General features: G+C 44.8%; 61 protein-coding genes, 1 tRNA gene and 2 riboswitches (1 of these 64 running past the window's edge). Of the genes, 4 read left to right on the top strand and 58 right to left on the bottom strand.

Annotated features, from left to right (window positions below; translation table 11 throughout):
• The 16 genes from cbiB to LOR49_RS14960 all read right to left on the bottom strand — a co-directional run.
• A protein-coding gene (gene cbiB / locus LOR49_RS15035; RefSeq protein WP_240377700.1) for an adenosylcobinamide-phosphate synthase CbiB crosses the window boundary here: on the bottom strand, positions 1–586 show its 5' portion. 380 nt of this gene lie to the left of the window's left edge; only the first 586 of its 966 coding nucleotides appear in the window; its start codon is at positions 584–586; the stop codon falls past the left edge of the window.
• Positions 583–2,064: a heme ABC transporter ATP-binding protein gene (locus LOR49_RS15030; protein WP_240377699.1), complete on the bottom strand. Its 1,482-nt coding sequence runs from the start codon at positions 2,062–2,064 to the stop codon at positions 583–585. The genes cbiB and LOR49_RS15030 overlap by 4 nt, the downstream gene beginning before the upstream one ends.
• Positions 2,065–2,068: 4 nt before the next feature.
• Complete coding sequence (locus LOR49_RS15025; protein WP_240377697.1) at positions 2,069–3,127, bottom strand: FecCD family ABC transporter permease; 1,059 nt, start codon at positions 3,125–3,127, stop codon at positions 2,069–2,071.
• A 236-nt stretch (positions 3,128–3,363) separates the two neighbouring features.
• Positions 3,364–3,567, bottom strand: a riboswitch (cobalamin riboswitch).
• Positions 3,568–4,098: 531 nt separating this feature from the next.
• Positions 4,099–4,830, bottom strand: a complete 732-nt coding sequence (locus tag LOR49_RS15020; RefSeq protein ID WP_240377695.1) for a class I SAM-dependent methyltransferase — start codon at positions 4,828–4,830, stop codon at positions 4,099–4,101.
• A gap of 46 nt (positions 4,831–4,876) precedes the next feature.
• Positions 4,877–6,673, bottom strand: a complete 1,797-nt coding sequence (locus tag LOR49_RS15015; RefSeq protein WP_240377693.1) for an ATP-binding protein — start codon at positions 6,671–6,673, stop codon at positions 4,877–4,879.
• The gene (locus LOR49_RS15010; RefSeq protein ID WP_240377692.1) at positions 6,673–7,389 is read right to left on the bottom strand and encodes a response regulator transcription factor; all 717 of its coding nucleotides are present in this window, start codon (positions 7,387–7,389) and stop codon (positions 6,673–6,675) included. Before LOR49_RS15010 ends, LOR49_RS15015 begins: the two co-directional genes overlap by 1 nt.
• A gap of 96 nt (positions 7,390–7,485) precedes the next feature.
• A complete protein-coding gene (ccsA, locus tag LOR49_RS15005; protein WP_240377690.1) occupies positions 7,486–8,673 on the bottom strand; it encodes a cytochrome c biogenesis protein CcsA in 1,188 nt (395 codons plus the stop codon).
• A gap of 20 nt (positions 8,674–8,693) precedes the next feature.
• Positions 8,694–10,331, bottom strand: coding sequence for a cytochrome c biogenesis ResB family protein (locus LOR49_RS15000; RefSeq protein WP_240377688.1), 1,638 nt, complete (start codon positions 10,329–10,331; stop codon positions 8,694–8,696).
• Positions 10,332–10,422: 91 nt separating this feature from the next.
• Entirely contained in the window at positions 10,423–11,148 is a 726-nt protein-coding gene (locus LOR49_RS14995) for a pseudouridine synthase (RefSeq protein WP_240377686.1), read from the bottom strand.
• A 104-nt stretch (positions 11,149–11,252) separates the two neighbouring features.
• Positions 11,253–11,783: a spore maturation protein gene (locus tag LOR49_RS14990; protein ID WP_240377685.1), complete on the bottom strand. Its 531-nt coding sequence runs from the start codon at positions 11,781–11,783 to the stop codon at positions 11,253–11,255.
• Positions 11,783–12,379: a nucleoside recognition domain-containing protein gene (locus LOR49_RS14985; protein ID WP_240377683.1), complete on the bottom strand. Its 597-nt coding sequence runs from the start codon at positions 12,377–12,379 to the stop codon at positions 11,783–11,785. Before LOR49_RS14985 ends, LOR49_RS14990 begins: the two co-directional genes overlap by 1 nt.
• 26 nt (positions 12,380–12,405) lie before the next feature.
• On the bottom strand, positions 12,406–13,518 hold the full coding sequence (locus LOR49_RS14980; RefSeq protein WP_275899698.1) for a D-alanyl-D-alanine carboxypeptidase family protein: 1,113 nt from the start codon (positions 13,516–13,518) through the stop codon (positions 12,406–12,408).
• A 171-nt stretch (positions 13,519–13,689) separates the two neighbouring features.
• Positions 13,690–14,040 (bottom strand): stage V sporulation protein AE, encoded by a 351-nt coding sequence (spoVAE, locus tag LOR49_RS14975; RefSeq protein WP_240377736.1) that lies wholly within the window; start codon positions 14,038–14,040, stop codon positions 13,690–13,692.
• Positions 14,040–15,059 (bottom strand): stage V sporulation protein AD, encoded by a 1,020-nt coding sequence (gene spoVAD / locus LOR49_RS14970; RefSeq protein ID WP_240377681.1) that lies wholly within the window; start codon positions 15,057–15,059, stop codon positions 14,040–14,042. The genes spoVAE and spoVAD overlap by 1 nt, the downstream gene beginning before the upstream one ends.
• Before the next feature lies 1 nt (position 15,060).
• Positions 15,061–15,537 carry a stage V sporulation protein AC gene (spoVAC, locus tag LOR49_RS14965; protein WP_240377679.1) on the bottom strand — a complete coding sequence of 159 codons (477 nt, stop codon included), beginning with the start codon at positions 15,535–15,537 and terminating at the stop codon, positions 15,061–15,063.
• A gap of 3 nt (positions 15,538–15,540) precedes the next feature.
• Entirely contained in the window at positions 15,541–15,972 is a 432-nt protein-coding gene (locus LOR49_RS14960) for a hypothetical protein (protein WP_240377677.1), read from the bottom strand.
• A gap of 234 nt (positions 15,973–16,206) precedes the next feature.
• Between LOR49_RS14960 and LOR49_RS14955 the strand changes: the two genes are divergently transcribed.
• Positions 16,207–16,923 (top strand): DUF421 domain-containing protein, encoded by a 717-nt coding sequence (locus tag LOR49_RS14955; RefSeq protein ID WP_240377675.1) that lies wholly within the window; start codon positions 16,207–16,209, stop codon positions 16,921–16,923.
• Between the two features lie 4 nt (positions 16,924–16,927).
• Here the strand turns inward: LOR49_RS14955 and scpB are convergent, their stop codons facing one another.
• Together scpB and LOR49_RS14945 are read right to left on the bottom strand one after the other, a co-directional pair.
• On the bottom strand, positions 16,928–17,503 hold the full coding sequence (gene scpB, locus LOR49_RS14950) for an SMC-Scp complex subunit ScpB (protein ID WP_240377674.1): 576 nt from the start codon (positions 17,501–17,503) through the stop codon (positions 16,928–16,930).
• Positions 17,500–18,255, bottom strand: a complete 756-nt coding sequence (locus tag LOR49_RS14945; RefSeq protein ID WP_240377673.1) for a segregation and condensation protein A — start codon at positions 18,253–18,255, stop codon at positions 17,500–17,502. The genes scpB and LOR49_RS14945 overlap by 4 nt, the downstream gene beginning before the upstream one ends.
• Positions 18,256–18,417: 162 nt before the next feature.
• Between LOR49_RS14945 and LOR49_RS14940 the strand changes: the two genes are divergently transcribed.
• Positions 18,418–18,939: a DUF309 domain-containing protein gene (locus LOR49_RS14940; protein ID WP_240377672.1), complete on the top strand. Its 522-nt coding sequence runs from the start codon at positions 18,418–18,420 to the stop codon at positions 18,937–18,939.
• 61 nt (positions 18,940–19,000) lie between these two features.
• On the opposite strand, the gene LOR49_RS14935 is transcribed toward LOR49_RS14940, so the two are convergent.
• From LOR49_RS14935 to LOR49_RS14810, 26 genes are all read right to left on the bottom strand, one after another.
• The gene (locus LOR49_RS14935; protein ID WP_240377671.1) at positions 19,001–19,390 is read right to left on the bottom strand and encodes a GNAT family N-acetyltransferase; all 390 of its coding nucleotides are present in this window, start codon (positions 19,388–19,390) and stop codon (positions 19,001–19,003) included.
• A gap of 242 nt (positions 19,391–19,632) precedes the next feature.
• Positions 19,633–20,106: a 6,7-dimethyl-8-ribityllumazine synthase gene (gene ribH / locus LOR49_RS14930; protein ID WP_240377670.1), complete on the bottom strand. Its 474-nt coding sequence runs from the start codon at positions 20,104–20,106 to the stop codon at positions 19,633–19,635.
• An 80-nt stretch (positions 20,107–20,186) separates the two neighbouring features.
• Positions 20,187–21,380: a bifunctional 3,4-dihydroxy-2-butanone-4-phosphate synthase/GTP cyclohydrolase II gene (locus tag LOR49_RS14925; protein WP_240377734.1), complete on the bottom strand. Its 1,194-nt coding sequence runs from the start codon at positions 21,378–21,380 to the stop codon at positions 20,187–20,189.
• A 36-nt stretch (positions 21,381–21,416) separates the two neighbouring features.
• Positions 21,417–22,070, bottom strand: coding sequence for a riboflavin synthase (ribE, locus tag LOR49_RS14920; RefSeq protein ID WP_240377668.1), 654 nt, complete (start codon positions 22,068–22,070; stop codon positions 21,417–21,419).
• Positions 22,071–23,168, bottom strand: coding sequence for a bifunctional diaminohydroxyphosphoribosylaminopyrimidine deaminase/5-amino-6-(5-phosphoribosylamino)uracil reductase RibD (gene ribD, locus LOR49_RS14915; RefSeq protein ID WP_240377666.1), 1,098 nt, complete (start codon positions 23,166–23,168; stop codon positions 22,071–22,073).
• A gap of 164 nt (positions 23,169–23,332) precedes the next feature.
• Positions 23,333–23,484: riboswitch (FMN riboswitch) on the bottom strand.
• A gap of 516 nt (positions 23,485–24,000) precedes the next feature.
• Positions 24,001–24,153 (bottom strand): hypothetical protein, encoded by a 153-nt coding sequence (locus LOR49_RS14910; protein ID WP_240377664.1) that lies wholly within the window; start codon positions 24,151–24,153, stop codon positions 24,001–24,003.
• Between the two features lie 3 nt (positions 24,154–24,156).
• On the bottom strand, positions 24,157–24,591 hold the full coding sequence (locus LOR49_RS14905) for a peptidylprolyl isomerase (RefSeq protein ID WP_240377732.1): 435 nt from the start codon (positions 24,589–24,591) through the stop codon (positions 24,157–24,159).
• Between the two features lie 45 nt (positions 24,592–24,636).
• Positions 24,637–25,956: a diaminopimelate decarboxylase gene (gene lysA, locus LOR49_RS14900; RefSeq protein WP_240377662.1), complete on the bottom strand. Its 1,320-nt coding sequence runs from the start codon at positions 25,954–25,956 to the stop codon at positions 24,637–24,639.
• A 186-nt stretch (positions 25,957–26,142) separates the two neighbouring features.
• Complete coding sequence (locus tag LOR49_RS14895) at positions 26,143–27,678, bottom strand: spore germination protein (protein ID WP_240377660.1); 1,536 nt, start codon at positions 27,676–27,678, stop codon at positions 26,143–26,145.
• A 25-nt stretch (positions 27,679–27,703) separates the two neighbouring features.
• Positions 27,704–28,126 (bottom strand): stage V sporulation protein AB, encoded by a 423-nt coding sequence (locus LOR49_RS14890; protein WP_240377658.1) that lies wholly within the window; start codon positions 28,124–28,126, stop codon positions 27,704–27,706.
• Entirely contained in the window at positions 28,096–28,731 is a 636-nt protein-coding gene (locus tag LOR49_RS14885) for a stage V sporulation protein AA (RefSeq protein ID WP_240377657.1), read from the bottom strand. Before LOR49_RS14885 ends, LOR49_RS14890 begins: the two co-directional genes overlap by 31 nt.
• A gap of 195 nt (positions 28,732–28,926) precedes the next feature.
• Complete coding sequence (gene sigF, locus LOR49_RS14880; protein WP_240377655.1) at positions 28,927–29,676, bottom strand: RNA polymerase sporulation sigma factor SigF; 750 nt, start codon at positions 29,674–29,676, stop codon at positions 28,927–28,929.
• An 11-nt stretch (positions 29,677–29,687) separates the two neighbouring features.
• Entirely contained in the window at positions 29,688–30,128 is a 441-nt protein-coding gene (gene spoIIAB / locus LOR49_RS14875) for an anti-sigma F factor (RefSeq protein WP_240377653.1), read from the bottom strand.
• A complete protein-coding gene (gene spoIIAA, locus LOR49_RS14870; RefSeq protein ID WP_240377651.1) occupies positions 30,129–30,479 on the bottom strand; it encodes an anti-sigma F factor antagonist in 351 nt (116 codons plus the stop codon).
• A 137-nt stretch (positions 30,480–30,616) separates the two neighbouring features.
• Positions 30,617–31,807 (bottom strand): D-alanyl-D-alanine carboxypeptidase family protein, encoded by a 1,191-nt coding sequence (locus tag LOR49_RS14865; protein WP_420830489.1) that lies wholly within the window; start codon positions 31,805–31,807, stop codon positions 30,617–30,619.
• Positions 31,808–32,238: 431 nt separating this feature from the next.
• Entirely contained in the window at positions 32,239–33,540 is a 1,302-nt protein-coding gene (locus LOR49_RS14860) for a pyrimidine-nucleoside phosphorylase (protein WP_240377729.1), read from the bottom strand.
• Between the two features lie 28 nt (positions 33,541–33,568).
• Positions 33,569–34,393, bottom strand: a complete 825-nt coding sequence (locus LOR49_RS14855; protein ID WP_240377650.1) for a purine-nucleoside phosphorylase — start codon at positions 34,391–34,393, stop codon at positions 33,569–33,571.
• Positions 34,394–34,396: 3 nt separating this feature from the next.
• Positions 34,397–35,230: a purine-nucleoside phosphorylase gene (locus LOR49_RS14850; RefSeq protein WP_240377648.1), complete on the bottom strand. Its 834-nt coding sequence runs from the start codon at positions 35,228–35,230 to the stop codon at positions 34,397–34,399.
• Positions 35,227–36,426 carry a phosphopentomutase gene (deoB, locus tag LOR49_RS14845; RefSeq protein WP_240377646.1) on the bottom strand — a complete coding sequence of 400 codons (1,200 nt, stop codon included), beginning with the start codon at positions 36,424–36,426 and terminating at the stop codon, positions 35,227–35,229. Before deoB ends, LOR49_RS14850 begins: the two co-directional genes overlap by 4 nt.
• A gap of 15 nt (positions 36,427–36,441) precedes the next feature.
• The gene (gene xerD / locus LOR49_RS14840) at positions 36,442–37,329 is read right to left on the bottom strand and encodes a site-specific tyrosine recombinase XerD (protein ID WP_240377645.1); all 888 of its coding nucleotides are present in this window, start codon (positions 37,327–37,329) and stop codon (positions 36,442–36,444) included.
• Between the two features lie 23 nt (positions 37,330–37,352).
• On the bottom strand, positions 37,353–37,538 hold the full coding sequence (locus LOR49_RS14835) for a DUF4227 family protein (RefSeq protein WP_240377644.1): 186 nt from the start codon (positions 37,536–37,538) through the stop codon (positions 37,353–37,355).
• A gap of 584 nt (positions 37,539–38,122) precedes the next feature.
• Complete coding sequence (gene fur, locus LOR49_RS14830; protein ID WP_240377643.1) at positions 38,123–38,611, bottom strand: ferric iron uptake transcriptional regulator; 489 nt, start codon at positions 38,609–38,611, stop codon at positions 38,123–38,125.
• Between the two features lie 120 nt (positions 38,612–38,731).
• Entirely contained in the window at positions 38,732–39,364 is a 633-nt protein-coding gene (gene spoIIM / locus LOR49_RS14825; protein WP_240377642.1) for a stage II sporulation protein M, read from the bottom strand.
• 102 nt (positions 39,365–39,466) lie between these two features.
• Positions 39,467–40,000, bottom strand: a complete 534-nt coding sequence (locus LOR49_RS14820) for an NUDIX hydrolase (protein WP_240377641.1) — start codon at positions 39,998–40,000, stop codon at positions 39,467–39,469.
• 35 nt (positions 40,001–40,035) lie between these two features.
• The gene (locus LOR49_RS14815; protein ID WP_240377640.1) at positions 40,036–41,112 is read right to left on the bottom strand and encodes a DUF3866 family protein; all 1,077 of its coding nucleotides are present in this window, start codon (positions 41,110–41,112) and stop codon (positions 40,036–40,038) included.
• A gap of 55 nt (positions 41,113–41,167) precedes the next feature.
• Positions 41,168–41,695, bottom strand: coding sequence for a TlpA family protein disulfide reductase (locus tag LOR49_RS14810; protein ID WP_240377638.1), 528 nt, complete (start codon positions 41,693–41,695; stop codon positions 41,168–41,170).
• Positions 41,696–41,894: 199 nt separating this feature from the next.
• Between LOR49_RS14810 and uppP the strand changes: the two genes are divergently transcribed.
• Entirely contained in the window at positions 41,895–42,719 is an 825-nt protein-coding gene (gene uppP / locus LOR49_RS14805) for an undecaprenyl-diphosphatase UppP (RefSeq protein ID WP_338021154.1), read from the top strand.
• Between the two features lie 117 nt (positions 42,720–42,836).
• Here uppP and trpB read toward each other — a convergent pair whose 3' ends face one another.
• From trpB to mce, 11 genes are all read right to left on the bottom strand, one after another.
• Positions 42,837–44,018 (bottom strand): tryptophan synthase subunit beta, encoded by a 1,182-nt coding sequence (gene trpB, locus LOR49_RS14800; RefSeq protein ID WP_240377635.1) that lies wholly within the window; start codon positions 44,016–44,018, stop codon positions 42,837–42,839.
• A 26-nt stretch (positions 44,019–44,044) separates the two neighbouring features.
• Positions 44,045–45,670 carry a citramalate synthase gene (gene cimA / locus LOR49_RS14795; protein WP_240377633.1) on the bottom strand — a complete coding sequence of 542 codons (1,626 nt, stop codon included), beginning with the start codon at positions 45,668–45,670 and terminating at the stop codon, positions 44,045–44,047.
• 884 nt (positions 45,671–46,554) lie between these two features.
• A complete protein-coding gene (locus LOR49_RS14790) occupies positions 46,555–47,217 on the bottom strand; it encodes a phosphatase PAP2 family protein (RefSeq protein ID WP_275899696.1) in 663 nt (220 codons plus the stop codon).
• 181 nt (positions 47,218–47,398) lie between these two features.
• On the bottom strand, positions 47,399–47,839 hold the full coding sequence (locus LOR49_RS14785) for a YaaR family protein (protein WP_240377631.1): 441 nt from the start codon (positions 47,837–47,839) through the stop codon (positions 47,399–47,401).
• A 56-nt stretch (positions 47,840–47,895) separates the two neighbouring features.
• Positions 47,896–49,302, bottom strand: a complete 1,407-nt coding sequence (locus LOR49_RS14780) for a flagellin N-terminal helical domain-containing protein (protein ID WP_240377629.1) — start codon at positions 49,300–49,302, stop codon at positions 47,896–47,898.
• 18 nt (positions 49,303–49,320) lie between these two features.
• A complete protein-coding gene (gene fliS, locus LOR49_RS14775) occupies positions 49,321–49,743 on the bottom strand; it encodes a flagellar export chaperone FliS (RefSeq protein ID WP_240377627.1) in 423 nt (140 codons plus the stop codon).
• Between the two features lie 59 nt (positions 49,744–49,802).
• Positions 49,803–50,096 (bottom strand): EscU/YscU/HrcU family type III secretion system export apparatus switch protein, encoded by a 294-nt coding sequence (locus LOR49_RS14770; RefSeq protein ID WP_240377625.1) that lies wholly within the window; start codon positions 50,094–50,096, stop codon positions 49,803–49,805.
• Positions 50,093–52,591 carry a hypothetical protein gene (locus LOR49_RS14765; RefSeq protein WP_240377623.1) on the bottom strand — a complete coding sequence of 833 codons (2,499 nt, stop codon included), beginning with the start codon at positions 52,589–52,591 and terminating at the stop codon, positions 50,093–50,095. The genes LOR49_RS14770 and LOR49_RS14765 overlap by 4 nt, the downstream gene beginning before the upstream one ends.
• 126 nt (positions 52,592–52,717) lie before the next feature.
• Positions 52,718–53,815 carry a DNA polymerase IV gene (locus tag LOR49_RS14760; RefSeq protein ID WP_240377621.1) on the bottom strand — a complete coding sequence of 366 codons (1,098 nt, stop codon included), beginning with the start codon at positions 53,813–53,815 and terminating at the stop codon, positions 52,718–52,720.
• A gap of 15 nt (positions 53,816–53,830) precedes the next feature.
• The gene (locus tag LOR49_RS14755) at positions 53,831–54,952 is read right to left on the bottom strand and encodes a M20/M25/M40 family metallo-hydrolase (RefSeq protein WP_240377619.1); all 1,122 of its coding nucleotides are present in this window, start codon (positions 54,950–54,952) and stop codon (positions 53,831–53,833) included.
• A 42-nt stretch (positions 54,953–54,994) separates the two neighbouring features.
• Entirely contained in the window at positions 54,995–55,405 is a 411-nt protein-coding gene (gene mce, locus LOR49_RS14750) for a methylmalonyl-CoA epimerase (protein ID WP_240377618.1), read from the bottom strand.
• A 135-nt stretch (positions 55,406–55,540) separates the two neighbouring features.
• On the opposite strand from mce, the gene prli42 reads away from it, so the two are divergent.
• Positions 55,541–55,633, top strand: a complete 93-nt coding sequence (gene prli42, locus LOR49_RS17770; RefSeq protein ID WP_420830488.1) for a stressosome-associated protein Prli42 — start codon at positions 55,541–55,543, stop codon at positions 55,631–55,633.
• 56 nt (positions 55,634–55,689) lie between these two features.
• On the opposite strand, the gene LOR49_RS14745 is transcribed toward prli42, so the two are convergent.
• From LOR49_RS14745 to LOR49_RS14735, 3 genes are all read right to left on the bottom strand, one after another.
• Positions 55,690–56,235, bottom strand: coding sequence for a L,D-transpeptidase (locus LOR49_RS14745; protein WP_240377616.1), 546 nt, complete (start codon positions 56,233–56,235; stop codon positions 55,690–55,692).
• Positions 56,236–56,284: 49 nt separating this feature from the next.
• The gene (locus tag LOR49_RS14740; RefSeq protein ID WP_240377614.1) at positions 56,285–57,289 is read right to left on the bottom strand and encodes an aromatic acid exporter family protein; all 1,005 of its coding nucleotides are present in this window, start codon (positions 57,287–57,289) and stop codon (positions 56,285–56,287) included.
• A gap of 89 nt (positions 57,290–57,378) precedes the next feature.
• Positions 57,379–57,453, bottom strand: a tRNA-Arg gene (locus LOR49_RS14735).
• Positions 57,454–57,671 lie beyond the last annotated feature (218 nt).

Here is a 57,671-nt window from a genome sequence, read left to right as displayed (position 1 = left end):
CGTACTGGCGGTATCTCTCTGTCCGGTAACCGATCATCGCGTCCGCTGTATTGATGAAACGATAGAAGGCAGCAAGTGGTGCCCCGCCAATAAATGCATAGAAAAAGGGAGCGGTGACACTATCCGAAATGTTTTCGCCCAAGCTCTCCAGTACCGCTTTCACGATGTCTTCCTCACTGGCATGGTCCGTATTACGAGACACAATCATTGCTGTCCCCTGCCGTGCTTTTTCGATGTTTTTCGTTAAAAGAGATTGATAGATTTGTTCCACAATATTCGTCATACTCGTGCCGCCGACAAGCAGCCACAGAAGGAGCGCTTCGAGGACAGCCCCGAGCAAGAAGTGGAGTTGGTAACTAAATAAAATGATGAAAAGGAAAGCGACAAACAGGAGGATGGCGGGGAGAAGAACAGCAATAGCACCTTTCCCCCTTAAACCCTTCCCTTTATTACATTTTTTTTCAGAAGCAGCAATGATGTTACCCATGATGACAACGGGGTGCCAGGAGGCATGGGGGTCTCCAAACTTGCGGTCCAGCAAGTACGCGCAAGTGATCGCTAACAAATGGCCGAAAAGAACGTTCATGCCTGTGAATAACTCCGGCGTCTTTCTTTGTAACGATCAAGTGTTTCCGCGACCGCTTCATAGACAGCTTTACCAATTTTCTTTCCGAGAACGGAAATCGTGCCGCCGTAGTGATAGGTATCCCCCTGCTGGGTAGCGGCGACACACATACTGTCTGTTGACGTCCCCGTTGCTGGTGTTCCCGTATCCGGGTCAAGGATGTCTTTATCTAATAACGCTTTTGCCTTTGCTTCTGTTGCCGTCATCATGACTTGCGTATAGGCCGCTTCCGTCAATGTCCCGTCGATGAATATCCAGATATTGATCGTTCCAATCGTTACCGGTTGAGAGTGCTTTTCATACGCTTTTGAAACATCAACGGCATTGGCAGTGCCGGCTGTCGCATACACAAACACATCTCCGTCTTCATCCTGGACCCGCACTTTCGCTCCGTCTGCGAGAGACGCTGCCGTCATCATACCTGTCGTGTCTTGACTATCGATTTGAAGAGACTGCAGGAACATCATATACTCACTTTCGGGATTGTCTTCATTATAATTTTTATCCACATGGCGGTTTACAAAATGACGGTGCCATCCGAATCCCGCCCCAATGACAGCGGAGGATAACGTTTTCCAATAAATGGAGGAACTAATGCACGTATGGCTTGTTTCCTCCGTTACCAGCAACCCATCTATATAATTCTCAGCCACATCTTTCTCCGTATGCGGAACTAACGTGATTAAAGGGCTCGGGACAGATGGGTGTTCTTTTCGATATAATTCCGTCTTGTAAACCGACTCCAAGCTGTTTTTCTCCATGACATACGCCGGCTTCCCCAGTGCTTCTTGCCTGCCTTCTTTGAGTAACAACGTACGGTCACTGTACATCGCTGCCATATTTAAGTCATGAAGCACCGCTACGACAGTCAGTTTTTTCGTGCGTGCCCATTTTTTCAATGTATCTAACAAACTGATTTGAAAGGAGATGTCCAAATGGTTCGTCGGTTCGTCTAACAATAACATATCTGGTTCCTGCGCCAGTGCCCGAGCCAAAAAAACACGCTGTCTCTCACCGCCGCTTAATGTATCGAGCGGTTGATCGGCAAATGATAACACACCCGTCTCCTCCATCGATTGGTCCACAATTTTTGTATCCTCTTCAAGTTGCGTGCTAAACAGCCCTTTTTGATACGGGTACCTGCCAAGTTCTACTACTTGTCTGACAGTAAAGGAAAAAGTAGTTTCAGCATGCTGCGGCAAAACAGCTACTTTTTTTGCCAATGCTTTTGGAGCATAAGTAGAAAGAGGCTTATGATCAATGAAAATTTTTCCTTGGTCCGGTTCCAGGGCACCGAAAATAAATTTTAAAAGGGTGGACTTTCCACTTCCATTCGGGCCGACAATACTGAAAATCTCCCCTGCCTCCACGTTAAAGCTTATATTCTGTACGATCGGAACGGAGCCGTACCCACCGGTAATATCCTGTAATTCAAGCATGTCATCATCTCCTTACCCTTTGAATAATGGCACGTCGCCGTTTTTGCTGGTACAAAAGAATTCCAAATATCGGCGCCCCGATGATGGAGGTAATCACCCCGATTGGAAATTCAGCAGGCGCTATGAACGTACGTGCACCAAGGTCGGTTAAAATAAGGAATCCTCCCCCCGCGCACATCGATAACGGCAGCAAGTGTCGGTGGTCCGGACCAAATAACAACCGCATCAGATGAGGAATCACCAATCCAACAAACGCGATGGTTCCCGATGACGCGACGGCAGATCCTGTTAACAGCGAAGCTCCAGCTAAAATCATGAACCTGCGTTTTCCTGTATTGACGCCTAGTGTTTTTGCTGTTTCCTCTCCGAACACAAGCGCATTCAATTCACTCCTGTTCGCCAAGAGGAGCAGGGATCCAATGATGAAAAATGGCAGCATGAGCCAGACATAGTCCCAGCCTCGCATCGCTACACTTCCCATCAGCCAGGAAATGATCTGTCTTAGTTCCTCACCGGTGAAAGTAATGATGAGAGAAATAACGGCGCTCAAGAAAGAACTTACAATGATGCCGGCTAAAATAATCGTCTCCGTGGCAAGCGACTGTTCAATAAAACGTACAAAAGCCAGCAATAATAACAGTGTCAGGAAACCGGATAAAATGCTGATAAACGGTAACGTAAAGGTCCCGATGACGGGAAGCGACCAGCCAAAAAACAACACGCTGACGGCGCCTACAGCAGAACCAGAAGAGACACCAATTGTGTACGGATCTGCTAATGGGTTTTTTAATAAGCCTTGAAATGCCGCTCCCGCAATTGAAAGAGACGCCCCCACTAAGGCAGCGAGCAGAACACGCGGAAGACGGACTTGCAACACGATCGTTACAAACGAATCGTCCAAATTCGCATAATCACCTGCCCATAACGCCTGCCACAGGATCTTCATCGTCGTTCCAAAAGGGACGGTGACACTGCCTTGTGACGTCCCGAGGATGATGCAGAAAATCAAAAACACCATTCCTACCACATACACAGGAAGTTTTTTATTTTTAGAAAGTGCCATTCATGGTCACCGACTCTATTGGTTTATCAACCTTTTCGGAAAAGCATGATTCGTTTCTGTTGTTGCTTTCATGTAAAAACTTCTGACTTTTCATGGATAGATACTCCTTTAGTTAAACTGTCTCAAGGCATAAAAAAGACTCTCCTTTTCATGGTAAGGAGAGCGGGATTATCCATTTTATGTATTACAACGTCCATACAAAATAGAAAATCCGGCTGCACCTTTTCCTCGAAGGTTCAAAACCGAACAAGAAGGCAGGTCTCCTGACTTACGCTGTAATACTCCCTTCCCATCTCTATAGGAGAGACAGTGGTTTCTAAGCATTACATGGGATTTGAGAAAACCCGAAACGCGCACACAGTGGCGGGACCGTGCCGGACTTTCACCGGCTTCCCTTTTAACATACAAATGAATGCATGACCTTCTTGAATCTAGATATTATGTTCTTATTCTACATTATACAACAAAAAAGTGAAAGAATGAGTCACTTCCTATTATTTTCAACAAAGATTGTTCTCTGTTTCTTTCCCGTTTTGAGTCGCTTGCCTATGGGGGCGCTAAAATCCTAATCCTACAAAAATAACAACTGCATTGGCTGCGGATGACGGCGTTAAATGACGCTGCTTTGAAAATAGCAACGTCATAGAGGGCTTATAGTGTCTCTAAATTGCAAGAGTACGATAATAGAGGCGTCATAAAGGGTCTATGATGTTGTCAAATTACACTGATGAGAAAATAAGTGCTTCATTCGTGTCTTATGACGTCGTCAAATTATGATGACGCGAAAATGAATGCGTCATTCGTGGCCAATGATGTCGCCAAATGACACTAACACAATAATAAGTGCGCCATTCACTCCCTATGACGTCGTCAAATGGTGCCAACGCGATAATAACAGCGGTATAGAGTGCGTATGACGCCACTACATCACAAAGTTGTGATACTAGTAGCGTCTATACAGCCGGTTTGATTTAAACCGTTTTTTGACATAAAAATATTTGCCGCGGAGAAGTCGACTTCTCATAAGGGGAGGCATCATAGTTACCAAAGGAATGAACAATTGTAAAATGATTTCTCTCCAGCATACCGGCTAACTCCTCTTGCTCATACAACTTCACCCGCTCGACATACTCTCGTTTTGAACCGGCCTCTTGAATGGTAATGTTTTTACACACATAGCCTCCGGAAATCTGCCGCTCTTGCGTGATCTCTAACCCATCCTTTACCGTGTTGTCCCGAGAGACGAGATTATTCTTCACGTAACTAGGGTTTAAGTAATCGAACAAGAACCAGCCTTTTGCTTTCAACCCTTCCGCAGCCCTTTTAAAAACAAGTTCATTTTCCGCATCATCGGTGAAATAACCAAAGCTTGTAAACAAATTAAACGCGCCGTCGTACTCTTCTTGAAGCGGAACGTCCCGTATATCTGCCCGCATATACTGGACAGGCAGTCCCATCGTTAGGTCGATTCCCTTCTTTAATAAAGCAGGAGATAAATCCACTCCCGTTACGTAAAAGCCGCGGCGCGCAAGCCAACGCGCATGGCGGCCGTTTCCACAGCAAAGGTCCACTACCTTCATGCCTTTTTCAAGCGGCATGTATTCCATAAGGTGCGACAGTTCATCCGCCGCTTTTTCCTCATCACGGTGGTCATACACGCGCAAATAGTCCTCTTGGAAATGTTCTTCAAACCATGATTTCATGCGTATCCCCCTCTACCCAGCTTAATAGAAGCTGTTGCCGCAACATTTAGGACGATTCTCTTTTAAATGGGAGTGTAAAATGGAAAGTAGTTCCCTCATGGAGCTTGCTTTGGACGGTAATCTCGCCGTCGTGCACATCGACGATATTCTTTGCAATGGCAAGCCCGAGCCCGGTTCCACTTTTCCCTCTTGTTCGTGCCTTATCTGCTTTGTAAAAACGTTCAAACACGTATGGAAGATCTTCTTCCGGAATTCCTGAGCCGTTATCCTTTATTTCTACCTCTATCGAATTCTCATTTGCCACCACGGTCATACTAACCCAGCCTTTTGCTTCCGTATGGCGAATAGCATTATGTATTAAGTTAGTCATGACCTGTTCCATACGATCCGGATCAACAAAGACATCGTGCCAGTCTCCCTTTTCGTATAAGTGGAAAGTAACCTCTGCTTCGTTGGAAAGTCCTTGGAATTTTTTATATACCTTTTGACTTAATGCTCGGATATCGATCCATTCCTTATTCAATTGAATATGTCCAGCTTCCATGCGCGCCAGATCGAGCAGTTCATTTACCAGTCTTCCCATCCGCATCGATTCGTCATAAATGATTTTGGCAAGTTCTTTCTTTTCTTCTTCGCTTTCTGCAATGTCATCAATAATCGCCTCGCTGTACCCTTGTAGCATCGCGATAGGTGTCCGCAGCTCATGAGAAACATTGGCAATAAAATCTTTCCGCAGTTTATCATGCTGCCGTTCTTCTGTCATATCGCGGAGAACAGCAACGACACCCCGGACAAACTCATCGTCATAGAGCGGCGTCATCAGTACAGCATAAATACGGCCTTGGATTTCTAGTTCCATCATTTGTTCTTCTTCAAGCACCACCACTTGCTGGAACAATTTCTTCAGCTCTTTAGGCAGCTGGTACGCTCCTTCCATCCTCTCGACATTGTTTTCGAAACGATACATGGAAAGAAACCGCTCTGCCGGCGGGTTTGTGACAACAATGGACCCTTTTCGATCAATCGTAATCACACCGTCCGCCATACTCGTCAAGATCCGGCTTAGCTGCTCTTTCTCCTGATTGAGGGCGGTAATATTCTGATTAAGCGCTCGTCTCATTTTATTGAAAGCGATGCCGAGCTGCCCAATCTCATCTTGACTCACAATCGGAAGCCTTGTCTCAAAGTTTCCTTTTGCCACCTCAAGGGCGAGCTGCCGCATATTCCGCAGTGGCGCCGTGATACGTGTCGATAAGAAAAAAGCAAAAATCATCGTTAAAATAAAAGCGATCCCCGCTGACAATATAATAAACTTCTTTGTTTCGCGGGTTGTATCCTCAATTACATCCAACGATTGATAAAGGTAAATCGATCCGTCCTCACCGTTCGCCGTTTTAAAAGGCATGCCGACGACAAAGATTTCATTATGAACGTCTTCTCCATGCCTTTCATAAGGAAAGTCACCGTGCATGATGACTTCCTCTCCCTCTGTTCGCACTTTCGAAAGTCGTTCATCTTTCTTAAAAACAGAAAGTGGAAGGTGTACTTCCATAGCTGTAACCGAGGGAGATTCCCAATACATCCCGTCTTTAAAAATGACAACGTTAGTATTATAGGAACCGGCAATTTTCTCAACCGTGTTTAACCCTGTTGTATATTCCTGATGTTCTTCGAGAACGGACACGATCACATTCGCATGATTCGTCAGACGTTCCTCTGCTTCATTCGTATGAAAGTTTTCAAAAAACTGGACGAGGAGAAAGGTTAAACAGAGCAGGACGACGGTGACCAATAAAAGAATCGTCACTGACAGTTTCCCAACGACACTTCTCCATAAAAACATTACTCGTTCACTGCCTCAAATTTATATCCTACACCCCACACTGTAGATATCATTTCTGCCGCCTCTGTTGACACACGGCTCAGCTTTTCACGCAAGCGCTTAATGTGTGTGTCAACGGTTCGTAAATCACCGAAGAAATCATAGTTCCAGACATCCTTTAACAGCTGCTCTCTCGTAAAAACTTTGTCCGGTGCCTGCGCTAAGTAAAGGAGCAGCTCATATTCCTTAGGTGTCAGGTTAATTACTTCCTCCCCGACTGTGACACGGTGAGCGTCGTTATCAATCGTCAAATGAGGAAAGACGTATAGCTCCTTTGTCTGCGTTTCTGTCTGCAGAAATCTCGTAGAAGATGCTCTTCTTAATATCGCTTTCACCCGTAACACCACTTCACGCGGGCTGAACGGTTTCACAATATAATCATCTGCTCCCGCTTCCAAACCTTGAACGCGGTTTGCTTCCTCCCCTTTCGCCGTCAGCATAATGACAGGAGTAGCCTTTACTTTGCGCAGCTCTTCACACACCTCAATTCCGTCCATACCCGGCATCATCAAATCCAGTAAAATAACGTCAAAGTCTTTGTTTAGTGCCGCATCAAGAGCTTCTTCCCCATTCTCTGCTTCCTCTACTTCGTATGCTTCCCTCTCCAGGTACATTTTCAACAAACGTCGAATTCGTTCTTCATCATCTACAATTAAAATCTTCGTTTCTGTATTCATACTAGTTCTTCAACCTCCCATAGAAAATAGACTACACATCATAACGGAGTGCGATAGAAAATAAGCTGTCCCCTCGCAGGAACAGCTCTTTTTCTGTTAGGCATATGAATGCAGGCCTGCAATGACCAAGTTTACAAATACGAGGTTAAACATAATGATAGCAAACCCGATCACACAAAGCCATGCAGACGGCTCGCCGTGCCACCCGCGAGACAGCCGCAAGTGCAAATACGCAGCATAGAAGAGAAAGGTGACAAGCGCCCATACTTCTTTCGGGTCCCATCCCCAAAATCTCGTCCAGGCGATTTGTGCCCAGATCATGGCAAAGATGAGCCCGCCTAGTGTAAACACAGGAAAGCCAATGGCAATCGCCCGGTAGCTGACTTCATCAATGGTATCGGGGTTAATTCCTTTTAAAGCCGGCTGCAGCATACCGCCAATCGGTTTGCGCCCAATTAAACGGATGATAAAGTAAAGTACAAGTCCCATAACAAGTGACCAGATTACGGTATTTGCATCGTCACTCCGCATCCATGCAGGCAAATTCAAAAGCGGTTCCATGGCACCTGATGTGAGAAGCTCTCCTTGGTGAGGACCAAGCAAAGCCGGCAGGTGATACACCATTTCTCCTTCTTGCCCTTCTTTATCTACGTACTGAAAGACTGCTTCATAATCAAGCAGTTTGAACAGATAGCGAACGACGATAAAGCCTACTAGGCTGATCAAACTGTACATAATAAATTCCAGCCAAAATACTTTACCACTGCGTTTTGTGAAATCAAGTGTGCGTATGAGGTAAATAAGCCCTGCCGCAAAACCAATTGATAATATACCTTGGCCAAGGGCCGTTGTCGTCACATGGATTTTCAGCCAATTGCTTTGGAGTGCCGGGATTAACGGCGCCACTTCCGTCGGGAAAACGGACGCATAGGCGATAATCAACATGACAACCGGCATCGTAAACATACCTAAGACATCTGTTTTATAAATCGCGTATAAAATGAGAAAAGCAAAACTAAGCGCGATGCCCAGGAACGTTGTATATTCAAACATGTTGCTCACCGGTGCGTGGCCGGCCTCGATCCATCTCGCAATAAAGTAACCTACGGAGAATAAGAAACCAATGATGGCAGCCGCAAATCCGATCTTGCCCCAGCGGCTCCCAGTCACTTCGCCTTCTTTGTTACGCCATTTCCGCCCCATAACCGCAACAGCAAAAAGAATCGTTGCCAGTAAGTACATAAAGAAAGCTACTAATAATAAACTTCCATTTATACTACCCATTTTTCATGTCCACTCCTTTCCTAGTTCTTTCCTTTTTTGTTTAACAGGAGTGCTTCATTTTCATGTGCTTGCAAACCCGTTTCCGCGGATAGTACTCCTAGATCTTTCTTTAATGATTCCCAATGTTTATTCGTATGAGCCGCCACCCACACTTGTCCATTGATACGTTGCAGCCAGATCCGGCGGTGCGACCAATAGGAACCTTGAATAAGCCCAATCATAAAGATAGAGGCGCCGAGGATAATAAACGGCAGCGTTAAGTCTTTGCGAACGGTGAGCCCGGTAACATTTTTCATTTCAGCTCCGGCAAATTTCATCTCGTAATCGTTCGTGCCAAACACATCTTCATTTCGTCGGATCCCGACAAAGCTGTATTCGCCTTCGTCTGGATGCTCCGGCGTAATCATTTGAAAAATAAAGGCAGGATTATCTGGAATGCTGCTTTTCGTAGAAGGTTCATTGTCCTCGTTGAATTCGAAATTCGGAAAATACGAATTCACAACCACTTTGTAACCATCGCCGAGATCATATTCGCTCTCTGGATCAAATAAATCAATTTCCATCGTGCCGATGTCCTCCCCGCTCTCCCGACTTCTCAAGGAGAAGGTCATCGTATTCAATTCATTTAATTTATAATCACTCTGATACAACCTAAAATTATTAAAACGCAACGGGTGGTTGACACGGATTTCATCTTCTTTTACTTTTTCAAGCTCTGGATCCGTTCCCACTGTCCCATCGTCTTTCCGCTTATAAAGAACAGCATCCGTTTGGAAATTCTGGACAACCATTCCGCCTGCTCTTTCAATTGCTTTTCCAAACGTTTCATCTTCTTCATCGTATAATTCCATCACAAACTTTTCATTCTCAATAAAATACTCGCCGTTCGTACCGGGAATGACTTCTGTATCTCCTTCACGTACCCATACGGAATCATCAATATACATACCCGGAAAAAAACGCAGCATCGCACCGGTAAAGAACAGGACCAGTCCGATATGGTTGACATAAGGTCCCCACCTGGCGAAGCGACCTTTCTCTGCCAGCAGGTTCCCTTCCTCTTCTCGTACGCGGTATCTGCGTTTTAAGAGGAGAGCTTTAGCTTTCTCAAGCACAGCATCCTCGTTGTCTACTTCTTCTTTCCCCACATAACGCTGACGTTTCATAAAGGCCGCATTTTTCTTGACTCGCTGATGCTTTAATGACTTATACAGCGGGAAGAAACGATCAATACTTGCAATAATAATCGATGTCGTCAACGCAGCAACCAATGCCAGATACCACCAGGATCCGTATAAATTGTGGAAACCAAGCATGTAATAAATCTGTCCCAAAACACCGTATTCCTCTTGGTAATACTGTGCCGCCGTGACTACTTTTGGTATGTACATTTCCTGAGGAAAAATCGTCCCTAATGCAGAGGCAATAAGCGTCAACACGATAATCGAAATTCCGACTTTTACAGACGAAAAAAAATTCCATATCTTGTCAACAAAGGTCTTATTGTACGTTTGCGACCTTCGCGCGACACCCTCGTAACGCATGTCAATGACAGCAGCTTCTTTATCCTTTTCATCAAGGGGGTTGCCACAGGCCTGGCATAGACGCGTGCCGTAAGGATTGACATGGCCACATTGTTCACATTTCAGTTCATTCATACGAACACCTCTATATCACTGTCCCATTAAATACTTCTCCAAACTCATTATAACGTGAAGTACACCAATCAAAAGAGCATTCTCATGACACTTATGTGACAGCGCTGTCCTTCATCCTTTTTACTTCAATTGGTTTGAGAACCCGTTTCTCGCCCGGACGCATGTTCCCTAACGTTAAGAAACCATATTTTTCCCGTTTAAGTTTAATAACCGGATGGCCGATCGCTTCGAACATTTTACGTACTTGTTGGTTTCGTCCTTCATGAATGACGAGCTCGACGATGGAAGAGTCCGTTTTACGATTGGCTGACGTTATCCTTGCCCTCGCCTTCGCTGTTTTTTTTCCCTCAATGACTACCCCTGCCTGCAGTTTTTGCAGCGTCTCTTTTGAGGGCTTTCCTTTCACTTTTGCGATATACGTCTTATTAATTTTGTTCTTCGGATGCATCATCATGTTAGCGAAGTCACCGTCATTCGTTAACAACAGGAGTCCGGACGTATCGTAATCGAGCCGTCCAACCGGGAATATCCGTTGTTCTACTTCTTGAAAATAATCGGTAACAACCGCGCGTCCCCGATCATCCTGAACGGCAGAAATAACTTGTCTCGGTTTATAGAATAAGTAATAGACGGGTTCTTCTTTATTAAGCGGCACCCCGTCGACTTCAACTGTATCTTTATTAGGATTGACCTTCGTTCCTAATTCGCGTACAACCTTGCCATTTACTTTGACTCTTCCTTCTTGCATCAGTTCTTCTGCTTTCCTTCTCGATGTGACGCCAGCATTAGCGATCACCTTTTGTACTCGTTGCTCCATCGTGTTCACCTCATTTTCCATCATAACCATCTGTTTCCGATTTCACAACCCATAACGAACAAACAAAAAAAGACCCGGCCGGTGGCGGATCAGATAGTCAAGTATTATCCAAAAACAAGTGTCACGATAATGATGGCAGCCGCAATACCGACGAGGTCAGCAAGCAAACCTACTTTTAGCGCACCGCCCATATACCGTATCCCGGCGGCACCGAAGTAAATCGTCAATACATATAAGGTGGTATCTGTGCTTCCCTGCATCGTCGAGGCGAGTCTTCCAATAAAAGAGTCAGGACCATGCTCGGCTAAAAGATCACTCATCATACCGAGCGCACCGCTTCCTGATAAAGGCCGGATGAGGGCAAGCGGGACAATCTCTGCGGGGATCCCGATAAGTCCGAGCAGTGGCTCGAGTCCCGCGATCATCAGCTCCATCGCTCCCGAGGCCCGGAACACGGAGATCGCTGTCAACATACCGACTAAATAAGGAATTAAAGAGATAGCCAGTTGGAAACCATCCTTCCCTCCTTCAACGAAGCTGTCATAAGCCGGTACTTTTTTAATCGAGGCGTGAACGAGGACGCCTAACAAAATCATCGGGATAATCCACATAGACGCCGCGCTGACCCAACTCATCAATATCCTTTCCTTTTCCGCATACTTCGGTAATAAAAATACCGATCTATGAAAATAGCAGCTAGCGTTGAGCAAGCTGTTGCCAGAATAGTTGTTCCCACAATTTCTGCCGGTGCCTCTGACCCGTGGTTCATTCGGATCGCAATTACCGTCGTTGGGATGAGCGTTAAACTGGCTGTATTTAACGCCATCAACGTTACCATAGAGCGGCTTGCCTCATCTTTTCCTCCGTTTAACTGTTTGAGTTCTTTTACCGCTTTAATCCCCATCGGTGTAGCGGCGTTGCCAAGCCCCATCATGTTTGCGGTTATATTCGATAGAATATAGCCCATCGCCGGGTGCTCCGGCGGCACTTCCGGGAACAGACGGACCGCAACCGGACGCAGTATTCTGGTGAACGCATCCAGCATCCCGCTTCTCCGGGCAATATTCATCATTCCGAGCCAAAACACCATGACACTGATCAATCCGAAACAAAGCGTAACAGCTGATTCCGCTCCCGAAAACAAAGCATCCGTCACCTGCTCCATCCGCCCATTAAACATCGCTGTTACAATTCCAATAAGAAACATGGCGATCCAAATAACATGGACCATCGCATTCCCTCCTCCGCTCCCCAGACTCAACTAAAAAAACGAAATAGCTTTTTAAAAAAATTATCTTCACGTTCTATCGGTTTTTCATAGATTAGTGCTGCACTCTGTACAAGCTCATTATCTATATACCATTCTATTTTGCCTGCAACAGTACGCGGCACTTTTGCATCCAAAGCATCTTTGTTTACAATAATCTTCTTCTGTATACTGTTTTTTTCGTTCTCTGTGACCGGATAATACACGTCTTCTTCTGTATACAATTTTCCTTTTTGCAGCCCTTTTACTGGTAGTTTTTCCTGCGCTGTAGCCATCTGGACGAGTGAATACCGAGCAAAGCCTGCTTCATACATCGCAATGTGATCATCCCAGTCAGAAGGAGCATCAAGTGTAACCGCGATGAGAGACATCCCGTCTTTTTCAGCCGTCGTCACAAGTGTGCGTCCTGCCTTCTTGGTGTAACCGGTTTTCCCTCCTGTACAATACTCATAAAGAGAGGTAAGTAATTTATTTTTGTTATTCCACACCCGGTCCCATTTTTCGCCTTCTTGAGGTGATTTGTAACGTTCTGTTTGACTGATTTCTCGAAACTTTTCATTTTTCATGGCGTATTGCATCAGGAGTGCCATATCGTAGGCGGTGGAATAATGTTCCTCGCCATCATCAAGGCCGTGCGGATTGGTAAATTGAGAATCGTTCATTCCAATTTCTTGTGCCTTTTTATTCATCATGTAAACAAAACCATCCACACTGCCGCCGACATGCTCAGCGATGGCAACCGCTGCATCGTTTCCCGATCGCAACATCAGCCCATATGTTAAGTCTTCCAGCGTGACTTTTTCCTTAGGTTTTAAATATAACGAGGAACCTTCCACGCCAGTGGCTTCATAGCTGACCTTTACTTTTTCTGTTAATTTTCCAGATTCAATAGCTAAAATTGCCGTCATAATTTTAGTAATACTTGCTATTTTACGTTCCTCGTGTTCTTGTTTCGCAACTAACACCCGTCCACTCTCTTGTTCCATTAAAACAGCCGATCGTCCCGAAACAGCTATATCACTTATAGGAGCATTTGCATATATAGGAGACCCGTCACTTATTAGGAGTAAGCTTACAAGTATTAAAAAAATATATTTTTTCATCAGGCACCCCGGCTTCCCTTTTTTTCGTTTTGGCTACTGTTTTTTCACATGGAGCGAAAAAATCTTTCTTAATAACTCGTCCATTCTTGGTAAAGTGTATGTTGTCTTCCGCTGATTATGCGCACCGTTGTCCAAAAAAAGAACAGGACTGTCTTGAACCAGTCCCGTTCCTTATCCTTTCGGTCTAAAGCAGAGCGCCGCAAAAAACGAAAAAATGATCGCGGCCGAAATACCGGCACTGGTCACTTCGAATATACCGGTAACGACTCCAATAATCCCGTGCTGTTCTGCTTCAGCCATTGCCCCGTGAACAAGAGAATTACCGAAACTGGTGATAGGCACCGTCGCCCCGGCCCCGGCAAAGTCGATCAGTGGTTCATACCATCCTAATCCGTCTAATACGGCACCAGTAATGACAAGGATCGTCGTCGTATGTCCCGGTGTTAATTTTGCTTTATCCATCAACAATTGCCCGGCAACACAGATAATCCCACCTACTATAAATGCCCACAAATACATCATCATAATGCCCCCACTCCTTGTGTTTCAATAGAAACAGCGTGTGCAATACACGGGATCGATTCTTTTTGCTGGCATGAAAGGGGGCTGTGAAGAGCACCAGTTGCAACGACGAGGATGCGATTGATCTCATTGTTTCTTATCTTGTTCAGCAAATGCCCGTATACGACGACAGCAGAACAGCCAGCACCACTTCCGCCGGCGTTCACGGGCTGATTATCGGTGTAAATAATCTTCCCACAGTCGATGCATTGCTCCTCTGTTACCATGACTCCCCGTTGGCGCAATAATTCTACCATAAGAGGAAGACCAACTTTGCCAAGATCCCCTGTCACGATGTAATCATAATAAGAGGGGTCTCTCACAAAGTCAGTAAAATGGGCTTCGATTGTATCAGCCGCGGCCGGTGCCATGGCAGCTCCCATATTAAAAGGATCGGTTAAGCCCATATCGACCACTTTTCCAATGGTTGCAGAAGTCACCACTGGGCCGGAACCTGATTTGCTGACGATTGCTGCACCGGAACCCGTAACGGTCCATTGGGAAGAAGGAGGCTTCTGTGCTCCGTACTCTGTCGGATAGCGAAATTGTCTTTCTGTTGCAGCGTTATGACTCGCTGTTCCTGTTAACACATAATCGGCCCCGCCATTGTTTACGACAAAACTGCCTAAAGCGAGCCCTTCCATTGACGTCGAACAGGCGCCAAAAATTCCAAAATACGGAACAGCCAATGTCCGGGAGGCAAAACTTGTGCACGTAAGCTGATTAATTAAATCACCAGCAAACATAAACTGCATGTCTTGAGGTTTTTTATTTACTTTTGCAAGTGCTGTGTAGGATGCTTCTTCAAGTAAACGCGTTTGGGCTTTTTCAAATGTTGTTTCGGACAGCCAAATATCTGAAAATACATGATCAAAGTCGTCCGCCAGTCTCCCTTCTCCCTCAAAGGGACCGCCTACGACACCAGTAGACAAAATAACGGGTTGATTAATAAAATTCCATGATTGACTGCCTTGCAGCATGTTATCCCCCCCAATACCCCCATAGCGTTTTAATCAGGGCTACAACAAAAGCAGCTGTTGTCCCAAAAACAATGACTGGTCCTGCCAGTTTAAACATGTTAGTACCCACACCTTGAACCAACCCTTCCGTCCGATGCTCAATCGCCGAACTGGACATCGCATTGGCAAAACCAGTAACCGGAACAGCAGTACCGGCCCCGGCAAATTGCGCGATCTTATCATACACGCCGAATCCGGTAAGAAGGACAGCTATGAAAATTAAAACCGCGATTGTCGGATTACTCGCTGTTTGTTCATTGAAATCAAAGTTATAGACAAAAAAGTCTTGCACAAGCTGACCAAACGCACAAATGCTACCGCCAATTAGAAAAGCTTTCAAGCAATTTAGCAGAACAGGCGACTGTGGCTCGTCTTTAGCGGCGAATTTCTGGTATGTTCTCTGTGCATCCGTAAGCGGAGGTTTCTGTTTCATTTTCATCTGTCACCCCTTCATGTATTCCTCAATTTTACTTAAGCGTTTATCTATTTCTTTTTTGCTAACACTTTTAAAAGCAAGGTCATTGTTTAATTTCCTCAACTCTAACAGCGCTTTTTTGTCCGTCGAAAAAAAGATCGTTTTTTCGGGCCATTGATCAGTTAAACGTTCGTGGGCTTCTTTACGAATGGATTCTAAACGCAGCCTGGCCATATGTTCCACCTCCGCAGCTGCATATAACTCTTTTTCATTATGAATAGCAACCGCTGAAGTAACAGGGTCGATATTTTGGATTAAAGTTTCTGCTTGTACTGTTTCTTCGTTTAAGGTGACGGTTTTTTTCGGATAGTCTCCAGCTTGACAGCTAACTAACAGGAATAGAAACATAAAACAAAAAAGGATACGCCTTAGAGGAAAAACCTTCATGGTAACCAGCATGTCTTTCCTTCCTTCCTAGGATCATTCTGCTACTGTCTACACCTAGTATGGAAATAAGAATCTTTTTTTATGTAAACAAAGCACATAAAGAAACGAACGTGAATGGGTAATTTTAGGTCGAGTGTTCATACTAAGAAGGGAAATAACCTGCTTGTATGCAGTCAGTGGGTGTGGACCGGGTTTTAGAAAAAGGGGATTTGTCGTACCAGAGATAAAACCAGTGGAGGGATGATAATGCAAGTTAACTTTATCTATTTAACAGTCGAATTAATTGTTGGCTTTATTGCCTTGTTATTAATAACAAAACTGCTTGGTAAAACGCAGATCAGCCAAATTACTCCGTTTGATTTTATTTCTGCACTTATTTTAGGAGAATTAGTTGGAAATGCTATTTTTGATAAAAAAATTGGACTACATTACGTCTTATATGCCGTCATACTTTGGGCTTTGTTGATTTTATTTGTTGAAAAAATATCCCAAAAAAAACAAGGCTCCCGGAGCTTTTTAGAAGGCAGACCGGCCGTTGTTATTAGAGAAGGGCAAATAGACTATGAGGCGCTCAAAAAAAATAAACTGGACTTAAACCAGCTGCAACACTTGCTTCGGGATAAGGATGTTTTTTCTATACAAGATGCGTATTATGCTGTATTAGAAGCAAATGGAACAGTGAATGTGTTGAAAACTCCAGCGGCAGCCTCCCCGACGAACCAGGATTGGATGGGTGCTCTTCCACCTCCTCCTTACTTGCCATTGGCCGTTATTTTGGACGGGGAGTGGGTGGAAGACAATGTGATAGAAGCCGGGATTACGAAAGGGCAGATTATGGAAGAGATTCATTCACAAAAGATTCCTGCTGTCGAACAAGTGTTATACGCGGAGTGGAACGGCTCCTTCCCCTTATACATTCTTACGTATGACCAAAAGCCGAAGTCTGGTTTACAGGGGTCATGACAACCTACGTCTCCCCTTCCAGCGACTGAAAGAACTGCTCTGCTTCAAGAGCAGATTCCTCTGTCGCATCTTCACTTAAGGGCGGCAGCTCCTCCAATGACGTTACGTGAAAAGCTTCCAAAAAGTGAACCGTGGTCTGATAAAGAATGGGGCGACCAATACTCGCTGCCCGTCCTGCTTCCGAAATCAACTTCTTATTCGCGAGCGTCTGAATCGCTTTTTCAGATTTCACCCCACGGATATCATCAATTTCTGCTCTCCCAATTGGCTGGTTGTAGGCGATGATCGCAAGCGTTTCCAGAGCAGCTTGAGAAAGTTTGCTACGGACAGGACTTTCCGTTAACTTCGCCAAATAAGGAGCAATTGTTTTATCCGTAACGAGTCGGTATTTGTCCGCAGCTTTATGTATTTGTAAGCCAGGGACACGTGTTTCTACATATGCTTGGCAATTGGTTAATTGTGCATCCGCCTCCGATTCAGAAGTCTCAAGTATATCCGCTGCTTCTTTTACTTCGATTCCTTCATCACCGCGTACATACAAAAGACCGAGCAAAATCGCCTGTATTTCTTCTCCCTTCATCCTTTTGGCCTACCTCCTCTTGTGGTTACCGTGATGTCGCCAAAGTTTTCTGATTGGAGACAGGTTACTTTACCATCTTTCATTAATTCTAAAATGGCAAGGAATGTCACGATTTGATACGCGCGTTGCTTAACGGGGAATAATGCGGAAAACTCGACTGTACCGTTACTCTCGAGGGACGACAGAATGTCATCCATCCTCTCCTCAATCGATAATTCCTCTGCTTCGATAGTGGTTACCGTTCTTACAGCCGAACGACTCTGTCGATTTTGCAAGGACTGGTATGCTTGGAGCAAGTCAAACAAACTTACTTCCTCAGATAAATTCGGTTCGTTTTGCTGTTCTGCGCCTGAACAAACATCTGTAGAATGCTTCGCGTAATAGAGAGCTGCTTGCTTTTCCTTTTCCTGTAAATACGCAGCAGCTTCTTTATATTTTTTATATTCCACTAATCTAGTCATCAAATGAGCGTGGGGATCGTCTTCTTCTGCTTCCAAAAGCATCTCTTCTTTTTCCTCTGTTTGCGGGAGAAGCATTTTACTTTTAATTTCCAGCAACGTTGCCGCCATCACTAAATATTCGCTTGCAACATTGAGCTCAAGTTCCTGCATCGTACGGACATACTCCAGGTAGTGATTCGTAATATCAGAAACGGGAATATTGTAGATGTCTACTTCCGCTTGTTGGATCAAATGAAGCAACAGATCTAATGGACCTTCAAAGCTGTCAATTTTCACACTGTAACGCTCCATTTTCGTCTCCTTCCTCATGTTTCCACACGACATAACGCGCTCTATTATATCATAACGAATACTGTCGTTTGAAGCGTCCTCAGACAGATCTGCATAGAATCACTGTCTGGTAAGGATGTATGTTACAATTTAAGAAATTACCTTTTTTGAAGTGGGGTCTATATGTATCCGCAAGCTTATATTCGTTTTTTAGTTCAGTTTCATGCGTACCGCGATTTTTTTGAATGTCATGAAATATTAGAGGAGTACTGGAAAAAAGAGGATAAAGCGCGAAGGGAAGATAAATGGGTCGGGCTCATTCAATTTGCTGTGGCCCTTTACCATCACCGCAGAGAGAACTGGCGAGGCGCCGAGAAGTTAATCATAAGTGCGTGCCAACGCATCCGAGAGCATCGTTCTGAACTTCGCGACTTGTCAATTGACACCGATGAATTGCTGAAACGTATTGACCGGCGCTTAGCTGCCATACGTAAAAAAGAGCGTTACACGGACGTAAATCTGCCACTTACCGATTCGTCTCTTGAATCAAAATGCCAGGATGAATGTGCAAAAGAAAACGTAACGTGGCTCTCCGACAGTGATCTTTCTGATCCGTATATCATTCACCGGCACATCTTACGAGATCGTACAGTTTGTACAAAACTGCTTTCTCAAAAAAACAAACTGTTATTCGGTCCCTTCTAAACTCACGTATATCAGACGAAAAAAGCTGTCCCAGCCTGATCACACCGGGACAGCTTTTCAATTATCCACTTGCTTCGCTTGCTTTTTGATGATTAGCTTCTCTGTCAGCACGGTTACAAGAACCGAGAAAATCAGCTGTATCCTCGCAGCCAATCAATTCAACGCCTAAACGTTCCTTAATGGTCAAGACCATCTTTCTTCCAATTCCTTCCTCACGGTACGAAGGATTCACACAAATATGCTTTAATTCTGCCGTCCCGTCTTCTCTGTAACAAAGCCCCAGGACACCGATAATATCATCATTTTCTTTCCATAAAAAAAGCTTCCAGTTTTCATCTTCTTCATAGAGGTTGATCATGTCTTGAAGTTCTTTGACCTCTTTCTTTTCAGGCATGTAAGAGAGAAGTCCCATCGCGATCTTCTTGTAAGCAGGTTTATACTTAATAAACATTCGAACCATCCTTACTTAATCAGAGAATTTGAAAACGAAAGGCACCCTGCTGGACGAACGGCTTAAACACGACTGCCGAACGATCATCGGTTATCTATAGATAAAAACTTTGCTGTCTATGACCATTCTATACAAAGAGGTTACCATATTTCGCCCAAATTATCACTTTGCCTTAAAAACTTTTCTTTGGCAAAGCGAAACATGACGGAATTCCGCCATGTCTCCTGAGTACTTCTAGTAGTTTAACCTTTTTTGAACTTTTTATCAAGGTTTGCCATCTCAATCGCGGTAATGGCAGCATCTGCTCCTTTGTTGCCTGCTTTTGTTCCCGCTCTTTCGATTGCTTGCTCGATCGTATTCGTTGTAAGTATACCGAAAATAACAGGAAGGCCTTTGTCTATTGATAACCCGCCGATTCCTTTAGTCGCTTCCCCACAGACGTAGTCAAAGTGAGGGGTTGATCCTTTGATCACGGCTCCCAACGTAATAATCGCATCGTAACGTCCGGTTTCCGCCATGATTTTCGCAGCATAGGGAATTTCAAAAGCGCCGGGTACCCACGTAATATCGATATCCTCATCTGCTACACCATGCCGCTTTAAGGTATTCTCCGCCCCTTCAAGCAATTTGGACGTAATAAAATCATTAAATCTTCCAGCTACTATTCCTATTTTAAGCCCTGTTCCCACTAATTGACCTTCATATACATTTGCCATTGTAACGACTCCTTTTTCATTGAAGACTCTTTTTAAATCCGAACAATTTGCATAGAGTATAGCATGGTTGGCTTTTTTAATTAAAAATGTAACATATGTCCCAGCTTGGAATGTTTGGTGCGTAAATATTTTTCATTGTCTTTGTTACAAGGAAGCTGCAGTGGAACACGCTCTACTACTTCTAGGCCATACCCTTTAAGTCCTGTAATTTTACGAGGGTTATTGGTTAACAGCTTCATTTCGGAAACACCTAAATCACGCAGGATCTGGGCACCGATTCCATAATCACGTAAATCAGGCTTGAAACCAAGCTTCTCATTCGCTTCCACTGTGTCATATCCTTGTTCCTGCAGTTCATATGCTTTTAATTTGTTAATCAGTCCAATACCGCGGCCTTCTTGTCTCATATATAAAAGAACGCCGGAGCCTGCTTCTTCAATTTGCTGCAACGCCGCTTGGAGCTGAGGACCGCAGTCACAGCGGTGGGATCCAAACACATCGCCGGTTAAGCACTCTGAATGAACGCGGACAAGTAACGGTTCGTCAGGCTTGATCTCACCTTTCACCAGTGCAATATTTTCTTTATCGTCAATGACAGACGTATAACCGTACGCTTTAAAATCACCAAAAGCAGTCGGAAGGTTAATTTCAACTTCTTTTTTGACAAGTTTGTCTTTCTTATGGCGGTACTGAATCAAATCTTTAATGGTGATCAATTTCAACTCATGTTCATCGGCAATTTGACGTAAATCCGGGACACGTGCCATTTCCCCGTTATCTTTAATAATTTCACAAATAACCCCGGCCGCTTCTGAACCTGAAAGTCTTGCCAAATCTACCGCCGCTTCCGTGTGTCCGGCACGACGAAGGACTCCGCCGTTTTTAGCAACCAATGGGAAGACATGGCCAGGCCGCTTGAAATTGGCACTCGTTGTCTTAGGGTCCAACAGAGCTCTAATTGTTCCAGCTCGCTCACTTGCTGATATCCCAGTTGTAGTTGACTCGTGGTCAATACTTACTGTAAACGCTGTTCCATGTGGGTCTGTATTGTTCTCGACCATTGGCGCGAGACCGAGTTCACGCGCTCTGTCTTCCAAAATCGGAGTACATACAAGTCCGCGTCCGTGCGTAATCATAAAATTAACCGTTTCTGGTGTCACTTGATCCGCAAGGGCGACAAAATCACCTTCATTTTCTCTGTCTTCATCATCAACGACAATAACGACTTTACCTTGCATCAAGTCATAAATTGCTTCTTCAATGGGGTCGAACATTCTTTCTGTTGTCATTTCTATCACTCTTTCCCCTTTTTAGTCACTAAACCCATGCTCTTTTAAGATATCTTTTGTAATACCTTGGAAATTATTACGACGTGCCGAAAGCAGCCGTTCTGTATATTTCATCAGCATATCTGTCTCGATATTGACAGGATCCCCGGTACTTTTTTCACTTAACACCGTTTCCTGCCAAGTGTGAGGGATAATCGAAATGGTGATCGTATTTTCGATGTCGCTGACGCCAAAAATGGTTAAACTAATGCCATCAACCGCCACTGAACCTTTTAGCATGACATACGGCATCCACTCATCCGGGACAGTAATGTCAATATAATACGCGTTCTCATAAGGAGTAACCGAACGTATCGTGCCCGTCGTATCGACATGGCCGCTTACAAAGTGTCCACCAAAACGCCCTTCCGCTGACAGCGCCCTTTCCAGGTTCACCTTTGTTCCTTTTCTAAGCATCCGTAAGCTGGTCGCTTTCATCGTTTCCGGCATAACATCCACTGTAAACGAATGCTCCTGAAAAGTTGTCACTGTCAAACAAACACCGTTAACGGCAATGCTGTCTCCCAATTGAATATTTTCCAAAACTTTTTCAGCTTGTACGGTTAACACCATTGCTTCCTTCATTTCGTCAATCTGCAAGATCTCTGCTTTTTCTTCAATAATACCAGTGAACACTTAACGTTCCTCCTTTTCGCGGGGCAGGGCGACCAGTTTGATGTCTTCCCCTATTTTCTCCGTGGAGCGGATTTCCACATCCAGGGCCTCATTCATATATCGGGAACCAGAACCACCTAACATGGACGGAGCCCCGTTGCCGCCGATTAATTTCGGAGCGAAGTAACAGACAAGCTCTTGGAAGGCACGCTCATGGAGAAAACTGCCGTGTAATGCAGCCCCTCCTTCGACATAAAGGGATACAATTTTCTTTTGTCCAAGAATGTCGAGCACTTCTTTTATATTCACCTGTTCCGATTTCGTTTCGATCACAGAGACTCCTGCCTCCCGCAATGCTGCTTTTTTCTTTTCTTCCGCTTTTGGAGAACAGATCACCCAGACTGGGGCTTGCATGTCTTGAATCATTTTTGCTGACGGCGGAGTTTTTAGGCTGGAATCCAAGATAATCCGAATTGGATTCAGTCCGCCATTCGGAAGACGAACCGTCAAGGATGGATCATCCTTCAAGACTGTCCCGATACCGACCATAATCGCATCATGCTCGTGACGGAGACGATGACCGTCTGCCCGGGCTTCCGGTCCAGTGATCCATTGACTATCCCCGCTCTCCGCTGCTGTTTTCCCGTCTAAGGAAGCTGCTGTTTTTAACGTGACATATGGAGTTTTCGTTTTCATATAATGAAAGAAATCACGGTTCAGCCAGTCTGCTTCTTGCTTTCCCGTATCCGTCACCACGTCTATCCCAGCATTCTTTAGTTTAGTGATGCCGGTACCTGCCACTTCCGGGTTCGGGTCCATCGTGGCGATGACCGCTCGTTTTATTTTCTTGTCTATAATCAAATCCGCACATGGCGGTGTTTTTCCGTAATGACTGCAAGGTTCCAGCGTGACATAAATGGTCGCGCCTTCCGATTCTTCACCGGCCATGTGTAACGCGTGAACTTCCGCGTGTTCGGTCCCAGCTTTCAGATGAGCGCCCATTCCGACAATTCGGCCATCTTTGACGACAACTGCTCCTACTGTCGGATTTGGAGAGGTCTGGCCTTTTGCTGCGCTTGCCAACTGTAAGGCTAGTCCCATATATTCTTCATCTATCATACTCGTCTTCCTCATTTCTACACATTAAAAAAACCTGAAACGAATGCTTCAGGGTTTGGAAGTGTGCTCAAATAAGACCTATTTCCAGTAAAGGAAATAAGTTCCTACCATACCTAGACATAACAGGTAAAAAGATATACTTATCCTAGGCATTTGCGAACACGGCCTTACTTCTCCCATCCAGACTGTAACTGTCGGTTCCGGAATTACACCAGATCCACCGCAGGCAGTTATTACACTGCGTACGGGTCACGGACTTAAAAACAATTGTTTTATCACCGTCGGTTGGGATTTTCACCCTACCCCGAAGCAGGTTATATACAAATCATTATAACCACGCCGTTATTTAATTGTATTGGTGTTTGTTTTTATCATATAGCGTTTTCACAGCGACGTCAAATATATTTATTTATCCTTCCTGTGTATGCCGTCACCAAATCGTACGGGCAGCAAAATAATAACATCGTATGATGTGTGTAAAGCTGCCAAATTGGCTGAACTGGAAAATAACGACCATATTGCAGGGGTATGAAGTCGCCAAATTGGCTGAACCGTAAAATAACGTCAGCATTGTGGGGGTTTGAAGTCCCCAAACCGGCTGTGTCGCAAAATAACGACGTCATACGGTAAATACGGCGCCTCTATTTTGGAATAACAGCACAATAACAACCCCATATGATGCATATGCTGCTTCTATTTTGCGACGGTTTCCATTTCGAGACACCATTATATCCGTATGATGTCTTCAAATAGTCTCGTAAGCAAAATAACAACGTCATCGCCCGGCACATAGAAAAACTCCCCTTCCGGAAGGCCCGAAAGAGGAGAGCTATTAAACCTTTTTCTGTACATCGCTATTCTTTTTCTCATCGGTGCACTCAAAACAGAGAAGCTTTTTCTCTTCATCAACCACTCCGTTTAAGAAACCATCCAGGCAAAATACTTCTTTCCCACAGACGGCACACTCTCCAACGAGCTCACGCATGTATTACTCGTCCCACACTTTGACTTTTTTCATGACGTCGCCTGGTTGAATGCGGTCAACTGAATCCATACCTTCCGTTACTTTGCCAAAAACAGTATGCACTCCGTCTAAGTGAGGCTGTGGCTCAAACAAAATAAAAAACTGGCTGCCTCCTGTATCTTTTCCAGCGTGTGCCATCGAAAGGTAGCCGCGCTCGTGACGATGCGGATTCCCTTCTGTCTCACACTTGATCGTATAACCGGGTCCGCCTGTACCCGTTCCGTTTGGACAACCGCCCTGGGCAACAAAGCCTGGAATCACCCGGTGGAAAGTAAGGCCATCGTAATAACCTTTGTTAGCGAGAGACTCAAAGTTTTCAACTGTTCCCGGGGCTGCTTCTTCAAAAAATTCTAGTGAGATTGTTTCGCCATTTTCAAATTCAATGCTTCCTTTTTTCATCATTCTGCACTCCTTCAAGTAGCTTAATATTGGTTCTCTTGTCCACTATACACGTTCTTGTGAACGAAGGGGAAGGTCATTTCTTAATAAATCCTCGTAAGATTCGCGTTTGACGACGAGTTCCGCTTTCCCATTTTCCACAAAAACGACCGGCGGCCGCGTAAGCCGATTATAATTGTTTGCCATCGAATAACCGTAAGCTCCTGTACAAAATACAGCTAAAATATCACCCGTATTCACTTCAGGAAGCGGCAGATCCCAGATAAGCATATCGCCACTTTCACAGCATTTCCCCGCGATTGCAAAGTTATCGGCTGCCTTCTCATTCGCCCGATTGGCAAGAATAGCTTCGTATTCAGACTGATAAAGTGCCGGACGAATATTGTCCGTCATCCCGCCGTCCACCGCAGCATAGCGGCGCACTCCGTCAATGTCTTTTTGAGACCCGATCGTATAAAGGGTTGTACCTGCATCCCCGGCAAGGGAACGACCTGGTTCTATCCAAATTTCCGGGACGGCCATGCCAATTTCAGCAGATTCTTTTTTGACTGCTGCAACAATGTCAGCAATGTATTCGGCAGGCGAAAGCGGTGTGTCTTCTTCGACGTATCTAATGCCAAAACCACCGCCGACATTAACTACTTCCGGCACAAAACCAAATTGTTCCTCCCAATCCGAAAACTTCGCAAACAACTTTTCAATAGCAGCGACAAACCCATTCGTCTCAAAAATTTGCGAACCAATATGGCTGTGCACACCACGAAGCTGAACATACGGATCACCCTGCAGCATTTTAATGGCTTGATCTACTTGTCCACTGGCAAGATCGAAACCAAATTTCGAATCTTCCTGGCCAGTTGAAATATAATCGTGGGTATGTGCTTCTACACCTGGTGTCGTCCTGAGCAGCACGTCCACGCTACACTTCCTTTGCTGTGCTTCTTCCCTCAGTAAAGAAAGTTCATAAAAATTATCCACAACGAAGCACCCGATCCCAAGATCAAGGGCGAGCGTGATTTCCTCTAGGCTCTTATTGTTGCCATGAAAATGAACACGCTCCATCGGAAAACCGGCTTTTTTAGCGGTTATTAGCTCCCCTCCTGAAACAACATCAAGGGACAAGCCCAATTCATCAGCTAATTGTACCATGGCCATACAACTAAATGCCTTACTGGCATAGGCGACTTGGTAGGAGACCCCCGCATCTGCAAATGCTCTTTTAAACCCCTCTGCCCGCTCTCTTATTAATGCCACGTCATAAACGTAAATAGGAGTTCCGTATTCTTTTACAATATCAACCGTATCCATCCCGCCTATTTCCAGGTGGCCGTGCTCATTTATTTGACTCGTTCCGTGTAAATACATACGTTGTCGCTCCTCACTAAACATAGATGAATGGTTATATTTTAGCATTAAATAAATGAGATAAAAAGAAATAAGGCTATTTCGAATTTCTCATTATTTGTTAATTAAGAGAACAGATTACGGGATAAAAAGCGGGAGGACAAATGCTAAAAGCAGCATACACACCCGTATGTGTATGCCGCCTCGTTATTCTGTCGACTGCTTTACCGGGTCCTGTGGATTGACGATTCGCGGCCGGTACCGTTGGCTCGGAACAGAAGTCCGAACGAAAATCTGCCATAATGCTTGTCCATCGAACGGAAGGAATGGCCACAAATACGGTTTATTCAGGGCGCGAACGTGCACCAGTATGAGAAACAATAAAGCAGAAGCAATGACAAAACCGACACTCCCAAAGCTAACCACGGCAACTAACAAAAAGAGCCTTGCTAATTTTATAGCTACGCCAAACTCATAGCTCGGTGTCGCAAAAATTCCCATTGCTGCGACTGCTACATAAAGAATGACTTCAGCTGTAAACAGTCCCACATCGATGGCAATCTGACCAATTAATAGCGCTGCCACCAATCCCAATGCGGTTGCGAGTGGTGTCGGAGTGTGTATGGCGGCCATGCGCATCATCTCTATCCCAATCTCGGCAGAAATAATCTGGAAAAACTCAGATACGTTTGAATCCTTGTTTGGTCCAATATATTGCAACTGCTCTGGAAGCAGCCCCGGTTCTAACGTGACGAGCAGCCATAACGGCAAAATAAACAATGCAACAAAAATACCGAAGAAGCGTGTCCACCTTAAAAAAGTCCCGACAAGAGGCGCCTGTCGATATTCCTCGGCATGTTGTACGTGGTGAAACAGCGTAGTCGGGGTAATAATGACGCTCGGGGAAGCATCTACCGTAATAATAAGATGCCCCTCAAATAAGTGGATAGCCGCGACATCCGGCCGCTCTGTATAACGGACAAGCGGAAAGGGGTTTAACCCTTGTTTGAGTAAATACTCCTCCACCACTTTATCGGCCATCGGCAATCCATCCAGATCAATTGCTTCTAATTCCTTGCGAACGATATCCACCATGTTGGGATCAGCTACTCCATCAATATATGAGATACATATATCCGTTTTCGAGCGTTCCCCCACCCGCATCATTTCATTACGCAGTCTCTCATCGCGGATCCGCCTTCTCGTAAGTGCTGTGTTTTGCACAATATTTTCCGTATAACCATCACGGGCACCGCGTACAACTTTCTCGTTATCCGGCTCTTCCGGCGTGCGGCCGGGATAGTTTCTTACGTCTACTACAAGTGCTTGTTCTTCACCGTCTACTACAATAAAAATTAATCCAGCAAGCATCTCCGCGATACAGTCTTCGAGCGTGTCTTTATACTCTACTTGCAAATGAACTAAATGATTTTCGATAGCCTCTTTTACAGAGGTTGTGTCTTCCTCTTTTTCATTATCTTCTCTGTCTAAATCAAGAAGCTCTTGCAGAAGTTCGATAATGTATTCCATATCACAGAGACCGTTCACAAAATAAATCTGGATATCCCGATCTAAAATACGCATTTCCCTTACACCGACGTCAAAGCTCTTGCCGATGCCGAGACGATTCTTTAATCGTTCCGTATTTATCTCGAGATGTTTCGATATCTTCGTTTTGCCTTCTTCGTCTTCCTGCTTATCAACTGAGACGTTTTTAAATTTCCACTTCTTACGCCGAATCATTTTATCCCCCCATACAGGTTAACGGTTAGTAATCAACAAAAAATAACCAGTGAAACAGTGATCCAACTATTTTACCCAGCACAATGGCCATAACGAGAATGATAATATTTTTTTCAAGTCCGATTCTTTTCGCAAGGATCGGAAACACGTTTAACACCTCTGTTAAAGCTGCAGCAAGCATGCCTACAAATATGCCAGCCGCTAGGCCTATTGGCATCGTTACTACACGTGGCAGGTGTAGTTCCAGATGATGAAGAGTAGCAAATGAACCCGCCATCGCTCCGGCTATCACGGCTATTTCGTATGCATGGATTGCTTGGTATGTTTTCGATAATTGAACAAGCCGTGGGATAATTCCCAGTACAGAAATAAATGCGACTAGTCCGCTCCCGACAGCAAGGCCTCCGCCTAATCCGATTAAGGCGGTGACGAGGATTTCAAGGACCACGTTTTTGAACTCCGATCTGTTTCCGTTTCTGCTAAATATTGTTCAATATCCTGTTTATACTGATACATTTCAATCTCTAGCGGACTTGGCTCTTCATTAATACGTTTTTTAAATATGTGGTTGAAAAACAAGATCATCCCTAACCCGAGCCCAATGGAATAGGGGATCTGCAACATCAGAGGATGAGGGTCATTCTCACCTGTAACCAGATGGTATAGCTTTTGGTGAACAGCAAGCATGCTGACATCCTCGTGGAAGTTCATAATCGCAAGTGCTGCCCCGATAAATAATAAAAACCAGACGAAACAAAATAACACGAGATTCATTTTTTTTCGTTGAATGGTCGTTTCCACGACAATCTGGCGCGGTCCCATATTCATAATGCGTATCTCTGGATAAGCGGTATGAATTTTTTGCAGGACTGTTAGTATATCAATCACAACATGAGTGTTATCTTGCCGAGAAATAGTGTAAAGAGGAAGGTGTAATAATCGTTGAATGGTTTCTTCTTCCCCTTCTAGCCGTGCGATATCACGGAGGTACAGTTCCTGCCCTACTTTTGCTTCCGTACTGGCAAAAAGCTGTAAGTAAACCTGATTTGCCATCTCTGTCCCCCCTCGTCTATTCGTATTCTGGATATCTACACTTTCTACCTGGACATTCTATAGAAGTCTGGATTCTTCCGGAGATATACGGCCTTCTGCGTTGGTATTTAGCTATTAACAAGCATTTCACCACACGTCTTTCCTCCTAGTATGTTCACGAACAGGCTTCTGCATACAAGAAAAGCCATCTTGTCTTTATTCAGACAGATGGCTTTTCATTTTATGAAGTATTCTTTTTTCCAGCCTGGAAACCTGGACTTGCGAGATACCGAGCCGGCTGGCAACCTCGGATTGTGTTTTATCTTTATAGTAACGTAAATAGACAATGAGCCGTTCTCGTTCTTCCAGCTGTTCGATCACTTCTTTTAACATGATTTGTTCAAACCACTGCGAATCACCTTGATCGGAAATCTGATCCATTAACGTAATCGGATCCCCTTCATTTTCATAGACTGTTTCATGCAAAGAAGAGAGACTTTTAGCTGCGTCCGTCGCAAAAACGACTTCTTCCATTGGCAATTCCAGCTCATCAGCTATTTCCTGAAGAGAAGGAACACTTCCATGACGACTGGTCAATTCTTCTTTGACACGCCGTATTTTATTATTTAATTCTTTTAGAGATCTGCTTACTTTGACGGTGCCGTCATCTCGAATAAACCGTTGGATCTCCCCAATGATCATCGGGACAGCATAAGTAGAAAATTTAACATCATAGGAGAGATCAAATTTGTCTATCGATTTGATCAAGCCAATCACACCAATTTGAAACAAGTCTTCTGCCTCATACCCTCTATTAATAAAACGTTGCACCACAGACCATACAAGCCTCGTATTTCGATTGACGATTTCATCTCGTGACTCTTTGTCGCCTTGTTGGCTTCTCGCAATTAAATCACGGACAACGTCGTCTTGAAGAGGCTGTTCTTTTTTCAGTTTCACATCCATACAGACTCTCCTTAATTACAAAGTGATCTGCTTTTCGCAAGCCGCTTTTTCAAATAAACAGTCGTACCAGCTCCTGGTTCAGAATTGATCTCCACTTCATCCATGAAATTTTCCATAATCGTAAAGCCCATGCCAGATCTTTCCAATTCAGGTTTCGTCGTAAAAAGAGGCTCCTTTGCCTGGTCAATATTTTCAATGCCGGCCCCGTCATCTTTTATCGTTAACTCCACCATGTCGACGTCAATTTTAAGCATGATCGTAATCGTGCCGGCCGGATTTTCGTGGTATCCGTGGATAATAGAATTGGTAACAGCTTCAGACACGACCGTCTTTAATTCCGTTAGCTCGTCCATATTTGGGTCAAGCTGCGCAACAAAGGCTCCCACGCTCACTCTTGCAAAGGATTCATTTTCACTAACCGCGGAAAACTCCAGTTTCATTTCGTTCTTCACTTAGGCCACCCCCAGCTTTCGTAATGCATCCGTCTCCCGATTTTCAAGACGTAAAATTTTAAAAAGACCAGACAGCTCAAAAATCCGTTTTACCGGAGAGGAGATCGAACAGACAACCATCTCCCCTCCTTTTTTACTGATCTGCTGATATCTTCCTAAAATAACACCAATTCCGGAACTGTCCATAAATGCCAACTCCTCCAAATTCAGGAGGATATGTTTAACGTTCCCCTCCGCCAGTACATCATCTACTTGGCTGCGAAGCTTCTGGGACGCATGGTGGTCCAACTCCCCCTGTAATCGAATGCAAAGCACATCACCCATTTGTTCAAGATTTACCGCTAAACTCATCCAACTCTCCCCCTGCTCTTTCATAGTTCATAGGATTCTGACTCGCTGCTCTATGTTTCGCTTTTCGAATCTCGGTATCCTTTTCGAATGACAAAACTAGTGGTAGTTCGGTAAAAAAAGCTATGATGTGGCATTTGCTACCCGTTCCCGGTTAGGGCTGCGAAGGTATGTTTAAACAGGACAAACCAGCTGGCTGACTCGACTTCTTCGTTGATGACGAGTTCCTGTTCCGCAATTTTTTCGTCACCATCATAAAATTGAATAACCCCCACTTTTGTATCTTTTTCAGCTGGGGCTTTTATTTTTTCAGGAACGTCTATTTTTTCGGTCAGATTTTCTGCCTTCTTTCCTTTAGGAAGGACGAGGGCCGCATCTCTCGCTAAAGAAGCGCTGACACTTTTCTGTTTGCCTTTTTCTATCGCTATTTTTTTCATTTCCGTTCCTTTTTTGGCGAGGACATGGTAGTCAAAGTTCTGAAAGGCGTAATTTAACATTTCCGTCGTTTGTCTATTTCGCTCTTTCGGAGTTTCTGCTCCCATTAGGACGGTGATAACCCGCATTCCATTCTTTTTTGCTGTCGTTGTAACATTATACTTAGCCTCTTTTGTATAGCCTGTTTTTAAGCCGTCTACTCCGTCATAGTGTTTCACAAGCCGGTTTGTATTCACCAGCCAAAATTCTTTGTCCGTCCCTTTTCGTAAATAATCCTCATATACACTTGTGTATGCAAGGATTTTTTCGTACTGGAGAAGCGCACGGGCCATAACAGCCAAGTCATAGGCTGTTGTATAATGGTCTTCAGCAGGCAGACCTGTGGTATTTTGAAAATGCGTGTGTTTTAACCCTAGCTCTTTCGCTTTTTCATTCATCTTCTTAATAAAGTTTTTTTCTGTGCCTTCTAAATGCTCGGCCATCGCTACAGAAGCATCATTAGCGGAAGCAATCGCAATACCCTTTAGCATCTCCTCTACTGTCATTTGTTCGCCTTCTTCTAAAAAGATTTGCGAACCTCCCATGGAAGCAGCTCTTTCACTCGTTGTGACTTTATCCTCCAGATTGATTACGTCCTCCTCTAGAGCCTCCATTACTAACAACATCGTCATGATTTTGGTCATGCTGGCAGGCGGGAGCTTTTCATTTTCATTTTTGTTATATAAAACCTGCCCCGTCTCTGCTTCCATAATAAGAGCCGCCGTAGCTTCTTCAGCCAATCCTGTGTCCTGCTTTTCCTCCGCTGAAGCCACTCCGATTCCGCACGTGAACGCTGTTAAAAATGAGCATAGCATCAGAAATAATATCTTCTTTAATTTACTTACCGTCAATTCCAGACACCTCCCATATTGATACTTCCATTTTTTCCATAATTTACTTTTTATATACGATACATTTAGAGAAAAAAAGGGCTGTCCAAAAGTTAGGACAGCCCATTCTATTTCAGCAGTTACCCACCGGAGTCTACGTGTATTTCAACTGCTGGGTAAATATATTTTATTCCGGAAAAAAGTTACATCTGATTCAAATGTATAACTCAACTATCATTTCTAATATCCGAATGTTATACGTATGGTAGATAGCCTGGTTGATTTCCACTACAGGCGGACGCTCTCCGTTACAATCAACGCGTAGTATTCTTTATGAAGCGAATGTCTAAAAATATTTTTATATGGTTGTTCATCTTTTCGATCTGTTAGACACTAAGGAAATCGACTAAGAAGTGTAAATTCCCTGTTAAGACAACCTCTTATCGAAAAACGTTTGGTTAATGGATCGTTGCAAAGATGAGGGGAGGTGGTGCTATTTTTGTGTCAGTAAAAAGGTAGGCCGTTCTTACTGTGTTGATCACTTCAGAAACGTCCGCTTCATTGCTGTGTAGAGAAGCGAGCGGCTCACCCTCTTCTACGTAATCACCAATTTTCTTATGTAGTTCAATTCCGACGCTATGATCAATTCGGTCTTCTAATGTTCTCCTTCCTGCTCCAAGGACCATCGCCGCCCTTCCTATGGCCGCTGTATGCATCGCTTTCACATAACCGGCGGAAGTAGAAGTTACTTCTATTTCATATGCTGCTTTCGGTAGTAATTCAAGCTGTTCGACAAGCTTTGGGTCTCCGCCTTGCCCTTCGATGAACTGTTTCATTTTCGCAAGCGCTTTGCCGTTTTTCATCACTTCTTCTATAAGACAACGGCCTTCTTGCTGATCCGCCGCTCTTCCTCCTAATACGGCCATGTGCGCTGCCAATTCTACACTTAACTCATGGATGTCAGCCGGTCCTTCCCCGCGCAGTGTCTCGACTGCCTCTTTTACTTCGAGCGCATTTCCGACAAAGCTCCCAAGAGGCTGATCCATGTTCGAGATAACAGCCACCGTGTGCCGGTCCAAAGAACACCCAATTTCCACCATTGCCTCTGCCAATTGCTTTGCATCTGCCGTGTCTTTCATAAAAGCTCCGGAACCGTATTTCACATCTAACACAATGGCATCGGCACCAGCGGCGATTTTTTTACTCATAACAGAGCTTGCGATAAGCGGGATGGAGTTGACTGTTCCTGTCACGTCCCTTAATGCGTATAATTTTTTGTCTGCTGGTGTAAGGTTGCCGCTTTGCCCTGCAACTGCCAGCTTATTTCGATTCACCAGCTCAACAAACTCTTGATGGTTAAACTCGGTACGCAGACCGGCAAACGTTTCCAATTTATCAATCGTGCCGCCGGTGTGTCCTAACCCTCTACCTGACATCTTTGCGACCGGAATATCAAGAGCTGCCACCAGCGGCCCGAGTATCAACGTCGTTTTATCGCCCACCCCGCCTGTTGAATGTTTATCTACTTTAACGCCTTGGATGGAAGACAGATCAAGGCAATCACCAGACGCTGCCATCGCACTTGTCAGTACGGCAGCCTCATCCTGCGTCATTCCTTTAAAATAAACAGCCATTAGAAAAGCTGCTGCCTGATAATCGGGAATCCGGCCTCCTGTATACTCTTGTATGAACCACCGTACTTCACTTTCCTCCAGTTCCTCTCCGTCCCGCTTCTTTGTAATAATATCTACCATTCTCACGGCTGCCTGCACACCCTTTCCATCCCTTTTATTTTATTCTGGACAATGTTTCTTTGAGGAGAGCAATGAAACGTGGTTTTGTTTTTGCGGCGGTTTCGATTACCTCATCATGTGATACTCCTGCGATCTCCTCCCCAATTGCCATATCGGTGATGCAAGAAATACCGAGTACGCGAAGACCAGCGTGGCGGGCAACGATGACTTCCGGAACGGTCGACATCCCGACAACATCTCCCCCAAGCCGGCGAAGCATAACAAGCTCGGCAGCCGTCATGAAATTTGGCCCGGAAATTCCGGCATATACCCCGTTCTGCAGAGTAAACCCGAGTGTTTCCGCTGCCTCGGCAGCAACAGAACGTAGATTCTCATCATAGGCGTGACTCATATCGGGAAAACGCACACCGAGCTGATCGTCATTCGGTCCGATCAAAGGATTCGTACCCGTTACATTTAAATGGTCTTCGATGATCATTAAATCTCCCGGCTGAAAAGATGGATTCATGCCGCCGCACGCGTTGGTTACGACGAGCGTGCTAACCCCCAATGCTTTCATCACACGAACGGGAAACGTTACTTCCTGCATCGTGTACCCTTCATAAAAATGAAAGCGTCCTTGCATCGCGATGACGTTTTGGCCGCAAAGCTCTCCAATTACAAGCCGGCCGGCGTGCCCGGTAACCGTTGCGGTTGGAAAGTGGGGTATAGAGGTGTAGTCAATCTGAACCGCATTCTCAATCTCCTCGGCAAGGTCCCCTAGCCCCGATCCAAGGATAAGGCCAATTTGCGGCGTATTCGTCAGTCGTGCTTCGATAAAACTTGCTGCTTCGTTTATTTTCTTTACGATTTGTTCCATTTTCTACCTTCTCTCCTCTCCGATTCGCTTCACTATTTCTTTCATAAGCTGCAGAAAATCATGCTGTACACGTTTCGTTGTATGGATTACCTCCTCATGGCTTAATGGAGTGTCTACTATTCCTGCTGCCATATTGGATAAGCAGGAAATGCCGAGTACTTCCATACCGCTGTGGACAGCCACGATCACTTCCGGAACGGTGGACATCCCTACCGCATCCGCCCCGAGCTTTTGCAACATTTTTACTTCAGCCGGGGTTTCATAGGAAGGACCCGTTACAGAGGCGTAGACCCCTTCTTGAAGCGGAACGGTCAGAGCGGCACTTCCTTTCCGGGCAATGGTTCTTAGCCGTTGTGAATACGCAGAGGACATATCAGGAAATCTCGTTCCCCATTCATCGATATTTTTACCGATTAATGGATTGGCACCGAGTACATTGAGATGATCCCGAATGAGCATAAGTTCCCCTGAAGAAAAAGACGGGTTGATACTACCGGCCGCATTTGTAACAAGCAGCGACGCGACCCCAAGTGCGCGCATCACCCGGACGGGGAACGTCACTTCTTTTAAAGAATAACCTTCATAAAAATGGAACCTGCCCTGCATAGCGACGACCGGAACGTCATGTAAATATCCAAAAACGAGCTGCCCTGCATGCCCTTCAACCGTTGACACCGGAAAGCCGGGTACCTCTTCATATGGAATCTTCACCGGTCGTTCAAACTCCTCGGCCAGGACACCGAGTCCGGAACCGAGGATAAGGCCAACCTCCGGACGTACTTCTGTTTTACTGAGAATTTTCGTAACCGCATCTTCTAAAAGCCGTTTCGTCGTCATGCTCCCCCACCTCCTGTGATCTCCTTAAGAAAACTTGTGCCGTTCTCCGGCGGGTGCACGTGAAAATTATCCGCAATCGTAGCGCCGACATCCGCGAAAGTGTGGCGAAGGCCGAGGTTTTCACCAGGAGTGTGCCCCGGGCTGTATGCTAGAAGTGGCACAAACTCACGTGTATGGTCTGTACCATGATGAGTCGGATCATTGCCATGGTCTGCCGTTATGAGCAGCAGATCGTCTGTCCGCAGCTTGTTTAAAAGCTCCGGGAGCGCCGTATCAAATTCTTCGAGGGCGGAAGCGTATCCTGCAACATCACGGCGATGGCCAAATAATGCATCAAAATCAACTAGGTTCACAAAGCTGATACCGGTAAAATCCCGTTCTGCGGTATTTATTATTTTTTGCATGCCATCCATATTCGAAGTAGTACGAATCGATTCTGTTACACCTTCCCCGTCATAAATATCACTGATTTTTCCAATGGCTAAACTATCAAACCCACTCTCTTTCAGTTTATTCATGACCGTCGGCTCGAATGGTTTTAACGCATAATCATGACGATTTGACGTCCTTGTAAACGCGCCGGGAGTGCCAATAAACGGACGGGCGATAACACGCCCGATTTTATAAGGCGCGTCATAAGTGAGCATGCGTGCTCTCTCACAAATATTATATAACTCATCAAGCGGTACTACCTCTTCGTGAGCCGCGACTTGCAGAACAGAATCGGCCGATGTATAAACAATTATCGCTCCTGTTTCCATATGTTCTTCGCCGAGCTCCGCAATAATTTCTGTCCCGGACGCTACTTTATTGCCAATTATTTTTCTCCCTGTTTCCCGTTCTAACTTCGCGATAAGGTCCGTTGGAAATCCGTCCGGAAACGTCCGAAACGGCTCATTTACATATAAGCCCATCAACTCCCAGTGACCGGTCATCGTGTCTTTGCTGTGCGAAATCTCCTGCATCTTGCCGTAAAAAGCAGAAGGTTCACTGACTTGCGAAACCCCTTGTAACTCCTTACTATTCCCAATACCGAGTTGTTCCAAATGCGGGAGATTTAACCCGTTCATTCGCTCGGCGATATGGCCTAACGTATCCGCACCTGCGTCACCATACAGAGCAGCGTCAGGCGCTTCCCCGATCCCGACAGAGTCCATGACGATAACAAATATTCGTTTAAAAGGGTGATTTGCCATAAACAACTCCTTTCTCTATGCCCGTGGATGAAAATGAACATAGACATCTTTAAGTTTATGATTCGAAACGTGTGTATAAATCTGTGTCGTCGATATGTCCGCGTGTCCCAACATTTCCTGAACGGCCCGTAGGTCCGCCCCGTTTTCAAGAAGGTGAGTCGCAAATGAATGCCGCAGTGTATGCGGTGTCAGTTTTTTAGTGATGGCAGCTTTTTCGGCTGTTGCTTTTAGGATCTTCCAGAAGCCTTGGCGGGACAACTGCTCCCCATGATGATTGACAAATAAAGTGTCATGCCTTTTATTTTTCATAAGCGGCAGGCGTGCTTTGTTCGTATAGCGTTCTAGGGCATCTGCTGCTTCTTTTCCAAGCGGAATAATCCGTTCTTTATTCCCTTTCCCGATGCAATGGATGAAGCCCATGTGCAAGTGAATATCACGTGTCGTCAAGTTACATAATTCACTAACACGGATTCCCGTTGCATACATAAGCTCAAGCATCGCTTTATTACGGATTGCAAACGGTGTCGTTCCATCGGCCGCTTGCAGGAGCCGCTCTACTTCAGACACAGAAAGAAAATCTGGCAGCTTTCGTTCCCCTTTTGGGATCTCCACTAACTCAGAGGGATCCTTTTGTGAACGCTGTTCGCGAAGCAAGAACTGATGAAATGCCCGAATGGACGAAATATTTCGGGCGATGGTTGACGCCGAACGGCCTGCTTCTTTCAAGGAATAAAGATAATCGACCACATGCGAGCGCTCAATCTGCCCGGCATTCTCAATAGCTGTACGATTAATATGCTTCATATATTGATGCAAATCGCGGTTATAGGAGCGAATCGTATTCTCTGATAACCCCTTTTCCACTTGGCAGTAATGAATAAAATCAGCAACATCTGCTTCCACTCCGCGCCCCTCCTTTGTTCATGTTATAAGAGCGGCTTCTCCAGTATCCCTTGCACTTGTTCCGCATCTGTATGTGGGTTTAAAAGCCGATCGTCCCCTTCGTAACTATTACTCAACCATATAATACCATAATAAAAAATAATCAAACATACGCTGAACATAACGAAAACTTTTACCGTTTCTATACAGAAGGACAGCCATTTGTCCATGATAACTCCCTCATTTCAATGGAATCTAGGAATTATCTATGACAAAAACAGATCAGAATATACGTATCCCTCTGCTTTACTTTGATCGCAGACGCCGTTCGAATAGTGTCTCTCTATTAGTAACAAGCTGTTTTCATGACATCAAAGAACTGCTCTGACGTTGTTATTTCGGTCGTTTTCTAAGTTGACGACTTCATAGGAGTGTAATGAATCTGTTATTTGGGCAAGCTTTTGGTTACATCGCTTCATACAACGGATTTGATGACTCTATTTCATTGTTTTTCTAATTTCATGTCTCTATAAAGGGATTATGACGTTGTTAGTAACGTCCTTTCTTGATTACACTGCGCCACACTCCTTCTCGAGTGTCGTCATGTTCACTCTCTCCTGATTTTAAAGGCACCATACAGTTTGTATAGTGCCTCCATTACATCTTGTCTTACGTTTATGTAGTTGTTTCACATCTATAGGTTAAGTCTTATGTTTATAAAAGCAGCAGGAGTGCTTAGGCCTCAGATACTTTACCACATTTTCCCAATCCATTATTCCAAAAAAAAACCTCTTCTTAGCAAATAAGAAAAGGTTTAGTTGACTTTGTTCATCTCTTTCTCTGAGTCTTTCTTTTTCTTTTCCACTTTGCCTTGGCATCGGTGGCAGACTCCGTGGAACGTTAAGCGATGATCTTTGATTTTAAAATTCCAACCATTCTCTACGATTTTTTCAACGTCACCAAGCAGGTCTTCCTGGATCTCGTCTACAGCACCGCATTCCATACATACGAGGTGATGATGGAAATGGGCTGCTCCTTCTTGTCGCAAGTCATATCGTGAAACGCCGTCTCCAAAGTTTATCTTATCGACCACTTCGAGTTCATTTAGTAATTCAAGTGTGCGGTAGACGGTTGCCAACCCAATTTCAGGTGCTTTTTCCTTCACAAGCAAATAAACGTCTTCTGCACTCAAATGATCCTCTTCATGTTCAAGAAGCACGCGAACGGTAGCTTCCCTTTGGGGCGTAAGTTTATAGCTTTGAGAATGAAGTTGCTTTTTGATACGCTCAATTCTTTGCTCCATCGTACTCTCCCCCTGTCAAAGCCGCTAAAGTTTATTATAATAAGTGCCGGGGAGAGTGTCAAATGATAATTATAATTATAATCACTTTAAAATTATTATTATTTAACATCCACCTTATACTTACCAATTCATGACACTGCGCATTAATGTGGGGGATAAGAAGCCCTCAATTGCGGCGGCTCCGGCTAAACAGACTAACACACACCCTGCGACAACTACCGATCGCCATATAACGGATGGTACGGGGGTATGCCGGCTTTGTTTGAAAAGATGCTTTATAATACTGAGAGAAATACTAATGGAAACGACGGACATGACCATGTAGGCCGGGATCACGAGCAGGTTCTGCGGCAACACGGATGTAAAGGCGAGGAAGAACCCCTTACTTCCCATTTGCTGGACGAGAAATCCGATTGTAAACCCGGAAACTACTCCCTTTATAAACAGAAGGATTAAAATAAAGGGAACACCCGCTACGGAAAGACCGAGCACCCACATCAATCCGATATAAGTAGTGTGATGAGAAAGGCTTTGCAAAAATATTTCCCGTGATGTAATATCAGTGCCTGTCCCAAACTGAGAAAGAAACTGCTGTAAGTATCCATACAAATCATTTTTTAAAGAGAGTGATAAACTATTAACTAGCACCGCACCAAAAACGACACCCATAAATAGCAGAATAAGAGTAAACCAATAAAAGGATCGGAATTCGCTCCAATGTTTGTGTACGAGATAAGATAGTGATTCAAGCATCTTTAAACGGCCTCCCTGCTATGTGAACATATAATACTCTATGAGCAGGAAAGACATTCTATTACCCATTCTTTAAGGGGAGCGTTTTCGTTCATAGACATTCTATGGCAAACGGCTTTTTATATATTGTACGGCAAAGATTGTTTTAGCATCATGTATTTCTTCGTTGTCTATCATTTTTTCTGCCTCCGCTACAGTCACTTCCATCACTTCAACAAATTCATCTTCATCTGTCGCTGTCCCGCCTTTTTCCGAGACAGCTGTCTCATAGAGATAAACGATTTCATCCGAAAAGCCAGGGGATGTGTAAAAAGACAGGACTTTATCAAGTTCATCGGCTATGTACCCTGTTTCCTCTGCCAGTTCCCGCTTGGCGGTTTCCGCCGGTTTTTCACCTTTTTCTAACTTTCCTGCTGGAATTTCGATGATCTCTTTTTCCAACGCTTTTCGGAATTGTTTCACCATCACTAGTTTGTTTTCCAGTGTTATGGCTATTATCGCAACAGCCCCTGGATGTGTAATAATCTCTCGTTTACTCTGGCTTCCATTAGGTAACTTCACATCGTGTACATGCAAATCTACTATTTTTCCTTCGTAGAGCGTTTCTTTGTGAATCGTTTCTTCGTTTAGCTTCATGTTCTAAACTCCTCCTGTTTCTTAGGCTGTATCCCTTATATGATATCTTCCAGCACATACTTTACCGGAGCAAGCACCCCTTTGATATAGTCTGGATCCCTTTTTACGTCGTTCCCCATTTTTCGGATAGGCAGCGGATAGGTGAGTGACCATGCTTTCCATTCCTGCAGCCATTCTTCTACATTGAGGACATGTACATCATGTTGGGAGGACTGGACGTGTTTTTCTAAAAGCTGCTTTTCGATAACTTGCTGGTTTTGAGCTGTCAGCTTCGGCAAGACCAGGGTGGAAGGGGCGTGTGCAAACCGTAAAAGTGGTGTGAGTGTATGATGACTTATGCCGTAGTGGCGCTCTCTTTTCTCCTGAAAGGAAACACGCGGGACCCATATAGGTCTCCCTCCAAGAGAGCTTGTTATATTAGCCCACTCCGCTAACGCCATTCCGCTGAAACCGAGCGGGGTAGCAGTGCCGACTGTTCCAGGACCCATCGAAATAATGAAAACATCCACAGCCTTTTTCTTGAACAGCCACAAGAGCGCATTCGGAATCGTCACCGCTTCTTCATTCCCGCCAAAAGCCTGACCTGTCGTTACGACATGGACTTGGGGGTGTTTTTTCCATATTCGCATATGATCGCTTAGTCCGGCTGGGAGAGAGGCTTCGTCTGAGAGAATGACGCCAATCTGTACATTACTCTTTTTCATTAAAAAAGTGCCGAGCATAATCGGGAGCATACTATGAAGTTCCGCCAACATGACAGGTTTTTCGGTGATTTGAAAAGTGTCATGAAAAAGATAATGGTCTGGATGTTCCGGGGCATCCACGGCCAGAACGCTATGCTGGCAAGACGTATAACGCGCTTTCATTATATGGCCTTTCCCTTCTTGCTGGTACATGTGGCCGGCGCTTGCAATGACGATGTCCCACCCACCTGTTCCGAGCTGGAGCAAGCCGGCTGTCACGTTAACTTTTACGGTATCCCCGACACGAACAGATGGAGAACATGCCTTATATAAAATAGCTTTCCGTAACCCACCATCCGTTCTCAGCTTTTGGATAGAGTTATCTTCCTCCAGAATTCCTTCAACGCGTACCATCTGCTCCGCATACATACATTTCACCTCTTTACAGTTTACGTAAAGCAAGGCTCCAACATGAAAAAGGCTTTTATCGGAGATGTTCTTTTATCTTGTTTTCAAGCTGCTCAAAATTCGTTTCACCGGCAATCTTATCCACGATCTTTCTGTTCTCATCAAGGATATACGTCGTTGGAAGCAGCTGGAGATTATATAGATCAGCAACCTCCCCCTCTTCGTCGATCATAGCCGGAGTTTGTTCCATATCGTGTTCCTTCACAAACTTTTCAGCTTCTTCCTGTGTCCGTTCATAAGAGTTCATATTAACAGTAACAACCGTAACGCCTTTGTCTTTATACTCTTGATGAAGCTTCATTAATTCCGGCATTTCTCGTCGGCACGGATCACACCACGAGGCCCATAGATTCATAATGACAACATTGCCCTCATAGTTAGATAGAGATCCTTCGTTGCCATTGTACATGGGCAGTGTAAAATCCGGGGCAATGTCTCCTTTCTCGGTTCCGACTCTTGAGACGGATAGATTCGTAAATACGACAAATAAAATAGCGGCCGCTGCTACTATTAAAATAAGACTCGTGACGACCTTTCGATTCACTTTCATATCTTCCTCTCTGTTCTCAAGTTATAGGCAAAATGCAGACACGTTCATTCTAGCATAGATATATGGTTAATCCTTGAATGGCGATGCCGCCCTAAAAAGAGAAGGAGAATAGTACCTTCTCAGCATAAGGCGGTTCTGGTAAACTAATGGAGGATTACGGGCATAGAAAGAGGAGTGACACGTATTGAGTATTGTGGAAGCATTTATATTTGGAGTAGTGCAAGGGATTGCGGAGTTCCTTCCCATTTCGAGCACGGCTCACATAATCATCGCACAACTGCTATTTGGGTATTCCTTTCCTGGATTATCTTTTGAAGTTATTCTGCATCTTGGTTCTATTTTAGCTGTTATCCTTTATTTCCGAAAAGATATCTTTCACTTACTGCAAACGTTTTTTCGCTATATCGCACAGCGGCGGCCACAAGACCGTCCTGAATTCTTTTTTTCTATTTACATTATTGTGGCGACCGGGATCACGGGTGTTTTAGGGATTTTTTTGGAGGATATTCTTGCGGACTCCATAAAAACTCCCGTCTTTATTGCTTCCGCGCTAGCTGCCACAGGTTTCTTTTTAATTTTGATTGAACGTTTTCATAAGGTTGGAAGCCGGACTGAAAAAGAAATGACACTCTTAGATGCAATCGTCGTCGGGCTTGCCCAGACCCTCGCAGTTCTTCCCGGGATATCACGCTCTGGAAGCACCTTGATCGCTGCTCTGTATGCAGGCCTGGACCGTACGACAGCTGTTCGTTACTCCTTTTTACTATCGATACCGGTTATTTTAGGATCATCCGTGCTTGCGATCGGGGATTTAAATTCAGGGGCACTCGCTGCTATTGGCTCCTCTGCTCTCTTGGTCGCGTTTATCGCTTCTTTCGTTACGTCCTGGCTCGGTATTGTCTGGCTCATTAACTTCTTGAATAAAGGACGTTTAATTTACTTTGCTTTATACTGTTTTATACTGGCTATTTTAGTCGTGTCCTTTTTAAATAACGGAACCGTCGTCACACTAGGGTAAAAATGTATCGATCTCCGTCCGATTATTATGCTCCCAAGCCAGTATGTCTCAACGTACGCGAAGTCAATTAACAGAGAAAACCTCCCGCCGTTTCGTTACGTACGGGAGGTTCTTTGCTTATTCAGCTCTTTGTTCAAGAAGTTGTTTCACTTCGGCTACATCTTTATCTCCGCGGCCGGATAAGTTGACAATAATAATATTATCTTTATCCATCTCAGGCGCCAATTTAGCAACAAGTGCAAGGGCATGGGCACTCTCAAGGGCAGGAATGATCCCTTCCGTCCGTGAGAGCTCTTGGAATGCATCAAGCACTTCCTGTTTCGTCACCGTAAAATACTCCGCGCGGCCCGATATTTTCAAATAACTATGTTCGGGTCCGACTCCTGGATAATCCAGGCCGGCTGCGATCGAATCCGTCGGCAGCGGGTCCCCGTTTTCATCTTGCAAACAAAGACTGGTAAATCCGTGCAGAACAGCAGGAGTCCCTTTCGTCATCGTTGCCGCTTCTAACGGTTCTGCACCAATGAGGCGGACACTCTCGTCTTTTAAATAAGCAGAGAACGAGCCGATTGCATTACTGCCGCCGCCGACACACGCGACAACTGCATCAGGAAGCCTGCCTTCCTTGGCCAAAACCTGCTCCCTTGACTCTTTACTAATCACAGACTGGAAATGATGCACCATTGTCGGAAAAGGATGAGGCCCGACGACAGAGCCGATCAAATAAAAAGTAGTTTGATAGTTTTCCACCAAATCTTGGAGCGCTGCGTCGACCGCATCTTTTAAACGAGCGCCGCCTGTTTCAACAGCAACGACCTCAGCCCCTAACAGCTCCATCCGGAAAACGTTCAGTTCCTGTCTCCGCGTATCTTCTTTTCCCATGTAAATCGTGCAGTCCATATTCATCATGGCACAGGCAGTGGCAGTGGCGACACCGTGCTGACCCGCACCAGTTTCGGCAATAACTCTTTTTGCTCCCATGTGTTTGGCAAGCAAAATCTGTCCGATTACGTTATTAATTTTGTGCGCACCGGTATGGTTTAAGTCTTCCCGTTTTAAGTAAATTTTCGCTCCGCCTAATTTTTTCGTCAAACGCTCTGCATATGTGAGTGGATTCTCGCGGCCGACATATTCTCGCAAATACATATTGTATTCTTCTATGAATACCGGATCATCCTTGTATGTCAAAAACGCTTCTTCCAGCTTACCAAGCACTGCTTGAAGCTCCTCGGGAACGAACATACCTCCGAAATCACCAAAGTAACCTTCTTCTCTACTTTCTACTTGTTTTTCTCCCATCTTTATCCCCTCAGCTCTGCTATTTTTTAATGATTCTTTACGCTCGCTTCCGGCATTGCCGGAACTGGCTCTACTTTTTGTAAGCGATCTGCATGCTTCATAAAGTAATAACGGATACTGTCTACAAGTGCATGCCAACTCGCTTCGATCACATTCGGAGAGACACCAATCGTACTCCACGTTTCTTTGCCATTCGAAGATTCCACTAATACTCGGACAGTGGATGCTGTTGCGTTCGCTTCATCCAGCACTCTTACTTTGTAGTCAGACAAATACATTTCATGGACAAGCGGATAATATTCGCCAATCCCTTTACGAAGCGCATGATCCAGTGCATTAACAGGGCCGTTCCCTTCTGCCGCGGTAATGACGGTCTGTTCCTGGATTTTCATTTTTACAATTGCTTCTGATGTGAAACGATCTTCTTTTTCTTTATTTGTAATAATATTAAAATGCTCGAGCTCGAAATAGTCATGATTTTCCCCAAGACCATTTCTGATCAGCAGTTCAAACGACGCCTCGGCTGCTTCGTACTGATACCCTTTATGCTCCATCTCTTTCATCTGCTCGATCGTGGCTTTAATCGCAGGGTCTCCTTTATCAATCGGGAGGCCCAACTCTTTTGCTTTAAAAAGCAGATTACTCTGCCCCGAAAGCTCTGAGACAAGTACTCGTCGTTCATTTCCAATATTCTCTGGGGCAATATGTTCGTAAGTTTCCGGGTGTTTCAAGACAGCGCTCACATGCATGCCGCCTTTATGCGCGAATGCGCTTTTTCCCGTAAAAGGTTGTCCGTTTGGAGGTGTCTGATTGGCAACCTCATGAATGTACTTGGAGCCTTCCGTTAATTGCTGGAGCTGTGCCTCTGTTACACACGGAATGTTCATTTTCAACTGTAAATTGGGGATGATAGATACGAGATTGGCATTGCCGCATCTCTCCCCGTATCCGTTAAACGTACCCTGAATGTGCACGGCACCGGCTTTAACCGCTTCAAGCGTATTCGCAACACCGAGCTCGCCGTCATTATGGGCATGAATACCAACCGCAATGGTCACCTTTTCTTTCACCGTTCGAATGATATCCGCTATCTCGGAAGGAAGTGAGCCGCCATTCGTATCACAAAGAGCCACACAATCAGCACCTGCTTCCTCAGCTGCTTTGATCGTCTGGAGAGCATAATCTCCATTATGTTTATATCCGTCAAAAAAGTGCTCTGCATCAAAAATGACTTCTAAGCCATTTTCCTTCAGGTAACGCACAGAATCATATATCATCTTCACATTCTCTTCTAACGTTGTCTGCAAGGCTTCTGTTACATGAAAATCCCATGTTTTTCCGAAAATCGCTGCCGCTTCCGCACCGCTTTCCAGTATTCTGTTTAAATTCGGATCGCTTTCCGCCTTGATATTCGGCCGCCTCGTACTACCAAATGCTGTAACTACTGCATGTTCAAGGTTTAGATCCTTGACCCGCTCAAAAAAATTCATATCTTTCGGGTTACTTCCGGGCCAGCCACCTTCAATATAATGAACCCCAAGCTGGTCTAATTTAGCTGCAATTTTCAGTTTATCGTCGACAGAGAGGCTGATCCCTTCCCCTTGTGTTCCATCACGCAACGTTGTATCGAATAATTTTACTTGAGAAGCCACCACGATTCCCCCACTTTTTCAACTAGATTTATCCCATTATACCAATAAAATGTTGTAACTAAGTATAGCATAAGAGATTTTTTTTGACTATGTGCGAAAGAAGACAGTATGCGCCAAGATTTTCACAGTAAGTGTGCCGTGAAGAGAGGGATGCGGAGCCCTTCGTGAGCATTGAAATGGATGAAGCCATGAAAATACGCAATCATGAAAATAACGACAGTGAAGTGAAGCTATAACGTCGCAAAATGATGATGATCCGGGAATAACGACGCCATTGAGTGGCTATGGCGTCGCGAATTGGCGATAATCCGAGAATAACAACTTCATTGGATGCCTATGACGTTGTCAAATAATTAGAAACCCAAAATAGCAACCCCATTGAAGACCTATGACGTCGCGAAATAATCACAATCCGAAAATAACAACCTCTTTGGTGACCTATGGCGTCGCGAATTGGCGATAATCTGAGAATAACAACTTCATTGGATGCCTATGACGTTGTCAAATAATTAGAATCCCAAAATAGCAACCCCATTGAAGACCTATGACGTCGCGAAATAATCACAATCCGAAAATAACAACCTCTTTGGTGACCTATGGCGTTGCGAATTGGCGATAATCCGAGAATAACAACTTCATTGGATGCCTATGACATTGTCAAATAATTAGAATCCCAAAATAGCAACCCCATTGAAGACCTGTGACGTCGCGAAATCATCACAATCTGAGAATAACGACGCCATTGGGCACCTATGACGACGTCAAACGCGTACAATTCGAAAATAGCAACCTCATTGGTTACCTGTGACGTTGTAAAAGGGTGCTGGAACGAAAATAACGACACCATTGGTATCCTACGGCGTCGTTACGAAAAAAGAAGCAGTTCAATTTTTTACCTTCTCTCTTTTATTAAAAAAAGAAGCAGCAAACAAAACAGCTGTCAGCCACGCTCCTCCTGCGAGAAATCCTGCCAGTATATCACTCGGATAATGAACACCTAAGAACACCCGGCTTACCCCGATTAAAAGGATAAGCAAGGCACAAGCAGATACCAATAAGCTTTTAACCATAAGAGACAACTGCATGCGACAACTAAAGACAGCAAGTGTGCCGTACAATAAAATGACATTCATCGCATGCCCGCTCGGAAAACTAAAACCCGTTATCTCAATAAGAGGATTAATCTCAGGACGAGCCCGTTCGTACAGTGACTTGATGAGATAGTTCGCCAACCCGCCCCCGCCAACAGCAACTGCTAGCACTACTCCTCTTTTTACCTTGCCAAACAATATAAGCAGCGTACTACTAAATGCCGTGACAAAGCTGGTAAAAGCAACGGAAGCGAACCCAGTGAGAAAAGAAAAGAAACCCACCATGCCTTCCACATACATCGGCTCTAAATTTGCAATAATACGGTGATCCATTTTTATAAGGAAGGATTCGTCTATCCAAGATCCTACAACAAGGAACAGCCCTGCCCCGCATAATGATCCAAACAAGAGCAACAGACGGATCCTCTGCAAGTGACTATGATCCATGTCATTCATACTATCCTCCGTCTCCTCTTCGTTTGTCGTACTCTATCATACTTTCCACAGGATGCAGATGCTTAATCATTCTCGCTTTGCGTTAAGGATAAAATTTTATTGCCATCACCAAGCAGCCCTCGTAAAAAACCTAAAAAAAGAAACCGCTGCTTGATATAAGCGGTTTCTCTTCTCGTATCTTTTATGCATAAACATTAACAAGCAGTCCTCTTATTTCACCTACCATGTCGAGAATCCCAATCCCGCTTTTCTCTTTTTCCAATACAGCATTAGTTAGATCAAGGAGCTTACGGTCCACTTCCTCGACAATTTTGTACACTTTCGTGCGTCCCCGACGATTGAAACCACGTTTTTCTTCCAGGCTAAGCCCATGATCGACAGCTTCTTGGAGAAAATCTTTTACGAGCTGCTTGTATTTCCGCAACTCTTCCGCTGTCCGCGATTCGGCCAATACTTTTCCCTGGTCTTCAATGTCATCAATCATTTGCGTAAATCGTTCATACGCTTTTTCCTGACGCCTCTGTGCCATAATTTCTGTGAATGTGGTGCTTGTCCGTGCTGCTTCTTTCGTCTTAGCAGCAGGTCTTGTCAGCCCCGTTTCCATAACTCGTTGAATATCCACTTACCTCACGACCTTTACGGGATGTCCTTCATCTAGTTTACCACAACACGATCCTTTTACTGAAGCAGTTGAAGAACCCCTTGAGGGAGCTGGTTGGCTTGCGCGAGCATGGCGGTTGCCGACTGATTAATAATATTGTTACGCGTGAACTCCGTCATTTCAAGTGCCATATCGGCATCACGGATCCGCGACTCGGCAGACGTTAAATTTTCGTGCGTCACCTGAAGGTTATTAATGGTATGCTCAAGGCGATTCTGTACGGCACCAAGCTTCGCCCGCGCTGACGATACTTTATTAACCGCTGCGTCTAATTTCGTAATGGCCGCATCGGCTTCTTCGTGTGTCCCCACACTAAGCCCGTTAATACCGAGCTCCTCAGCGTCCATCGGTGGAATATCCACCAGCACCTGCTGCTCACTATTCGGACCGATTTGAAAAGCAAGACGATTATTTGCAATTTCAAAAGTAGACGTTTGATTTTCAACCGTCTTTTCATTTAAATCAAATCTGATACCAGCTAACTCAAATGTTCCTTTATTAAAATTTCCATCCGAACTAACAGTTCCACTTATAGTTAATTTTTCGTCTTCATATAGGGGTACATTATTCAATGAAAGATTTACTCCCACCTCTGTTTCAGCACTTAGTGTTACTGTCCCACTGTTTGAAATATTACCCAAAGATAGTTGTATATCTCCGACAGTTAGTATATCACCATTTGCATTTTGAAGATCTGTTGACGTTACTTTATTATCAGGGCCTGTGATTTCGATAGATCCTTCATAGTCAGTGCCGTTATCTTTGAAATCTTTTACTTCTATCACGTATTCCCCAAGCTCTGTTTCATTTGTCAGCGAAATATCTGCAGTTTTTAAACCTACGCTTTCATTATCCTCTATCTCAAATTTACTAGTAATTGATTTAAATTCAAGTGTGTATTCTCCTGATTTGGCAGTGTTACCTGTGACTATGGGAGCTGACACCAAATTGGCGCCATTGGGTTCTATCCCTGCTTCGCCTTCGACAAACCGTGAAAAATACGCGCTGGAGCCGTCGAGTAGTTTTTTGGTGTTGAATTCGGATTTTTCGGAGATGCTGTCGACTTCTTCGATCAGTGCATTGATTTCTTTCTGGATTTGATCGCGGTCTTCTTGTGTGTTCGTGTCATTCGACGATTGCACGGCGAGTTCGCGCATGCGCTGGAGCATGGAGTGGATTTCCTGCATCGCACCTTCTGCGGTCTGGATTAAGGAAATGCCGTCCATCGCGTTCCGTTCGGCTTGTTTTAAGCCGCGGATTTGGGAGCTCATTTTTTCTGAGATCGCAAGTCCGGCCGCATCGTCCGCGGCACGGTTAATACGGAGCCCGGAAGACAGCTTTTCTAAATTTTTAGAGACGAGGTTTTGGTTTTGACTTAAATTTCGGTAGGCATTTAACGCTTGAATATTATTATTTATTTTCATCAGGTTATCTCCCTTGCGTTATTTCTCGTATAGTACATTTTGTTCGTAGGCGTTGGTACGTCTGCGCGATACTTGCGACTGTTTGTCTGTCTGCGTACGCATTGCTTCTATCCAGGAACGTGAGAGCTTACGTAAGATAACTAAAACATTTTCTGCTGCATTCCTGTCCTTTTTCACGTTCGCCGCCATTAACTGTTCACTCATATAATTATATAAACTATCAAGTTCATCCGCGATAATACCTGCTTCGTAGTTAAGGCCGACACCGAGACGTTCTAAAATGTCGATTGCCCGCTGCAGCTTTTGGTTCGCACTTATATAGTCTCTCTTCTTAATAAAAGAGATCGCTTCTTCAATGTTACGTTCACAAGCTTCATATAAAAGCATCGTCAGTTCTTGAGATGATTTTTTTTGAAGCATTTCCTCTGATAAAAACGCCATCTTTTTCTTCCTTTCGGATGATAGACTTCTTCTATAATATCGACTAAAAAGCTGGCAGCTTAATAGTTTTTTTCCATTTCCTCAATTAATAACAGGACTTCTGCAATGACGGAATATAACTGTGGGGGGACGCTTTCACCCAAATCCATATCGAGAAGGCTTGCGGCGAGACTCGGGTCTTCCTGCATATGGATATCGTGTTTTTTCGCCAGTTCCAAAATATGTTCCGCAACCTCTCCCCTCCCGCTCGCCGTCACGCGCGGAGCTTCATCGCTGTCATATTTCACTACGGCCGCAGTCGGACCGTTTTTCGCTTTACGCTGATTTTGGTTGTAATAATGAGAAAGCCTCATATTTTGTAATCAAATCCTTCCTCTGTCTGAACCGGTAAAATCGTTTCCCCCGCATCGGCCTGTCCGCCCACGCCTTCTTCCCGTTGAAAAGGCTGATAGCGAATGTCATGAATGTCGTAGCCAAGCTCGCTGATCGCATTCGTCGTTTTTTCAACAAGCGGCCCCATCACATCGGAAAAACCGGGCAGGTCGTTTTTTAACGTAATCGATAATTGTCGCTCCGATGATTGAATCACTATCCCGATATTACCAAGCACCGGAGTCTCGATCATGAAGTATAGGGCACAGTTTTCCCAATCAAGCTGACCGCCTGATTCACGTGATTGCACATAAACTTGCAGCTGTTCTTGACTCTCCTTCAGCGGCAGCGGAAGATTGAATAACAAATGCTGCGGCACTTGTCCCTGGTCCGTTTTACTTAGGAGCTGCTGTCCTGTTACATTTGCGAGTGCCTGGTTCGCTTGCTGGTGCAGTTTACTGCCGCTATCTTCATTTCTCAACAGTTGGAGCAGAGCTTCTTTGAGATTATGAGTTTGATGGTTCGAAGCATTATTTTGTTCTTTTCCTTGGGAAGCGAGCATTTGGCTGATTTCACTTTCCCTGTTTAACCCGAGTGCCCGGATCAGTTCAAAGAGCTGCCGCGCTGACGGTTCTTGCGTCGCGTACCACGCTTGCTCGGTAACATGCTGGACCGCGGTCTTTATCCCGCCGGACGAAAGTATTTCTTCCTTCGTAACAAAATGTTTAACCCGCTGTTCTGCCGGTTTAAACTGTAAACGTTCTACGGATTCCTGGACATTTTTGACAACTGTGCGTGCTCCCCGAAGGTCACCGCGCTCAAGCAAGTGCTTCGCTTCGGCTAATTGCCCGCTTAACTGCAGCATCTTACGCTCCGTTTTCATGTCCGTAAACAACATAACATCACTTCTTAAAAGCGTACGGTCGATTTGCTTAATCGCCGCTTCTAACACTTGTTTTGCCTGCGGGGCGGCCTGCTTATTCTGCTCGAGCAAGTGAGACGTTTGCTGCAGCTGGTGCACCGTATTTCGTTTTACTTGCTGAAAGGAAGCGGCAACATCGGCAAGTTTCTCTGTAATTCGTGTCTCCAAGAGTTGCTTTGATGAAAGTGAAGCAGCGCTGTGCAAGGCTTCATCCGCTGTATAACTTGCGCTGGCCTTCGTTTCAGCTAAACCTTCCAATGTTTCGTACGCGAGCTTGCGAGCGGCTATTTCTTTCCCTTCCCCTGCAAGTCCCACCGCACGCTTAATTTGGTCCGTTGCCGTTTCTTTTTGATTTTCCGGGATTCTCGGGAGTAAGTCTCGTTGCAGCTTCTCCAACACGTTATGAATGTCCGGCTCTTCCAACAGAGTCTTTTTATATGGCTCAAAAGAGACGGTCTCTCGACTTGCCTCCACTTCAAGAATCGCCTGCAAAAGCCGAGCATTCCCCGCCTCCTGAAGCTGCCCTGTTTGTTTTGCTGCTTTAAGAATCATCTCAGTCGTTTTGTCGCTTGTATTATTTTCGGAAAAAAAACGCTCTAGCCGTGCCTGAAGTGACCCCGCTTTCCCGATATTTTGCAGCAGCTCGTTTACGAGTTGTGCTGTACTGCCGGTCCTGCTTTCGGTCATTTTCACACCCGTTATGTCGTTCTCTGCCTGTCGCAGTGCTTGCTGGAGCTTTTCGATACCAGCCTTTTGAAGAACGTCAGCTTCTCGTAGCGCTTTCTCGATACGGGCAGCCTGCTCGGCTGTTAACTCTTGATGTGGGAGAATCTGATCTCGGATCGTTTGTCTCACATTTGCTGCAGAAGCGCCTTCTTGCAAGTGCCTGCTGACATTATGGATGATTTCTTTTAGCGGCTGGCTTTGGCTTGTGCTTTTTTCGACAGCACTCTTGACCGCTTCCTGGAGATCATCCGGGACTGTCAGACGATCGCCCGTATGGTTTTTCACAAACTCATGGGCACCTTTTCCGTGTAAACTTTCATGGATATGCGTTAAATTGCTTTCAGTTATAGCAATCCGTTTAGCCGCTGCTGCCTCTACCGTCGCTGCTTTTTCGGCAGCCGTACCGCTTGCTCTTGCCAAAAACCGCTCGAGCCCCTCTAACGCTCCTTTGGACAACGGTATCTCTTGTTTCATAAATGTCTTTGTCGCTGTTAGCAGCTGATCGGACGGGCGGGCGATACCTGCACTCTTTAGAAAAGCAGCAGCTGAAGCTTTTTCTGTACCGGCTCTCGTTGCAGCTTTTTGTTCTGCGTCCACAGCTTGTACAACTGCTAGTCCCTCTTTCTTTCCAATTACTTGCAGGGCTACATTATCATCCTTTGGCACGTCCCCTTTAAAATGAACGTCCATTTTTACACCGCCGGTTCGGATTACTGCTTCATTATTTTCTTTGCGCTCTATTATCGTGCCTCGAATCATATCCCCGCTTTTCAAAGACAGCGGTTTTTCCCGCGCTTGACTTAAAGGCGTATTGGTAACATGCTGCATATTTCTCACCCCGCTCCTACTCTCTGCCTATAATATCGGTTAAAGTGAAACAATATTTATCCGACTTGCGACCGAAATTATGTAAAAAAAGCCGCTGCATCTCCTGCGGCGGCCTGTTCATTTTATTCATTTCAAAAACGAGAAAAGATCAAGTTGTGTATAAGCTTCCTGCTTCGGTATAACGTGAAGAGCCGTAATGCCAAGCAAGCGGACAGGGTTCCCGTTCCAATAGTTTTCTAATAAATCGACAGCTTGTCTCTGGATTTCCTCAGCAGAAAAAAACGGATTTACCAGTTTTTTACTACGGGTGATTGTTTTCCGGTCGCTATAGCGAATCGTCAATTGAATGGTGTGCGAGCAAACGTTTTTCCTCGCCATCCGGTCCGCCGTTTTTTCCGCTAAATAGGTGATCACCTTCAAAAGTTCCGCTTTCGCTGTCACGTCTTCGGCTAACGTCGTCGAGCTTCCGACACTTTTTATGTCGTTTGCAGCCTCGGGGTCCACCTCGCGATAATCGATCCCGTTGGCACGCTCATGAAGCTTTTTACCTTTTAATCCAAAACGTGCCTTCAAGGCAATCCCCGAATACAGCGCTAGGTCTCGAATGGTATAAATTTCCATTCCATTTAGCTTTGCTGCTGTTTTCCTGCCGACACCGTGCATCTCCTCGACTGGGAGCGGCCATAATTTTTGCGGTAATTCCCGCTTACGCAAAACCGTGATTCCCATCGGCTTTTTCATATCACTTGCCATTTTCGCTAAAAACTTGTTAGGGGCAATCCCAATGCTGCAGCTAAGCCCCAGGTCTCGTTTAATACGCTTTTGGAGCTCTTGTGCGAGGACGAGCGACTTGCCGGTTTTAAAAGAAGCCGTAACATCCATATATCCTTCATCAATGGAGACAGGCTCCACTAATGGAGTATAGTCCTCAAGCAGTTGAAACATCTCCGCCGAAGCCGCCCGGTATTTATCAAAATCAGGAGGGCGAATGACCAAGTGCGGGCATTTTTTCAATGCGTCCCTGACGGACATCGTTGTTTTCACACCGAACGCTCGTGCCTCGTAACTCGCCGTTACGACGATGCCTCTGCGTTCTTTTGGATTTCCAGCTATCGCGAGTGGTACCCCTTCTAGACCAGGGTCATGTACTCTTTCAACAGATGCGTAAAAAGCATTCATATCAACGTGAAAAATAACTTTCCCGTTCCAGGATGCGGTGCTCACTTTATGATCCCTTTCTTATGCGGATACTGTTTCTTCGATAATCGCCACAACTAATTCAGTTAAATCCACCATCTTTTCAACGGCGATCTTTTCATTCGTCGTGTGTATGTTTTCATAACCAACTGCCAAATTGACGGTTGGTATCCCGTAACCGCTGATAATGTTGGCATCGCTGCCACCACCGCTTTCAAGTAAGCGCGGAGTGCGGCCAACCTTTTTAGCAGCTTGCATCGCCGTTTTCACAACTTGGTCTTTTTCATTCAACTTAAAACCGGGATAGACTACTTCTACGTCAACTTCCGCTTCTGCTCCCATCTCAGCAGCTGTATCCTTAAACGCTTTTTCCATTTTCCCTACTTGCTTTTCCATTTTCTCTTCGATGAGAGAGCGTGCTTCCGCTTGAATCTTCACTTCGTCGCACACGATGTTCGTTTGTGAACCGCCTTCAAAACGGCCGATGTTCGCTGTTGTCTCCTTGTCAATACGGCCAAGCGGCATTTTCGCGATCGCTTTTGCTGCGACGGTAATGGCGGATATGCCCTTCTCCGGCTCGACACCAGCATGCGCTGTCTTCCCTTTAATCGTAACCCCGATCTGTGCCTGTGTTGGCGCCGCGACAATAATGTCACCTATCTCACCGTCACTGTCTAACGCATACCCGTATGTTGCTTGTAACAGGCTTTCATCTAACGCTTTCGCACCGACAAGGCCGGATTCCTCACCGACCGTGATAACAAACTGAATCGTCCCGTGCGGTATATTACGCTCCTTAACTACCCGGATACATTCAAGCATCACAGCGATTCCTGCTTTGTCATCGGCACCGAGGATGGTCGTGCCGTCTGTCTGCACATAACCGTCTTTCAGAAACGGTTTGATCCCATTACCAGGCACGACGGTATCCATATGCGATGTAAAGTAAATCGTTTCCGCACTCTCTGCTGTTCCTTCCCACGTACAAACGAGGTTGCCCGCTTCATGAGCGGTCGTGCTTGCGGCATCATCTTCCACAACGCTCAGACCCAATTCTTCAAACTTTTTCTTAAGTACACCGGCGATTTTTTTCTCTTTCGTTGTTTCTGAATCCACTTGGACCAGTTCCATAAATTCCTGAACGAGACGATCTTCCTTAATCATCGATTTGTCCTCCTGTCTCTACTAACCTTTGGCACGTCCTTTTTATTTTTTCTCGCAAAACTCATACAATACTCGGCCTGTTGAACGAGGATGGAGAAAAGCTACATCAGCACCGCCTGCCCCTTTGTAAGCTTCCTCGCTTAACGTTTGAATACCATCCTGTCGAATTTCTTCCAGGCGTTGATTAATGTCGGACACACCGAGTGCAATATGATGGATCCCTTCGCCTTTTTTCTCGATAAACGAAGCGATCGGACTTGTATCAGCAAGCGGCTCAAGCAATTCAAGCTTCGAAGATCCAATTTCGATAAATGCTACTTTCACTTTTTGGGATTCCACTTCTTCGACTTTTAAAAGAGTAAGACCGAGAACCTCCTCATAAAAAGGCAAATGCTCCTCGATTGATTTGACAGCGATTCCAATGTGATCAATTTTTTTCGGTGCTTCTTTCATTATCTTCATCCTCACTTTTATGTATTCTTTTTGGAAGGAAACGGCCTCCCCTGTACTTGCATACAAATAGCGGTTGAGACTTTAAGCGAAAAGCTTTAAAATAGAGATAAAGCTTGTTAGCACGGAGGGGAAAACATGCCGAAAAAACTCCAAAAAACTATCGTTTATATTATGATCATAACATTAGTTGTAGGAAGTTTGCTTACTGGAGCTGCAACTTTTTTCTAAAAAAGCCAGTTCGTCCTGCATCAACGAAAAAACTCGCCCCAGCCGGCGAGTTTTTTTTACAACGATTTTAAGTCTTCTTCTACATAAAGGGGCTTACTGTCAAACAGCACGCCTCTTTCTTTCGCGATTTGCTGAGCTGTTTTAGGGGTTGTTCCAATCCAGACCTTTGTTCCTATCTCAACTTTTTCAAACAATTCGTTGACATGTTCGTTCAAAAGACGGACACACCCATTGGATACGTAATGACCGATCGATGACGGCCGGTTCGTTCCATGAATCCCATAGATGCGACCATTCGTGTTTTCCGCATCAAAACCAATCCACCTGCTGCCAAGCGGATTATCCGGATCGCCGCCTTTAATATCAAGCTTACGGTAATACGGACGGATTGCTTTCACGGTAACGGTGAATTCACCCTCCGGCGTGAGGGATTTCTCTTTTCCTGTCGCTACGCGGTAACGGCTGACAATTTCACCCTCTTTGATGTAAATAAGCTCATTGGTCTGTTTATTAATAATAATATATGGATCCCCTGCAACAGGTTCTAGATTCAGCGGCCATAATACAGACGAAAGCATCCAAAAAGCCAGCAAAATTTTCATCGTATGACGCCCTTTATTAGTAAATTAACATCTATTTATTACTATCTCTTTATTGGCTTTCTTTATGCAATCGCTTCCGCAACACCCGGTCCGTTCGCTTTGGATCTGGCTTGAACATTTTTTTTAAAGTCAGATAGTTCTCTAATTCATGCAGAATGTAGAATAAAGCAGATCGTACTTCAAATTCTTCTCGTGTTCCGGGGAGGGCCATATTTCTTATTTCACCTGACAGGTCACTTAATTTGTTAAGAAAGTACTCCGTTTTATTGTTAGGGGAGATAGCATCACTTAATTCATCCATAAACTCAGCCATTTTCTCTCCCTGGACGACAGTCCGGTCAAGCGTCGAAATAAATGGCAGGATTCGTTCAATGACATCGAGCTGCTTCTCACGCATCCGAAAATAATGGTAAAAATAATCTTCGTTGCGAAGAAAATAATTATCCATTGTTTTCAATGCCATTCCTTTAGCTGTGTTAACAATGGCGGACGCCTGCGTAATTTCCTTCCCGTCCCATGCCGACTCACCTTCCCGTAAATACAGGGAATATTCTTTCCAAATTTGTTTCATACGATCCTCAAGCTCTGCTTGCTTCCCTACTAACGTCTTTTCCAGACTTGGCATATAACTGTTCATTACTAACGCAACGGTAACACCAATTGTAATCAACAAAAGCTCGTTGATCCACAATGCAGTGGTTATACTCCCGTATATGTAAAGGTGCAGCATTGTCACGACACTCGTTACAATCCCACGCTCCAACCCGAAGCTGACAGCCGTGGGGATAAAGAGAGCAAATAGTAAAGCAATGGTCAACGGGTGATACCCTAATCCTGCGAATAAGACACTGGCAAAGACGAGGCCGATCAAGCAAGCAACAATTCTTTCCCAGGAGGCCCGCAAGGACTCCTTTTTCGTCACCGAAATACAGAGAACCGTAATAATCCCCGCTGACACAAAAAATTCTAATCCCAGCAGCTGGGCAATAAAAATAGCCAGGGCGGCACCAATGGCCGTCTTTAACGTTCGATAGCCCACTCTCCATTTAACCATGTGCAGGTCCTTTTACCTCCCCTATAGTTCCGTATTAACAATAAAAAAACTGCACAAGTTTATCTGTGCAGCTGTCATTTGTTAATGTATGGCGCGCCTACCAGGATTCGAACCTGGAATACGAGAACCGGAATCTCGCGTGATATCCATTTCACCATAGGCGCATTCGCTTAAAACAAGACAATCTCTATATTAACTAAAAAAGGTAACACTGTCAACAACTTTATATAGATAGTGTGCGTCAAGTTTTTCTTGACATGGTTATCAAGGCAATATTTGCAGCACTCTGTTTACAAAAGTGCTTATTTAGATATTAAACACAAACAATAATGTAAATAAATGAGACATTATTCATTTACGATCATAAATATCTGTTGATTGT

Origin of the sequence: Bacillus piscicola (genome assembly GCF_022458745.1) — a bacterium.
Lineage (GTDB): Bacteria > Bacillota > Bacilli > Bacillales > Marinococcaceae > Alteribacillus_A > Alteribacillus_A piscicola.
This window is presented reverse-complemented; position numbering and strand designations above follow the sequence as displayed.

Coding starts and splice junctions, on each gene's coding strand:
- LOR49_RS15030 (WP_240377699.1), bottom strand. CDS start 2,064: ATGCTTGAATTACAGGATATTACCGGTGGGTACGGCTCCGTTCCGATC.
- LOR49_RS15025 (WP_240377697.1), bottom strand. CDS start 3,127: ATGGCACTTTCTAAAAATAAAAAACTTCCTGTGTATGTGGTAGGAATG.
- LOR49_RS15020 (WP_240377695.1), bottom strand. CDS start 4,830: ATGAAATCATGGTTTGAAGAACATTTCCAAGAGGACTATTTGCGCGTG.
- LOR49_RS15015 (WP_240377693.1), bottom strand. CDS start 6,673: ATGTTTTTATGGAGAAGTGTCGTTGGGAAACTGTCAGTGACGATTCTT.
- LOR49_RS15010 (WP_240377692.1), bottom strand. CDS start 7,389: ATGAATACAGAAACGAAGATTTTAATTGTAGATGATGAAGAACGAATT.
- ccsA (WP_240377690.1), bottom strand. CDS start 8,673: ATGGGTAGTATAAATGGAAGTTTATTATTAGTAGCTTTCTTTATGTAC.
- LOR49_RS15000 (WP_240377688.1), bottom strand. CDS start 10,331: ATGAATGAACTGAAATGTGAACAATGTGGCCATGTCAATCCTTACGGC.
- LOR49_RS14995 (WP_240377686.1), bottom strand. CDS start 11,148: ATGGAGCAACGAGTACAAAAGGTGATCGCTAATGCTGGCGTCACATCG.
- LOR49_RS14990 (WP_240377685.1), bottom strand. CDS start 11,783: ATGAGTTGGGTCAGCGCGGCGTCTATGTGGATTATCCCGATGATTTTG.
- LOR49_RS14985 (WP_240377683.1), bottom strand. CDS start 12,379: ATGGTCCATGTTATTTGGATCGCCATGTTTCTTATTGGAATTGTAACA.
- LOR49_RS14980 (WP_275899698.1), bottom strand. CDS start 13,518: ATGAAAAAATATATTTTTTTAATACTTGTAAGCTTACTCCTAATAAGT.
- spoVAE (WP_240377736.1), bottom strand. CDS start 14,040: ATGATGTATTTGTGGGCATTTATAGTAGGTGGGATTATCTGTGTTGCC.
- spoVAD (WP_240377681.1), bottom strand. CDS start 15,059: ATGCTGCAAGGCAGTCAATCATGGAATTTTATTAATCAACCCGTTATT.
- spoVAC (WP_240377679.1), bottom strand. CDS start 15,537: ATGAAAATGAAACAGAAACCTCCGCTTACGGATGCACAGAGAACATAC.
- LOR49_RS14960 (WP_240377677.1), bottom strand. CDS start 15,972: ATGCTGGTTACCATGAAGGTTTTTCCTCTAAGGCGTATCCTTTTTTGT.
- LOR49_RS14955 (WP_240377675.1), top strand. CDS start 16,207: ATGCAAGTTAACTTTATCTATTTAACAGTCGAATTAATTGTTGGCTTT.
- scpB (WP_240377674.1), bottom strand. CDS start 17,503: ATGAAGGGAGAAGAAATACAGGCGATTTTGCTCGGTCTTTTGTATGTA.
- LOR49_RS14945 (WP_240377673.1), bottom strand. CDS start 18,255: ATGGAGCGTTACAGTGTGAAAATTGACAGCTTTGAAGGTCCATTAGAT.
- LOR49_RS14940 (WP_240377672.1), top strand. CDS start 18,418: ATGTATCCGCAAGCTTATATTCGTTTTTTAGTTCAGTTTCATGCGTAC.
- LOR49_RS14935 (WP_240377671.1), bottom strand. CDS start 19,390: ATGTTTATTAAGTATAAACCTGCTTACAAGAAGATCGCGATGGGACTT.
- ribH (WP_240377670.1), bottom strand. CDS start 20,106: ATGGCAAATGTATATGAAGGTCAATTAGTGGGAACAGGGCTTAAAATA.
- LOR49_RS14925 (WP_240377734.1), bottom strand. CDS start 21,380: ATGTTCGACCCCATTGAAGAAGCAATTTATGACTTGATGCAAGGTAAA.
- ribD (WP_240377666.1), bottom strand. CDS start 23,168: ATGATAGATGAAGAATATATGGGACTAGCCTTACAGTTGGCAAGCGCA.
- LOR49_RS14910 (WP_240377664.1), bottom strand. CDS start 24,153: ATGCGTGAGCTCGTTGGAGAGTGTGCCGTCTGTGGGAAAGAAGTATTT.
- LOR49_RS14905 (WP_240377732.1), bottom strand. CDS start 24,591: ATGAAAAAAGGAAGCATTGAATTTGAAAATGGCGAAACAATCTCACTA.
- lysA (WP_240377662.1), bottom strand. CDS start 25,956: ATGTATTTACACGGAACGAGTCAAATAAATGAGCACGGCCACCTGGAA.
- LOR49_RS14895 (WP_240377660.1), bottom strand. CDS start 27,678: ATGATTCGGCGTAAGAAGTGGAAATTTAAAAACGTCTCAGTTGATAAG.
- LOR49_RS14885 (WP_240377657.1), bottom strand. CDS start 28,731: ATGGCAAATCAGGTTTACTTACAGCTTTTTGCCAGTACGGAAGCAAAA.
- sigF (WP_240377655.1), bottom strand. CDS start 29,676: ATGGATGTGAAACTGAAAAAAGAACAGCCTCTTCAAGACGACGTTGTC.
- spoIIAA (WP_240377651.1), bottom strand. CDS start 30,479: ATGAGTTTAGCGGTAAATCTTGAACAAATGGGTGATGTGCTTTGCATT.
- LOR49_RS14855 (WP_240377650.1), bottom strand. CDS start 34,393: ATGGAACAAATCGTAAAGAAAATAAACGAAGCAGCAAGTTTTATCGAA.
- LOR49_RS14850 (WP_240377648.1), bottom strand. CDS start 35,230: ATGACGACGAAACGGCTTTTAGAAGATGCGGTTACGAAAATTCTCAGT.
- deoB (WP_240377646.1), bottom strand. CDS start 36,426: ATGGCAAATCACCCTTTTAAACGAATATTTGTTATCGTCATGGACTCT.
- LOR49_RS14835 (WP_240377644.1), bottom strand. CDS start 37,538: ATGGACAAATGGCTGTCCTTCTGTATAGAAACGGTAAAAGTTTTCGTT.
- fur (WP_240377643.1), bottom strand. CDS start 38,611: ATGGAGCAAAGAATTGAGCGTATCAAAAAGCAACTTCATTCTCAAAGC.
- spoIIM (WP_240377642.1), bottom strand. CDS start 39,364: ATGCTTGAATCACTATCTTATCTCGTACACAAACATTGGAGCGAATTC.
- LOR49_RS14820 (WP_240377641.1), bottom strand. CDS start 40,000: ATGAAGCTAAACGAAGAAACGATTCACAAAGAAACGCTCTACGAAGGA.
- LOR49_RS14815 (WP_240377640.1), bottom strand. CDS start 41,112: ATGTATGCGGAGCAGATGGTACGCGTTGAAGGAATTCTGGAGGAAGAT.
- trpB (WP_240377635.1), bottom strand. CDS start 44,018: ATGGGAGAAAAACAAGTAGAAAGTAGAGAAGAAGGTTACTTTGGTGAT.
- LOR49_RS14790 (WP_275899696.1), bottom strand. CDS start 47,217: ATGAATGACATGGATCATAGTCACTTGCAGAGGATCCGTCTGTTGCTC.
- LOR49_RS14780 (WP_240377629.1), bottom strand. CDS start 49,302: ATGAAAATAAATAATAATATTCAAGCGTTAAATGCCTACCGAAATTTA.
- fliS (WP_240377627.1), bottom strand. CDS start 49,743: ATGGCGTTTTTATCAGAGGAAATGCTTCAAAAAAAATCATCTCAAGAA.
- LOR49_RS14770 (WP_240377625.1), bottom strand. CDS start 50,096: ATGAGGCTTTCTCATTATTACAACCAAAATCAGCGTAAAGCGAAAAAC.
- LOR49_RS14765 (WP_240377623.1), bottom strand. CDS start 52,591: ATGCAGCATGTTACCAATACGCCTTTAAGTCAAGCGCGGGAAAAACCG.
- LOR49_RS14755 (WP_240377619.1), bottom strand. CDS start 54,952: ATGATTAAGGAAGATCGTCTCGTTCAGGAATTTATGGAACTGGTCCAA.
- mce (WP_240377618.1), bottom strand. CDS start 55,405: ATGAAAGAAGCACCGAAAAAAATTGATCACATTGGAATCGCTGTCAAA.
- prli42 (WP_420830488.1), top strand. CDS start 55,541: ATGCCGAAAAAACTCCAAAAAACTATCGTTTATATTATGATCATAACA.
- LOR49_RS14745 (WP_240377616.1), bottom strand. CDS start 56,235: ATGAAAATTTTGCTGGCTTTTTGGATGCTTTCGTCTGTATTATGGCCG.
- LOR49_RS14740 (WP_240377614.1), bottom strand. CDS start 57,289: ATGGTTAAATGGAGAGTGGGCTATCGAACGTTAAAGACGGCCATTGGT.